Below are 57,671 nucleotides of genomic sequence, written 5' to 3'. Positions count from 1 at the left end.
TGCAGAACCGCGACCCCGTCAAAACCTATAACAAGGTGGAACTGGCGAAACTGGTCAGCGTGGCGCCAGGCTACGACTGGGCCCGCTACCTGAAGGACACGGGCATCGCCGGCAAGGTCAATTATGTGATCGTCAGCCAGCCCAGCTACCTGAAAGGTTTTGCCGAGATCGCCAACAAGACGCCGCTGGAAACGTGGAAAGCATACTTCCAGTGGCACTTGCTGCACGCGAACGCCGGCTACCTGCCGAAAGCGTATGTCGATGAAAACTTCGCCTTCTATGGCACCACCCTGACGGGCGTGACGGAAATGCGTCCGCGCTGGAAACGCGGCGTGGGCGCCGTCGAAGGCGCGCTGGGCGAAGCCGTGGGCCAGCTGTACGTGGAGCAGTATTTCCCGGCCGAGCGCAAGGTGCGCATGGAAGCGCTGGTGAAAAACCTGATGACGGCCTACAAGCAAAGCATCGACAAGCTCGACTGGATGAGCCCCGTCACCAAGAAACAGGCGCAAATCAAGCTGGCCAAGTTCACCACCAAGATCGGCTATCCGAACAAATGGCGTGATTACTCGGGCCTGACGGTGGCGCCCGACGACTTGATCGGCAACATCCAGCGTTCGCACCTGCTCAACTACAACCGCGAATTGAACAAGCTGGGCCAGCCTATCGACCGCGACGAGTGGGGCATGACGCCGCAGACCGTGAACGCTTATTACAATCCTGAGCTGAACGAAATCGTCTTCCCGGCCGCCATCCTGCAAGCGCCGTTCTTCGACGCCAACGCGGACGACGCCGTCAACTATGGCGCCATCGGCGGCGTGATCGGCCATGAAATCAGCCACGGCTTCGACGACCAGGGCGCCCAGTACGACGGCGACGGCAACCTGCGCGACTGGTGGACCAAGGCCGACCATAAAAACTTCGCCAAGAAAACCAAGCAACTGGTGGCGCAGTACAACAGCTTCAGCCCCGTCAAGGATCACTTCGTCAATGGCGAACTGACCCTGGGCGAAAACATCGCCGACAATTCCGGCGTGGCGATCGCTTATAAAGCGTACAAATTGTCGCTGAACGGCAAGAAAGCCCCCGTCATCGACGGCTTCACGGGCGAGCAGCGTTTTTATGCTGGCTTTGCCCAGGTATGGCGCATGAAGATGCGCGAAGCGCAGCAACTGGTCTTGCTGAAAACGGACCCGCACTCGCCAGGCCAGTTCCGCGCCAACGGCACCATGCGCAACCAGCCCGGCTTCTATCAAGCCTTCGACGTGAAACCGGGCGACAAGATGTATCTGCCACCGAAAGACCGCGTCATCATGTGGTAACAGCAGTGCTGACGCGCTAGCATCGAGCCGCCCCGCTATCAAGCCGGGCGGCTTTTTCACGTCCGTCGTGAACGTCGTGTAGGTCGGATTGGCGAAACGCGTAATCCGACAAATCGCGTGCTTATGCGTAGGCGAAAAAAAACCGCCCATCCGGGCGGTTCCTGGTTCAGCGCGCTGGCTGAATTATTTGGCAGGCTCGGCTGCAGGAGCAGCGCCATCAGCAGCAGCGGCCGGTGCCGGCACTTCGGGTTCCTTGAACTTGCCGCCCGACGCGTTGGCGATGTAGACGACGGCGCGCGCCACTTCCACATCGTCGAGGTCGGGATTGCCGCCCTTGGCCGGCATGGCGCGCAGGCCTTCGATGGCGTGTTTCAGGACCGTATCGTAGCCTTGGGCCAGGCGGGCCGACCAGCTGCCCGCGTCGCCAAATTTCGGTGCACCAGCCACGCCGGCGCCATGGCAAGCCACGCAGGTCGCCGTGTAGACGGCTTCGCCGCTTTGCAGCACTTTCGGACCGCTGGCATCCTTGAAGGTAAAGCCGGCGTTGGCAACTGGGCTCAAGCGCTCGGCAATGGCTTCCGGCGACTGGCTGTCCGTACCGGCGCCCGTCAGTTTTTGCGCCGTGACGAACTGCACCAGCAGGATGATGCCGATGACGGTGATGAGGAAGAAGCCAGCTACGGCGGCAAGCAATTGTTTAGGCGTTTTGATCGCTGATTGTTGTTCGTTATGTGCGTCGCTCATGATGTCCTTAGTCCAGATTTGAAACTGATGGCCGTGTAAGGTAGCATTTTTACATGCTTGGATGTAAACCTTTATGAAACCCACAATTATAGGCACAAAAATTGAGCAGTGACATGCAATTGCCAGCGATACGACAGTTTCCGTAGACGTAGGTAAAGAAAAACGGTATCCTTCGCATCACTTCAGAAATTCCCCCTACGCGGCTGTAGCTCAGTGGATAGAGTATTGGCCTCCGAAGCCAAGGGTCGTGGGTTCGATCCCCGCCAGCCGCACCAGACAAATCAAGACCTTACGTTTTCCTTCCGGGTTCTTGCTGTTCATTGATTAATACTTTAGATGGTTAGCCATTTCGTGGATGTACGCGGCCTGCGCCATGATGTATCTTTCATGTAGTCATGCCTTATTTTTCTATTCAAGCAAAGAGCCATTGCAAATGATCCTCGAGCTACCGCTGGTCGAATCACTGACGGTCGAATTCAAGAGCGACCGTAAGCGCTTGCCCGATCGTGAGCTTGTTGAAGCGGTAATCTGCCTTGCAAATGCCGAGGGTGGACAGTTATGGCTAGGGGTAGAGGATGATGGCACTCCGACTGGATTACATGCCGAACGTTTGGAATTGACTGGACTGGCAGGACTCATCTCGGCCCGAACATCACCCTCCTTGGTGGTCAATTTCAAGATTGCTATCGTGGGTGAAGTTCGTGTCGCCTGTATCTCTGTTCCCAAGGCCCCAGGTGAGGTAGCAACTACTTCGGGTACTTATCTCCGGCGCCGCATCAAGGCTGATGGACAGCCAGAATGCGTGGCCATGTTGCCGCATGATCGTGCCAGCCGGGTTAGCAGTTTTGGTCTGATGGATGCATCAGCACAAATAGTCGCAGGGGCATCGTTGAGCGATCTCGATCCATTGGAGAGGGAACGCTTGCGCCAGAGCGTGCAGCAATATGGCGGCGACCGCGTGTTGCTGGAACTCGATGACGAAGCGCTTGATGGTGCTTTGGGTTTCACCGCGCGCTTGAGCGATGGTCGCCGGGCACCGACTTTGGCTGGCCTCCTCCTTATTGGCCGGGAAGCAGCGTTGAACGAATTGGTTCCCACACACGAATTTGCTTTTCAGGTGTTGGCACGCGAGGCGGTGGCATTTAATGAATTCCGCCGCTTTCCTTTGCTAAAAGCATTAGATTGGCTGGAAACGAATTTTCGTCCTTATAACCCCGAACGTGAGATTCAAGTTGATCTTTTTCGTGTCCCGGTACCCAAGGTAGACTTCGGTGCTTTTCGGGAAGCGGTTGCAAATGCCTTGGTGCATCGGGACTATCATTGCTTGGGGGCAGTGCATGTCCGTATGGATGATGATGGATTGACGATCAGTAATCCAGGCGGTCTGGTGGATGGCGTCACCTTGGCAAATTTATTGACGACCGAGCCGCGACCGCGAAATCGAGCCTTGGCCGATGCTATGAAACGCATAGGCTTGGTTGAGCGTTCTGGTCGTGGTGTTGATAAAATTTATCGGGGGCTGCTACGCTTTGGACGATCCGAGCCCGATTATCGTCGCACTGATAGCACTAACGTTGTTTTGCGTTTGGATACGACGGATGGGGATGAGGCATTCCTGAAGCGTGTGATTGAAGAGGAAGGGCGTCGCGGTGGCGAGTTGCCGATAGATAGCCTTATCGCTTTGGCCGCATTACGTGGCATGAAGCGCATGACAACGGAGGAACTGGCGCTGCATATTCAGCGTGAACCTGCTCAAGCCAAGCGTACCCTCGAGGCACTCGTTGAGGCCGGATTGGCACAGGCGCATGGTACGGCGCGTGGCAGGACGTATACTTTGGCAGCTGGTTTGTACCGCGCTGAAGGTGATAAAGCCGCCTATACACGGCAAATGGGGTTCAGTGGCCTTCAGCAGGAACAAATGGTTTTGAGCTATGTACAGCAACATGGTTCGGTGCGGCGTGCGGAGGTGGCGGAGCTATGCCGCTTGACTTCGCTGCAGGCGAAAAATTTGTTGAAGCGTTTACGCGAGTCTGGCCAACTCTTGCAGCGGGGTGAGCGCCGTACCGCTTATTATGTGCCCAATGATGGCACGACATCGCTTTGATGGTTTTGGATATTTTTGGATTATTTTGGACATCTTTGGACATCTTTGGATATCCGTATGTGATTCCAGTAGATTGAACTACATAGAAGCCCAAACGGCCCACCCTGGCCGTTTGGGCTGAGGGTTACATTCAACAATGTCCGCGCCGCCGCTCCCGACGAGGCCGGATTCCGGCCTGTGACCAAGGCACTATCCGTCAGTACATGCAAGGCCCATTCGGCGCCTTTCGAGGAATTACCGTCGTTTTCCCTCAGTATGCCTTTCACCAGCAAGGGCACTACTTTCGTCAGGCCCCAGCGTCCTCCTCCATATTCGCTCTTCCCGTCACTTTTTTGTCCCTGACGCCCCTGCCGTTGTCTGTTTACAACCTCCAAAGTCCTTCAGCCGCTGATATCAATATTGATATCGAAACAGTGGAAAAATTGATTGGAGAGATTATCGCCCAGCCCCTAAGATAAACGCCGAGCATGCGAACGACATGCAAGCGATACAAAAAATATCAATACAATATCTGGAGATTCATGATGCGCAACGCCACCGGCCCGCTCGCGGCCACTTCCCCTCGTCCATTCACCTTGAAGGCAGCCGTTGCGGCACTGGCCGGTACTGGCTTGCTGAGCACGGCTTCGGTCTGGGCGCAGGATGCGGTGGCGGTTGATCCCAGTGCCGAGCCGGCGGCGGAAGTGTCGGTCGTGACCGTCAGCGGCGTGCGCCGCTCGGCCCAGAATTCCCAGCAGATCAAGATGCGCTCGGATCAGGTCATCGATTCCATCGTGGCCGACGACATCGGAAAATTTCCTGATAACAACGTGGCCGAAACCCTGGCGCGCATTTCCGGCATCCAGATCCGCCGCGATTCGGGCGAGGCGAGCGCCGTCATGATCCGCGGCTTGCGCGATGTCACGACCCTGCTCAACGGCCGCGAACTGTTCACCACCACGGGCCGCTACGTCAACCTGGCCGACATTCCCGCCACCATGCTGCAGCGTGTCGACGTGTACAAGTCGCAGGGCGCGGACCAGGTCGAAGGCGGCGTGGCCGGCATCATCGACGTGCGCACCAACCGTCCGTTCGATTTCAAGGATTTCACGGCCAGCGTGAATACGCGCGCCGTCTACAGCGACAAATCCAAGGCCACCGACCCGAACATCAGCGGCATGCTGTCGAACCGCTGGAAGACGAGTATTGGCGAAGTGGGCGCGCTGCTGGGCTTGTCGCAGCAGCAGCACCGCTACCATGAGGAACGCGCGTTCAATACGGCGCCCGTGGATAAAAGCTTCCTGTCGCCGGGTTTGACGGGGCCGGATCAGGTGGGCTTGCTGCCGATCAAGGGCGACCGCCGCCGCACCACCGCCAATGCCGTGCTGCAATGGCGGCCGAACGCCGACGTCGAGTTGTACGCGGAAGGCATGGCCACGCGCTTCCTGCTCGATGCCGAGTCCGATTACTTTGTCGGCTTGCCATGGTGGGGAACGCCTGTGTCCGCAACAAAAATTCCCGGCACCAACCAGCTGCAAACGCTCACGTCCACCAACGTCAACACCATCATGTCGACGCAGGCGAACAAGAATCAGACGAAGACGCATCAATTTGCCGTGGGCGGCTTGTGGGATATCAACCCCGAATGGCGTTTCACGTCGGAAGTGGCCAGCACCAAGAGCACGTATGCCTGGCGCAATCCGATTCTCGACGCGATTACCGTCGTGCCGAATGCCCGCGTCAATACCAACCAGAACGGCACCTTGCACGTCGACTACACGGGCAGCGATTTGCAAGATCCGTCGAATTACTATCTGAAGGGCTTTTTCGACCGTTACGGCAAGGACCAGGGCAGTTCGAACGACGTGCGTGCCGACCTGGCGTACACGCCCAGCGCCGGTGGCATTTTCAAGGAAATCAGCGTCGGCCTGCGCGGCGTGAAGCGCGAAGCCGAATCAATCAAGAGTTTCGAGGGCAATGCGGAAGCACCGGACGTGTCCGGCGCCGCGTTTCCGTTCGGCCGCCAGAGCGTGACGTCGATTCCGGGCCTCAATTGCTTGTCGGAACCGATGTCCAGTGGCGGCCCCGACTATGGCTTGAAGCAGTGGTACACGCCGTGCGCCAGCTTCCTGCTCAATAACACGGGCACCATCCGCGAAGCCGTCACGGGCAGCAGCGCGGCGCGCGCCATGGACCCGGGCTCGTTTTTCAAGGATACGGAAAAGACGTATTCCATCTATACCAAGGCGAAAATCGCCTTCAAGCTGGCCGAATATCCCGTCGACGGCACCCTGGGCGTGCGCGTCGTGCGCACCGAGCAAAGCCTGCAAGGCAACAGTTCGCAAGATGGCGTCTACACGCCTGTCATCAGCGACACGGCCAGCACCGATGTGCTGCCGAGCGTGGCCCTGAAAATCAAGCTGCGCTCGGATCTGGTCGGCCGCTTCGCTGCGGGCCGCACCATCAGCCGCCCCGGCTTTTCCCAGCTGAACCCGGGCGTGGCCCTCGTCAATTCGACGGAAACGGTGAAGGCGACGGGTGCGGGCGGCAATCCGAACTTGAAACCAGTCACGGGCGACAATGTTGACGCGGCACTGGAATGGTATTTCGCGCCGGCCGGTTCCGTCACGGCCACCGTGTTCCACCACAAGTTCGACGGCTATATCCAGCAACGCATTTCCAGCGAAACCATTGCCGGCAAGACCTACGACGTGGACCGCCCGTACAACACGGCCGCCGGCAAGCTGCAGGGCCTGGAAATTGGCTACCAGCAGTTTTATGACGGCTTGCCGGGCCTGTTGAGCGGCCTGGGCTTGCAAGCGAACGGCACCTACATGAGCGGCACCACGGACGACGAGACGGGCAGCCACGCCATCACGGGCGTGTCGCGCTATGCCTACAACCTGGTGCTGCTGTATGAAAAAGACGCCTGGTCGGGCCGCCTGGCCTACAACTGGCGCTCGAAATTCATCGACAGCTACAACCAGGGCGGCCCCGGCCTGGATTTGAAAGTGGCGCCGACGGCCCAGCTCGACGGTTCGCTGTCGTACAAGATCAACGACCAGTTCACCGTGACCCTCGACGGCAATAACTTGCTCGACACCAAGTTCAAGGATTACTGGAACACTGCGGGCGTGTATCCGCGCGATACGCGCCGCTATGACCGCACGGTAGGGTTATCACTGCGCTGGAAAATGTAAGTTGGTCGCACAGTAAAAAATCAAGGGCGTTGCCATGGTTTCGGCCGGCAACGCCCCTGTCAGTTGGGCAGTCACGCACGATTCATCATAAAAAGAATGGACGGAAAGCATGGAGACGCAAAAATTATCTACCGTTGAAAAGGTCGGCTTCGGCGCCGGCGACATGGCGCTCAATGTCGTCATCTCGTCGATGATGTTGATCATCACCTTTTTCTATACCGATATCTATGGCTTGAAAACCACCGACCTGGCCCTGCTGTTCGTGGCCGTGAAAGTCATCGGCGCCATCGCCGACCTGGTCATGGGCCAGATCACCGACCGCTACAGCTTTGCCTCGGGCCGCTACCGTCCATACCTGCTGTGGCTGGCCGTGCCGTATGGCGTCAGCGTCTTCTTTGTCTTCAGCACGCCCGAGTGGCAGTATGACGCCAAGCTGATCTGGGCATACTCGACGTATATCCTGATGACCATCATGACGGCCGGCGTGGGCATCCCGTATATCTCCCTGATCAGCGGCCTGACCAGCGACCCGCAGGACCGCCTGTCGGCCAACGGCTACCGCCTGTTCTTCGCCAAGATCGGCGCCTTCATGGTGACCATCGTCGTGCCGATCCTGTCGCAGCGCTGGGGCGGCGGCAACCCGGCCGTCGGCTACCAGGCGGCCATGGCCGTGATGGCCGTCATGGGCGTGGCCCTGTTCCTGTTCTGCTATTTCTCCACCACCGAGCGCGTCGTGCACGTGGTGGAAAAGCAATCGTTGCTGGCGCAATTAAAAGTGCTGCTGCAGAACGACCAGTGGCTGGTGCTGTGCGGCGTGTGCGTCACGGGCACCATCGGTTACGTGGTGCGCGGCTCGGTCGCCATTTATTACGCGAAATACTATCTGGGCGGTAGCACGGAAACCGTGGCCGCCTTCCTCACGACGGGCGTGGTGGCCGCCATCCTGGCCATGATCGCTTCGACCTGGATCACCAAGTTTTATTGCAAGGTAAAACTATTCCGCTACACGCAGATCGGCGTCGCCCTGATCAGCCTGGCGATCTATTTCTTTGTGAAGCCGAGCGATACCGTGCTGGCCTTCGCCCTGTATTTCCTGCTGTCCTTTGTCGTGGACTTGCACGCGCCCGTGTTCTGGTCGGCCATCGCGGAAACCATCGATTACGGTCAAGTCAAGACGGGCAAGCGCGTCTCCGGCTTTGCCTTTGGCGGCATTTCCGTCTGCCAGAAGGCGGGCATGGCGGTCGCGGGCGGCCTGGTCGGCGTGCTGCTCGCGTATTTCGACTACCAGCCCAACCATGAGCAAACGCAATTTGCCCTGAACGGCATCGCCCTGATGCTGTCGATCATCCCCGGCTTTTTCCACTTGCTGATGGGCTTGCTGATGTTCAAGTACCGCATCAGCGACGAGTACTACAGCGGTGTCAAATCGGAAATGCACAAGCGCGGCTATGTGGCGGCGTAAGAATAATTGAATGGAGTAAACAACATGGCAGACGTCTTGAAACCGCTGATCGAACAGCGCGCCGACCCGCATATCTACCGCCACAGCGACGGCTACTATTACTTTACGGCGTCCGTGCCCCAGTACGACCGCATCGAACTGCGCCGCGCCGACAGCATTGCCGGCCTGGCCGGCGCGCAAACGGTCGACGTGTGGCACAAACCGGAAACGGGGCCGTACAGCGAGCTGGTGTGGGCGCCCGAGCTGCACTTCAACCAGGGCGCCTGGTATGTGTATTTCGCCGCCGCGCCAAGCCGCGAGATCAAACATAAACTGTTCCAGCACCGCATGTATGCGATCCGCAATACGAATGCGAATCCACTGGAAGGCGAATGGGAATTCATGGGCCAGATCGACACGGGCATCGACACCTTCTGCCTGGACGCCACCACGTTCGAGCACGACGGCGTGCTGTACTATTTGTGGGCGCAGAAAGATGTGGCCATCGAGGGCAATTCGAACCTGTACATCGCGCCGATGGCCACGCCGTGGCAGCTGGCTGGTCCGCCCGTGATGCTGAGTAAACCTGAATTCGACTGGGAAATTCGCGGCTTCTGGGTCAACGAAGGGCCGTCCGTGCTGAAGCGTAACGGCAAGATCTTCATCAGCTATTCCGCCAGTGCCACCGATGAAAACTACGCGATGGGTTTGCTGTGGGCCGATGACACGTCCGACCTGCTCGATCCTGCGGCGTGGAGCAAGTCGCCCGAGCCCGTGTTTGCCACCTGCTACGAGCACGGCATCTACGGCCCCGGCCACAACAGCTTCACGACGGCCGGCGAAGGTGTGTTGCTGGTGTACCATGCCCGCACCTACACGGAAATCGTTGGCGACCCCCTGTGGAACCCGGATCGCCACACCTTTGTCAAACCGTTGCGCTGGGATGCGCAAGGCATGCCTGTGTTTGGCCGTTCATCGACCCTGTAAAACCTGGACCGACGCCATGACCCCAGTTGATTCTGTTTCAGTGACGCAATTGCCGTTCGGCATCCTGCCCGATGGCCAGCACGTCAGCGTATTTACCCTGACGAACCGCCACGGCATGCAAGTCAAGGTGCTCGACTTTGGCGCCATCATCAGCGAAATCCACGTGCCGGACCGCAACGGCAGCTTTGCCGACGTGGTGCTGGGATTTGATCGCATCGAACCGTATCTGCACAACAGCGCCTTCCTGGGCGCCGTCATCGGCCGCTTCGGCAACCGCATCGCCGAGGGACGTTTCAGTCTGGACGGCAAGGATTACCAGCTGGCCGTGAATAACCCGCCGAATCACTTGCATGGCGGAAATCAGGGCTTTCACCAGGTTATGTGGCAAGCCGCGCCGTTCACCAGGGACGATGCCGTGGGCATCACGTTCACGCGCAGCAGTCCGCACGGCGAAGACGGTTATCCGGGCAAGCTGGACGTCACCGTCGTGTACGAACTGGACAACGACAATGCGCTGCACCTGCGCTACCACGCCGTGACGGACCAGGCCACGCCGATCAACCTGACCAACCACAGCTATTTTAATCTGGCGGGGCAGGGCGATATCCTCGGCCACGAGTTGTCCATCGACGCGGACCGCTACCTGCCCGTGGACGCGGGGTCGATCCCCACGGGCGAACTGGCGGACGTGTCCGGCACGCCGTTCGACTTGCGCCAGAGCACCGTCATCGGCAGCAGCATAGCTCTGCCGCATGAGCAGCTGCGCATCGGCCGCGGCTACGACCATAACTTTGTGCTCAATAAACAGGCAGATCACGGGCTGAACCTGGCCGCCACCGTGCGCGAGCCGCAATCGGGCAGGGTGATGCAGGCGTACACGCAGGAGCCGGGCATCCAGTTTTATTCGGGCAATTTCCTCGACGGTAGCCAGCAGGGCAAGCAAGGCGCCATCTGCTATCGCGGCGCGCTATGCCTGGAAACCCAGCATTTCCCGGATTCGCCGAACCAGTCGCACTTCCCGAACACTATTTTGCGCCCGGGTCAGGTGTATCAAACGCAAACCGTGTACCGCTTTTCCGCCGAGTAAGCACCGCCGCTAAAACAGCCCACGCCCTGCCGCCACGCGCGCGCAGGGCGTTTTCATTGGTGCTGATGGATATCGTTTTCGATATCGGAACGCATTAAAAATTGATTGGAAAGGCATGGCAGGATTCTTTAGTATTCCAACATCGCTGCCCGGGCCGACGACATTAGATCCGGCATGGCACAACCAGGAGAATGGCATGTCTGAGACAAAAAAGAAGGTAGCCCTGCGCTCGGCCGAGTGGTTCGGCTCGCAGGACAAGAACGGCTTCATGTACCGCAGCTGGATGAAAAACCAGGGCATACCTGACCACGAGTTTCACGGCAAGCCCATCATCGGCATCTGCAATACCTGGTCCGAACTGACCCCCTGCAACGCACATTTCCGCCAGCTGGCCGAGCACGTCAAGCGCGGCATCCTGGAGGCGGGCGGTTTCCCGGTGGAATTCCCCGTGTTTTCGAATGGCGAATCGAATTTGCGCCCGACAGCCATGCTGACGCGCAACCTGGCGTCGATGGACGTGGAAGAATCGATCCGCGGCAACCCCATGGACGCCGTCGTGCTGCTGGTCGGCTGCGACAAGACGACGCCGGCGCTGCTGATGGGTGCGGCCAGCGTCGACATCCCCACCATCGTCGTCAGCGGCGGCCCCATGCTGAACGGCAAACTCAATGGCAAGGACATCGGTTCCGGCACGGCCGTGTGGCAGCTGCACGAACAGATGAAGGCAGGTTCCATCACTCTGCATCAGTTCATGTCGGCCGAATCGGGCATGTCGCGCTCGGCCGGTACCTGCAACACCATGGGCACGGCCTCGACGATGGCCAGTATGGCGGAAGCGCTGGGCACGTCCCTGCCGCACAACGCCGCCATCCCCGCCGTCGATTCGCGCCGCTACGTGCTGGCCCACATGTCGGGCATCCGCATCGTCGAAATGGTGCACGAAGACCTGCGCCTGTCGAAAGTGCTGACGCGCGAAGCGTTTGAAAACGCCATCAAGGTCAACGCCGCCATCGGCGGTTCGACCAATGCCGTGATCCACCTGAAGGCGATTGCCGGCCGCATCGGCGTGCCGCTGGAGCTGGAAGACTGGACCAAGGTAGGCCGCGGCACGCCGACCATCGTCGACTTGCTGCCGTCGGGCCGTTTCCTGATGGAAGAGTTTTACTACGCGGGCGGCTTGCCGGCCGTGATACGACGCCTGGGCGAGGGCGATCTGCTGCCGCACAAGAATGCGCTGACCGTCAACGGCAAGTCGCTGTGGGACAACTGCGTCGAAGCGCCGATCTACAACGACGAGGTGGTGCGCACCTTGGACAATCCCTTGCTGGCCGATGGCGGCATTTGCGTGTTGCGCGGCAATCTGGCGCCACGCGGCGCCGTCTTGAAACCGTCGGCCGCCTCGCCGCACCTGATGCAGCACCGCGGCAAGGCCGTCGTGTTCGAAGATTTTGAACATTACAAGGCGCGCATCGTTGATCCGGATCTGGATGTGGACGCGAACTCCGTGCTGGTCATGAAGAACTGCGGCCCGAAAGGCTATCCTGGCATGGCCGAAGTGGGCAATATGGGCTTGCCGCCGAAACTGCTGGCGCAAGGCATCACCGACATGGTGCGTATCTCGGATGCGCGCATGAGCGGCACGGCCTACGGCACCGTCGTGCTGCACGTGGCGCCGGAAGCGATGGCCGGCGGCCCGCTGGGCATCGTCAGGGATGGCGACATGATCGCTCTCGATTGCCACAACGGCAGCCTGAACATCGACATCAGCGACGCGGAAATCGCCGAGCGCCTGGCGGCCCGCGAACTGGGCAGCGCGCCCGGGCCGAAGAGCGGCTACCAGCAGCTGTACATCGAACACGTGTTGCAGGCCGATGAAGGCTGCGATTTCGACTTCCTGGTCGGCAATCGCGGTTCCGCCGTGCCGCGCCACTCACACTAAGCGGAGAATCCCATGCTGTTGCTGCAATTTACGAATGAACACGGCGGCCGCCTCGTCGGCCTGCTGCAAGACGACGCCATCCGCGTCATCGAAGGCTACAACACGACGTATGCGCTGGCGCAAGACGCCATCCGCAAAAAGGTGAGCTTGGCGGACCTGGTCAATGCCACGGTCGGCACCGCCACGCATTCCTATGCGGACGTGGCCGCTGCCGGCCGCGTGCTGCCGCCGCTCGACCACGCCGATGAAGCGCACTGCTACGTGACGGGCACGGGCCTGACCCATCTGGGCAGCGCCGGCGCGCGCGACGCCATGCACAAGAAGATCGGCGGCGACACGGAATCCCTGAGCGACTCGATGAAAATGTTCCGCCTGGGCGTGGAAGGCGGCAAGCCGGCTGACGGCACGGCCGGCGCCCAGCCCGAATGGTTCTATAAAGGCGACGGCTCCATCGTGCGCGCCGGCGGCCAGCCGCTGCGCATGCCGGACTTTGCCCTCGATGGCGGTGAAGAGCCGGAAATCGCCGGCCTGTACGTGATCGGCGACGACGGCCAGCCCTACCGGGTCGGCTACGCCATCGGCAATGAATTCTCGGACCACATCACGGAGCGCCAGAACTATCTGTACCTGGCCCACTCGAAACTGCGCGCCTGCAGCGTGGGCCCGGCCCTGCTGGTGGGCGAATTGCCCGCGCATATCGCCGGCGCCTCGCGCGTGCTGGACGCGGCTGGCAATGTGCGCTGGGAAAAAGCGTTCGTCAGCGGCGAAGAGAATATGTCGCACACGATCGCCAACCTGGAACACCATCACTTCAAGTATCCGCTGTTCAAGCGCCCTGGCGACGTGCACGTACACTTCTTCGGCACGGCAACGTTAAGCTTTGCCGATGGCGTGAGCGTGGCGCCGGGCGAAACCTTTGAAATCGAAGCGCCGGCCTTTGGCCCTGCCTTGCGCAACCGCCTCGACGTCTTCCCAACCGAATTTGCGAAAGTGAGCACATTATGAGTTTCAATATCACCGGTGATGCATTGATCGGCGGCGTCGCCGTCAAGGGCAATGGCGGCTCCTTCGAAGCGTGGGACCCGGCCGCGCGCGCCCACATCGCGCCCGCTTTCCACATGGTCGACGCCGCGCAAATCGACGCGGCGTGCCGCCTGGCGCAAGTCGCATTCGACCCGTTCCGCGCCACCAGCGACGCGGAACGCGCTGATTTTCTGGACACCATCGCCGCGCAAATCCTCGAGCTGGGCGACGACCTGATCGTGCGCGCCATGACGGAAAGCGGCTTGCCGCGCGCGCGCCTGGAAGGCGAACGTGGCCGTACGGTCGGTCAATTGAAACTGTTCGCCAGCTTGCTGCGCGAGGGTTCCTGGACGGATGCGCGCATCGACAGCCCGCTGCCTGACCGCACGCCGCCGCGTCCTGACTTGCGTTTGCGCATGGTCGGCCTGGGCCCCGTCGCCGTGTTTGCGGCCAGTAACTTCCCGCTGGCCTTCTCGGTGGCCGGCGGCGATACGGCCTCGGCCCTGGCGGCCGGTTGCCCTGTCGTGCTGAAAGCCCACTCGGCCCATCCGGGCACGTCGGAGCTGGTGGCGCGCGCGATTGTGAAAGCGATTGCCCTGTGCAAGCTGCCGGCAGGCGTGTTCGCTCTGCTGACGGGCACGGGCAATGGCATCGGCCAGACCCTGGTGGCCCATCCCGCCATCCAGGCCGTCGGCTTCACGGGTTCGCGTTCGGGCGGCATCGCCCTGATTAAGGTGGCGGCGGAACGTGCGCAACCGATACCCGTATATGCGGAAATGAGCAGCATCAATCCCGTCTTCGTGCTGCCGCAAGCGCTGGCCGCCCGTGGCGCGGCGATCGCCAGCGGTTTTGCCGCCTCGCTGACCATGGGCGTGGGCCAGTTCTGCACCAATCCCGGCCTCGTGCTGGGCTTGGAAGGCCCTGACTTTACGGCGTTTGCCGCCGCTGCCGCCGAAGCGCTGGCGCCGGCGCCGGCCGCCACCATGTTGACGGCCGGCATAGCCAGCAGCTATGCCAAGGGTGTTGCCGCTCTGGCGCAGCATGCCGACGTGACGCCGCTGGTGCAAAACACGGGTGATGAAGGCAAGGGCGCCGCCGCTCTGTTCGTCACGTCGGGCGAAGCGTTTTTGGCCAAGCACGATCTGCGTGACGAAGTCTTCGGCCCGGCTTCCCTGTTGGTCGCTTGCCGCGACATCGAGCAATTGCTGGCGATCACGGAAAGCCTGGAAGGCCAGCTGACGGCCACCCTGCAAATGGATGCCGGCGACGTGGACGATGCGCGCCGCTTGCTGCCCGTGCTGGAACGCCGCGTGGGCCGCATCCTGGCCAACGGTTTCCCGACGGGCGTGGAAGTGTCGACGGCCATGGTGCACGGCGGCCCGTTCCCGGCCACGTCGGATGGCCGCAGCACGTCCGTGGGCACGGCGGCCATCAACCGCTTCCTGCGTCCCGTGTCGTACCAGAACCTGCCGCAAGACTTGCTGCCGGAGTCGCTGCGCGACGATAATCCGCTGGGCATCTGGCGCCGTCACGATGGCGTGCTGGGTAAACTTTAATCACAAAAAATAAAAATACACAGGCGGAGACAAGATGAAGCAATTGGCGAAATATGGCAGTTTGCAGGGCAAGCGCGTGTTCATCACGGGTGGCGGCAGCGGCATCGGCGAATCCCTGGTGGCGGAGTTTGCCGCCCAGGGCGCGCTGGTGGCGTTTGTCGATATCGCCGTGGAAGCGAGCGAGGCCCTGTGCCGCCGTCTGGCCGAAGCGGGCCTGACGGCGCCGATTTTTCGCCATTGCGACATCACGGATATTCCATCGTTGCAAGCCGTCATGGCTGAACTGGCCGACAAGCTGGGCGACTTCGATATCCTCGTCAACAATGCCGCCAACGACCAGCGCCACCAGGCGCAGGACGTCACCCTGGAATACTGGAACGAGCGTATTGCGATCAATCAACGTCCCATGTTCTTCACATGCCAGGCCGTCTTCGAGGGCATGAAGCGCAAGGGCGGCGGTTCCATCATCAACGTCAGCTCGATTTCCTGGCACATGAAGTCGGGCGGCTACCCGGTGTACGCCACCACCAAGGCGGCCGTCGTGGGCCTCACGCGGGGCTTGGCGCGCGATTATGGCGCCCACAATATCCGCGTCAACACCGTCACACCGGGCTGGGTCATGACGCAGCGCCAGATCGACCTGTGGGTCGACGACGCGGCGGAAGTGGAAATCAAGAAAAGCCAATGCTTGCCAAGCAAGCTGATGCCACAGGACATCGCCGCCATGGTGCTGTTCCTTGCCTCCGATGACGGCGCGATGTGCTCCAGTCAGGAGTTCATCGTGGATGCCGGCTGGGTCTAAGCCTTAGCGCATCGTTCAATCCGCGCCGGTGCTGACCGGCCCTCCAATCTTGAAACACCCTCTTGCCGCCGCAACCCCGCGGCAGGAGAGGCATCGCCATTCCATCGCCGGGTTGATCCCGGCCCTTGCTTTTCACTAAAAAACAGGAGACAGCATGAAATTCATCCATACCAGCATCGTGGCCCTCAGCCTGGCCATGGCCGGCAGTGCCTTTGCCGCGCCCGTCAGTGTCACCATCGACGTGACCAAGCCCGGTGCCGTGATCAACAAGAACGTGTACGGCCAGTTCGCCGAACATCTGGGTACGGGTATCTATGAAGGCATGTGGGTGGGACCGGAATCTGCCATTCCGAATACCAAAGGCTGGCGCAATGACGTGCTGGGCGCGCTGAAACAGTTGCACGTGCCCCTGGTGCGCTGGCCGGGCGGCTGCTTTGCCGATGAATACCACTGGAAGGACGGCATCGGCGCACGTGACAAGCGCCCGACCAAGGTCAACACCAATTGGGGCGGCGTGGAAGAATCGAACGCCGTCGGCACGCATGAATTCTTCGACCTGGCGGAACTCCTGGGCGCGCAGACCTACATCAACGGCAATCTGGGTTCCGGCACGCCGCAGGAAATGTCCGAATGGCTGGAATACATGACGTCGGACAGCAAATCGACCCTGGCCGAGCTGCGCCGCAAGAATGGCCGCGCCCAGCCGTACAAGGTTGATTACTTTGGCATCGGCAATGAAGCCTGGGGTTGCGGCGGCAATATGCGTCCGCAGTATTATGCCGACCTGTACAAGCACTATCACACCTTCATGAAGACGCCGGAAAGCGCGCGCCCGAAATTCATCGCCAGCGGCGGCAATGACGACGACATCAGCTGGTCCAGCACCCTGAGCCGCGAAATCAAGCCGAACATGATGGACGCCATCAGTTTCCACTACTACACGGTGCCGACGGGCGTCTGGGAAAAGAAGGGCGCCGCCACGGGCTTTGGCGAAAATGAGTGGATTTCCACCCTGAGCCGCACCCTGCGCATTGATAGCTTGATCAAGAACAATATCGCCGCCATCGACAAGAACGATCCCTCGAAAAAGACGGGCTTGTACGTCGATGAATGGGGCACCTGGTACGACGTGGAGCCGGGCACCAACACCGGTTTCCTGTTCCAGCAAAACAGCTTGCGCGACGCGCTCGTTGCTGCCCTGAACTTCAATATTTTCCACGCCCACGCGGACCGCGTGCGCATGACGAATATCGCGCAAATGGTCAATGTGCTGCAGGCGATGATTATCACCGACAAGGACAAATATTTCCTCACGCCTACGTATCATGCGTTTGAAATGTACGTGCCGTTCCAGGATGCCACTTCGCTGCCGGTCGCCATCCAGGGCAATGGCAAGTACAGCCTGGGCAAGGTCAGCATTCCGGAAGTGAGCGCCTCGGCCGCGCGCGGCAAGGATGGCAAGGTGTATCTGTCGCTGGTCAACACGAACCCGCACAAGGCCGTCGACGTGAACGTGGCGCTGGCCGGCAAGCAAGTGGCCAGCGTGACGGGCCGCGTGCTGACCGCAGGCAAGATGGATGCCGTCAACAGCTTTGCGCAACCGCAAGCCGTGCAACCGGTGGCGTTTAATGCCAAGGCGCAAGGCGGCAAGCTGACCGTGTCGGTGCCCGCCAAGGCCGTCGTGGTGGTGGCCGTCGACTAAGCTGTCGCTCACCTGTCACTCATCAGGCCGGCCCGCATGACGGGCCGGCTGACCATTTTGGAGAAGACGATGCACACATTGACACGCGGCATGGCCGCCATCCTGAGCACCCTGGCGATCATGGCCGCCGCGCACGCGGCCCAGGTCAGCGTGCACGACCCCGTGATGGCGAAAGAAGGCGACACGTATTATTTGTACAGCACGGGTCCCGGCATTACCTTTTACAGTTCGAAAAATATGCTCGACTGGCAGCCGGAAGGGCGCGTCTTCGCGGGCCAGCCTACGTGGGCAAAAACAGCTGCTCCCAGCTTTGACGACCATATCTGGGCGCCCGACGTGCAATTCCACGACGGAAAATATTATCTGTACTACTCCGTGTCCGGCTTCGGCAAGAACACGTCCGGCATCGGCGTGACCATCAACACGACCTTGAATCCCCGTTCGCCCGACTACCGCTGGGTCGATCAGGGCATGCTGCTGCAATCGGTGCCCGAGCGCGACGAGTGGAACGCCATCGATTCGAACATCATCACCGATGCCAAGGGCACGCCGTGGATGTCGTTCGGCTCGTTCTGGAATGGCATCAAGCTGGTGAAACTCAACAAAGACTGGACCCGTATTGCGGAACCGCAAGAGTGGCACTCGCTTGCGCGCCGCGTGCCCCTGCCGCCACGCGCGGGTGAATTCAAGCCGGCGCCCGAGGAAATCGAGGCGCCGTTCATCTTCCGGCGCGGCAACGACTACTTCCTCTTCGTTTCCTGGGGCCTGTGCTGCCAGAAGGAAAAAAGCACCTATCACCTGGCCGTTGGACGCTCAAAAAGCGTGACGGGCCCCTACCTGGACAAGGATGGCCGCGACATGGCGCAGGGCGGCGGCACGGTGCTGCTGAAAGGCGACAAGGATTGGCAAGGCCTCGGCCACAACAGCGCCTATACGTTTGACGGCAAGGATTACCTGGTGCTGCACGCCTACGAAACGGCGGACAACTATTTGCAGAAGCTCAAGATCCTGCCCATGACGTGGGACAAGGATGGCTGGCCGCAAGTCGATGCGCGCGACTTGAACCGCTATCAAAGCCGGCAATTGCCGGCGGCCAAACGGTAAGTGGACCAGGGGATGGGCGGCAGGTGATACGTAAATCGATATCACAAGCGAAAAAGAATTGATTGGATGGCTATGTTGCTTTCTCCTACCATGGGTTCATAAAAAACCGCCCATCCGGCATCCGGCTGTGATGGTATTCCAAAAAAACTGGAGACAAGAATGAAATTGACACGCCGCACACTCCTCGCCAGCGCCATGTTGTTGGCACTGTCCGCTACTTCTTCCGCCTTTGCCGCCAAGCCCCTCGTCATGGGCTTTTCGCAGGTGGGCGCCGAAAGCGAATGGCGCACCGCCAATACCGTCTCCATCAAGGATGCGGCCAAGAAAGATGGCGTCACCCTGAAATTTGCCGATGCGCAGCAAAAACAGGAAAACCAGGTCAAGGCCCTGCGCTCGTTCATCGCGCAAAAAGTCGACGTGATCGCCTTCTCGCCCGTCGTTGAGTCCGGCTGGGATACGGTTCTGCGCGAAGCCAAGGCCGCCAAGATTCCCGTCATCCTGACGGACCGTGCCGTCAATGTCACCGACAAATCGCTGTACGTGACCTTCATCGGTTCCGATTTCGTGGAAGAAGGCCGCCGTGCCGGCCAATGGCTGCTCGAGCACGCCAAGAAAACCCCGGACGCGCAACTGAACATCGTCGAGCTGCAAGGCACGGTCGGTTCCGCGCCGGCCATCGATCGCAAGGAAGGCTTCCAGGAAGTCATCGGCAAGAATCCCAAGCTGAAGATCATCCGTTCGCAAACGGGCGATTTTACGCGCGCCAAGGGCAAGGAAGTGATGGAAGCGTTCCTGAAGGCCGAGGGCAAGAAGATCAACGTGCTGTACGCGCACAATGACGACATGGCCATCGGCGCCATCCAGGCCATCGAAGAAGCGGGCATGAAACCAGGCAAGGACATCATCATCATTTCGATCGATGGCGTCAAAGGCGCGTTCGAGGCCATGATCGCCGGCAAGCTGAACGTCACCGTGGAATGCAGCCCGCTGCTGGGTCCGCAATTGATGTCGATCGCCCGCGATGTGGTGGCCGGCAAGCCCGTGCCAGCGCGCATCACGACGGTGGAAGGCGTGTTCCCTGCCGAGGTGGCCGCCAAGGAATTCCCGAACCGTAAGTACTAAGCTTGCCGCATGATGAATACGCAAGCGCAACACAACGCCGCGCCAGCTCCCTTGCTGGAGTTGCGCGGCATTAGCAAGTCCTTTCCCGGCGTCAAAGCCCTCAGCGACGTTGCCCTGCGCCTGTATCCGGGCGAAGTGCACACCTTGATGGGGCAGAACGGCGCCGGGAAATCGACCCTGATCAAGGTGCTGACGGGCGTCTACACGCCCGACAGCGGCCAGATTTTGCTTGATGGCAAACCCATCGCCCCCGCGTCCACGTCGGATGCCCAGTTGCTCGGCATCAGCACCGTGTACCAGGAAGTCAATCTGTGCCCGAACCTGTCGGTGGCGGAAAACATTTTTATTGGCCGCTATCCGCGCCGCTTCGGCGCCATCGATTGGCGTTCCATGCAGCAGCAGGCGCGTGCCTTGCTGCAGCAATTGCAGATCGATATCGATGTCACGGCGCAATTGTCCAGCTTTCCGCTGGCCATCCAGCAAATGGTGGCCATTTCGCGCGCGCTGAACATTTCGGCCCGCGTGCTGATCCTCGACGAACCCACGTCCAGCCTCGATGAGGCGGAAGTCAATCTGCTGTTTTCCGTGCTGCGCCGCCTGCGCGAGCAGGGCATGGCGATTCTGTTTGTGACCCACTTCCTCGACCAGACCTACGCCATTTCCGACCGCATCACGGTCATGCGCAATGGCGAGCGCGAGGGAGAGTATGCGTGCAGCGAACTGTCGCGCCTGGCGCTGGTGAATAAAATGATCGGCGTGGCGGCCGACACGCAGGAGCAAACGCTGGACCTGGCGCAAGAGGCGGGCGCCGCCAGCTTCGGTCCGACTGTGCTCGAAGCGCAGGGACTGGGCCGCAAGGGCGCCCTGCTGCCCATGGATTTCCACATCCGCCAGGGCGAATTACTGGGCCTGGCCGGCTTGCTCGGTTCGGGCCGCACGGAACTGGCGCGTTTGCTGTTCGGCGCCGACAAGGCCGATTCCGGCAGCATCGTCATGCAGGGCAAGATACGCCAGTTCAACGTGCCGCGCGACGCGATTGCCCAGGATATCGGCTTTTGCTCGGAGGACCGCAAGCACGAGGGCGCGATTTTGTCGCTGTCCGTGCGTGAAAACATCATCCTGGCCTTGCAGGCCCGCACGGGCTTGCTGCGCGCCATCCCGTTCAAACGCCAGCAGGCGCTGGCCGATGAGTATGTGAAGGCGCTCGGCATCAAGACGGCCAGCATCGAAACGCCGATCGGCAGCCTGTCGGGCGGCAATCAGCAGAAAGCCTTGCTGGCGCGCTGGCTGGTGACGTCGCCGGCCATGCTGATTCTCGATGAACCGACGCGCGGCATCGACGTGCGCGCCAAGCAGGAAATCATGAGCTATGTGGCCAAACTCTGTCGCAAGGGCATGGCCATCCTGTTCATCTCGTCGGAGCTGCCGGAAGTGCTGCGCTGCAGCGACCGTATCCTCGTCATGCGCGACCGCAAGGCCTGCGGCGACTATGCGCGCGGCGAGCTCGACGATAGCTCCGTGCTGCAAGTGATCGCCGGAGACGCCACATGAGTTTATCCACGCCATCGAACGCGCCCCTGGCGCGTCCGGCTTCCACTACGGGTACGTCCGCCTTGCATACCGTTCTGCATCACCCCTTGAGCCGGCCACTGGCCGCGCTGTTGCTGCTGTTACTGGTGGCCTTCTTTGCCATCCCCGGCTTTTTCCACCTGGAAGTGCGCGACGGCCACCTGTATGGCAGCGTGATCGACATCGTCAACCGTGCCGCCCCGCTGATGCTGGCGGCCCTGGGCATGACCCTGGTCATCGCCACGCGCGGCATCGATATTTCCGTGGGCGCCGTCGTGGCCCTGTCCGGCACCGTGGCCGCCATGCTGATCGGCGGCACCATGGTGATGGACAACGGCGTGCCGACCTATGTCAGCAACATCCCCATGGGCTGGGCCCTGGCGACCGCCTTGGGCGCGGCCCTGCTGTGCGGCGCCTGGAATGGCGTGCTGGTGGCGGGACTCGGCTTGCAACCCATCGTCGCGACATTGATCCTGATGGTGGCGGGACGTGGCCTGGCGCAATTGCTGACGGATGGGCAGATCGTCACCGTCTATTATCAACCGTTCTTTTTCATCGGCAGCGGCTACCTGTTCGGCTTGCCGTTTTCCCTGTTCCTCGTCGCTGCCGTGTTCATCATCACAGCCGTGCTGATGCGCAAGACGGCCCTGGGCCTGTTCATCCAGGCCGTCGGCATCAACCCCGTCGCCGCGCGCCTGGCGGGCATCAAGACGGCGACCCTGATCTTTTTCGTCTACGTCTTTTGCGCCGCCTGCGCGGGCCTGTCGGGCCTGATGATCAGCTCGAACATCAAGAGCGCCGACGCGAACAATGCAGGCCTGATGCTGGAACTGGACGCCATCCTGGCAGTCACTTTGGGTGGCACCTCGCTGGCTGGCGGCAAGTTCAGCTTAGTCGGCAGCATGATCGGCGCGCTCATCATCCAGACCCTGACCTACACCATTTATTCACTGGGCGTGCCGCCCGAGGTGAACATGGTCGTCAAGTCGGTCGTCGTCTTCCTCGTCTGCCTGTCGCAATCGTCGGAATTCAAGCAATTGCTGCATCGGAGAAAAGCATGAAGGGCTTGCTGCATACCCCGTATTTCACCTCGCTCGTCACGGTCTTGCTGCTGGTGGTGATGCTGGGCCTCGGTGGCGCCGCCTATCCGGGCCTGCTGTCGACGCAAGTGATCTTCAACCTGTTGATCGATAACGCTTTTTTGCTGGTGATCGCCGTCGGCATGACCTTCGTCATCGTCTCCGGCGGCATCGATCTGTCCGTCGGGTCCGTGCTGGCCCTGTCGACCATGATCGCCGCCTGGCTGCTCAACGTGGCGCACTGGCCGCCGCTCTTGGTGATCGTCACCGTGCTGGCGCTGGGCACCGTCTTTGGCGCCGGCATGGGCGCGCTGATCCATTACTTCAAATTGCAGCCCTTCATCGTCACACTGGCCGGCATGTTTCTGGCGCGCGGGCTGTGCTATCTGATCAGCATCAACTCGATTACCATCGACGATCCGCTGTTCGTGGCCATGTCGCAAACGCAGCTGGGTTTCCTGGGCGGTTTTGTCTCGCCGGGTGTGGTGATCGCCGTGATCACGTTGCTCTTGGCCATCTGGCTGGCGCACGCCACGCCATTCGGCCGCGCCGTGTATGCGATCGGTGGCAATGAGCAGTCGGCCCTGATGATGGGGCTGCCCGTGGGCCGCACCAAGGTGTTCATTTACGCCTTCAGCGGCTTTTGCGCCGCGCTGGGTGGCGTGCTGTTTTCGTTCTACATGCTGTCCGGCTATGGCTTGCATGCGCAAGGCACGGAACTGGACGCGATTGCCGCCGTCGTCATCGGCGGCACCCTGCTCAGCGGCGGCTACGGCTATGTGGCGGGCGCGCTGTCCGGCGTGCTCGTGCTGGGCACCATCCAGACCCTGATCGCCTTCGATGGCACGCTCAGCTCGTGGTGGACCAAGATCGTCATCGGCGGCTTGCTGTTCGTCTTTTGCGTCGTGCAAAGACTGATGGCCATGGGCCAGAAGAATACCAATCGGAGTTAATAGCATGTTTCAAAAGAATAAACTTGCCGCAACCATCGGCATGGCGGCGGCGCTCGCCTGCGCCCCATTCGGCGCGCAGGCGGCCAACCCCATCGTCAAGGATATCTACACGGGCGACCCGGCCGCGCTGGTCGACAATGGCAGGGTGTATTTGTACGTGGGCCACGATGAAGCGAGCGCCACGGATACGGATTACCGCATGCACGAGTGGCGCGTGTATTCCTCGTGCGACATGGCGAACTGGACGGATCATGGCTCGCCCGTACGCTTTTCCACCTTCGCCTGGGCCGGCAAGGATGCGTGGGCCGGCGACATCGTCAAGCGCGGCAGCAAGTATTATTTTTACTCCACAGTCGACCATAAAACCATCCCCGGCAAGGCCATCGGCGTGGCCGTGTCCGACAGCCCGACCGGCCCGTTCGTCGACGCGCGCGGCAGCGCCCTGATCACGAACGACATGACGAAACAGACGGCCATTCCCTGGGACGATATCGACCCGGCCGTCTTCATCGACACGGATGGCCAGGCCTACATTTACTGGGGCAACACGGTCTTGAAATACGCCAAGCTCAAGTCCAACATGACGGAGCTGGACGGCCCGATCCTGACCTTCGGCATGGATGCGTTCACGGAAGCGGCCTACATGCACAAGCATGCGGGCACGTATTATTTGTCGTACTCGCGTAACTTCCCCGAGGAAACGGCGTATTCGACGGGCCCGACGCCGACGGGTCCCTGGCATTTTCGCGGCACCATCATGGACAAGAATGCCGTCGTGAAAACCATTCACCAGGCCATCATCGAATTCAATGGCAAGTCCTACATCTTCTATCACAATGACAAGTTGCCCGGCGGCGGAGAATACCGGCGTTCCGTTGCAGTTGAGGAGCTGAAATACAAGCCGGACGGCACCATCGAATTCATCGCGCAAACGGTTGGCCCGGCCGCCAACCCCAGCGCTGCCTGCAAGGCATTGTGAACGCTTGTTGACCACGTATAAAAAGGAGACATACCGATATCTATAACATCGATATTGAATTAAAACTGATATCGATCATGATATGATTTATTCATGGATACCCTCAACCCCAACTGGTTCTTGCGAGCCCGCCTGAAGACGCGGCAATTGCTGTTGTTGATCGCCCTTGACGAGCAGCGCAACATTCACCGCGCGGCGGAAGAATTGCACATGACGCAGCCGGCCGCGTCCAAGCAGATCAAGGACCTGGAAGAGATGCTGGACGTGCGCCTGTTCGACAGGTTGCCGCGCGGTATGGAGCCGACGATCTACGGCGAGACGATGATACGCCACGCGCGCATGGCCCTGACGAGCCTGTCCTTGGCGCATGACGATATCGTCGCCCTGAAGTCGGGCTTGACGGGCCAGGTGGAAGTGGGCGTCATCATGACCCCGGCCATGGCCTTGCTGCCGCGCGCGATTGCCCGCATCAAGCAGCAGGCACCGTTGATGCGCATCGGGGTGCATCTGGAGCACAGCAATACCCTGATGGACATGCTGCAGCACGGCACGCTGGACTTCATGATCGGGCGCATCCTGGAAAAGGAAAGCAGCGCGGGGCTGATCTACGAGGAATTGACGGAAGAGCCGGCCAGCGCCGTGGCGCGCAATGGCCATCCGCTGTTGTCGCGCAAGAATTTGCAATTGAAGGACCTGGCGGGCCAGCCGTGGATATTGCCGCCGCAAGGCAGCATCCTGCGCCACCGTTTCGACATGATGTTCCGCCGCGCCAGCCTGGAGCCGCCCGTGGATGTGGTCGACACGACCGCCTTGCTCCTGATCACGTCGCTGCTGCAGCAGACGGATTCCTTGCATGTGATGCCGACGGAAGTGGCGCACTACTACGAATCGCTGAACGTGCTGAGCATCTTGCCCATCGAGCTGCCGTGCAAGATGGATGCGTTCGGCATCATCAGGCAGCAGGATCATTTGCTGTCGCCGGGGGCGGATATGCTGCTCAAAGCTGTGCGGGCGACGGCGGCGGATATGTATTGACTCGACGCGGTGGTGGCTGTGTCGGATTACGCGCTTGCGCGCTAATCCGACCTACCGTTCACATGCATGCGTAGGTCGGATTAGCGGAACGCGTAATCCGACAATTACCCATGGCGTTTAATCGGGCACTTCAAAGAAAAATAGCTGCACCAATCGCCCATTCTCCGGCGTGTCGCCAAACACATTGCTGATCGAGTGAAAGTAGTGTCCCTTGTAGACGATCAGGCGGTTGTGGCACATCGGTACTTCCAGCAGGGCTTGCCAACTGTCGCGTTGTTCCTGCAAGTCGTTGAATTTCTGCACTTTACTGTTCGGCAGCCAGCGCTTCTGGAAATCCTTGAAGCTGGCGTAGCCGCCCGCTTTCACGTCCGCTTCGGGTAATCGCCGGTACCAGCCGCTGGGCTGGTGGCGCCAGAAGGTGGTGCCGCCCTGGCACTGCTCGGGCGGGTTCAGATACAGCACGCCCGCATAGAAATTAAAATTATTGCCCGTCTCATTGTCCACGTGAATATCCGTGCGCGCCATGGCGTCCGCATAGCTGAGGCGGTAGGAACCGTTGTCGGGCGAGATAAAACGAATGGGCCGGCCCAGCGCAGTGGCGATGCGTTCCATGATGGCCTGGCTGGGCTGGCCTGCTGTCTGGCTGCCCGGATAGTTTTGGCCCGCATAGCGCTGCTGCTCGAACGGCAACGCCAGTGCTTGCGCGCGCCAGGCAACAGGGTCGGGCAGGAAATCGTCGAGGATGTGCAAATCTGTTTCGCGCAGGAAATCGTGCAAGCTTGCCGGCACGTCGGGCGCCGTCAGCCGTTCCGTGTTTTCCGTGCCGGGGCTGGCAAAGCCGATGCGGCACGTTTGCGCCAGCGCCGGGTGCAGCGCCAGGCCTTGCGCGTAGCGTTCCAACGCCAGTTCCTGCTGTCCCGTGCGGTAGTACAGCTCGGCCAGTCCCTGCAGGGTTTGCCAACGCTGCGGGCGCAGGGCGTGGGCCCGTTCCAGTTCGGCGATGGTCTCCATCAGCCGCTGTTTCCCCATCAGCAATTCCGCATGGCTGATGGCGAAATCATGCTCGTGCGGCGCCAGCCGCGCCGCCGTGGCGTAGCTGGCCAGCGCCGCCTCGCTGTCCGTGCCGCGCAGCACGTTGCCTAGGTTGTAATGGAACAGGGCGTTGTCCGGCTGCTGCCTGAGCGACAGTTTCAGCAAACCCAGGCCGATGGCGCCCTGCCCCAGTTCCAGCATCGCCAGTCCCTGGAAATGCTGCGCTTCGGCCAGGGTAGGGTTCAGTTTATACGCGGCCTGGTAAGCGTTGATCGCTTCGATCAGCTTGCCCGCCTGCTGCAGCCGTTGCCCGTTTGCCAGATGTTGTTCCGCCAGTGTCTGTTCGCCCATATGTCCCGATCCCGATCCCGATGCAATGTGGCGAACAGTGTAACCGAGCGCGTTCTACCGTGCCTGGCTGACGGGAATTTCTTCCCCGTTCAGCTTGATCGCCACCTTGACGATCTGCGCCTTGACCTGGTTGCTGGCCATGTCCGCTTCCTGGGCGTAGGCATACACGACGATGGCGAAGTCCTTGTAGCTGCTGCGGGCCGCTTCGATCTTGCGGGCCGCCTCCTGGTCCATTTTCAACAGCGAATAACCGTCGCCATTCGTGAACGCCAGCTTGTAGTCGCCGTTGTCGTACATGTAGTAATACGTGCCCGCGTCGGCGAACTTGGCGGGGAAGGCGGCCTTGTCCATCGCGTACGGCGACAGCGCGCCCTGGCCATTGATCTGGTAGCGCAGGTAGCGCCTGGTTTTCGCTTCGCTGACCTTGGCGTCGATCTGCGGTTTCAGCGCGTCGAGCACTTCCTGCTTGCGGAAGGCGTCGTTGCTGCCCGCATATTCGCGCGAGATGCGCTGCGCCACGGCCGCGTAGTCGGGCGGCACGCCGGACAGGGCGAGGTAGCTGTACATCAACTGGTGGCCGCTCGTGATGTCGACATAGCTGGACGTTGGCGTGGCTGCGTCCGCTTGCGGCAGGTTGGCGGCAGCCGCCTTCACTTGCGCTTTCGCGGCCAGGTCGGCGACATTCGCGGCGACGGGGGCGGAGGCGGCCGGTGTGGTGGTCTCTGTTTTACCGCAGGCGGACAGCAGGACGGCGATGGCGAGCAGGGTAGACAGGGTACGTTGCATGATATTTCCTTCAATGAATGTGTAGAGGTGGCTTAGCCAATGGTTTTACATTTGTATTCGCCGACGCCGTAAGCGGCCAGGACGATGGAAGAAGCCAGCACCAGGTAAAAACCGATGCCGAACGAGAGTCCTTGCCACACTTGCCCCAGCATTTCGCTGGCCATCTGCTCGGCCATGTGGGCTGCGCGGGTGCCCATGATGCCGCCCATGGCGCTGCCCGCATCGCTGACGGCGCCCTTGATCTTGATGAACAGCAAGCTGCTGTGGATGACGATGAACAGCAAGGGCGCGCACTTGCCCAGCGCCGCTTTCGGGTGGCGGCTAACCATGGTGGCGCAGCATCCGGCAATGGCCAGCAGGAAGAAAAATTGTGCGGACGTAAAACCGCCGCCGCCATCGCGGGCAAAGCTTTCCAGGCTGTCTGCGGACAGACCCAGCAACTGCCAATAGGTACGCGAGACGGAAGCGAACAAACGGATGCCGATGGTGTTGAAGATAAAGGCCCCGGCGATCAGGACGCCGAGGCTGGCCAGCACCTTGATGCCCAGGGCGGACACGGCCTGGCCCCACAGCTGCTGGCCCTTGTCGCGCGCCAGTTTCGCCGCGCCGGCCATTTCTTCCTGCGCCAGTTGCTGTGTCGCCACGGCGCTGACGGTGGCGAGGCTGCCGGCCTCATCGAAGCGCACGTCGACGACGGCGTTGATGGCGGGCGCCACGTCCGAGCGCCAGTGCGTGGCCACGTCGAACGCATGTTGAATGCCGGCCACGCTGACGGAACCCTGTCCGCTCGGTTGGTAGGCGAGGATGCGGCCGCGCTGGCCGGTGGTAATGGTTGCTGCCGTGCTGGATGGTTGCATGAGATTTCCCTGGTCACTGTCATGCTCTATTGCATGTACCCACGGATAACGGGGGCAGTTCAGGGAAATCCAAAATTATTTTGAATTATTTTTTTGGCGGCTGCATCATGTCCTTGGCGGCGCCCTGGTAATCCTTCATCAAGCCCATGAAAGCATCCTGCAAATGCCGGGCCGCATCCTGCGGCGGCGCGCCCGTGCGCCGCGCCAGGTCGAATTTATACGCATGGGCGGGGCTGTAGCCGGCTTGCGATGCCGCGTCCAGCAGCACGCCCGCCCGTTTCAGCGAAGCGGGATCGCCCTTGACCATCAGCAATTCCGCCAGATAGGTCTGGGCAATCGGAAAGTCTTTTGCGGCCGCCTTTTCCAGCCACTGCATGCCCGCCTTCGGCTGTTTTATTCCAGCGTCGCCGCCGCCGATGCCATAGCCGAGGGCCGTCAGCGCCACCAGATCGCCGCCGCGTGCGCGCTTTTCCAGTTGCTGGCGGGGAAATGGACGGGCCGCGATCTGCATGCGGATTTCATAGTTGATGTCTTGCAGTACGTTGCCTGGCCACACTTTGGCGCCCGGTGCGGCCGGCTTTTCCACCGTTGGCGCAGGCGCCCGCATGCCGCCCTGCGCGCCAGCCAGCACGCCTGGCGTTGCCTGGCTGACGCCCTTGCCGCTGCCCATGTTCAGCACCAGGCGCGCCGACGTTTCGCCAAACGACACGCGGGGCTTTTGCACGTCGTGCGTCATGGCGGCAACCCGTGCCGCCACTTGCGAAAATACGTCGCTCATCGGCAAACCGGGCGCATCGAGTGCATCGAGCAGCGCGCTCGTGTAGGGGCTGTTGCGCGAATCGGGCGACCAGAAATCGCGCGCCAGGGCACCGGGACCGGCCGAATAGGCGATCACCACGCCGCGTGGCGCTTGCGTGTCGGCAAAGCCGTGGCTGGCTGCATTGCCGCCGCCGGGAACCACCACGGCGCCGCCGCGCGTATATTCCTGGCGGCAAGCGTCGAGGATCAGCACGGCGCCGCGCGCACCCGTGCGCTGCAAGTCGCCGGCCAGGCTGGAAACGGACACGCCCTGCGCGGCGATGGCGGCCGCGCTCAGCGCATTCATGTTGGCGCCCAGCGGCAATACATAGTTTGCCTCGCCCGCCTGCGCGCCGTGGCCTGCGTAAAACACGAGGGCGATATCGGCGCCGCGCGCCTGCGTGGAAAACTCGGCCGACGCCTTTTGCAGCTGTTGCGCATTGATGTCCGTGCGCAACAGCACTTCAAAGCCCAGGCGGCGCAGGCGCTCGGCCATGGCGCGCGCGTCGTTCACGGGATTCAATAGAGGCTGCGGATAGGCCGCATTGCCGATCACGAGGGCGATGCGCTTGCCGGGGCCGCTGGCGGCGTTGCCCACGGCCGCCTGCACGACGTTACCGCAGAGTAAAAAGATGAGGCTGAAAAACAGGGGAATCAGGCGATGCATCGGCGTCTCGGGAATTGTCGTGAAAGTAACAAAAGTTAGCGATTTTTACTGTGATATGAGAAAATTGCTTAAATGCATTTTACCTTACTGACAAGTTTCTCTTGTCTGGCCAGCGCACGGTGTACATCGTCGCCGGCCAGTGGCGCGTGCCGCCCAACACACGATCGGACCGGCTTTGCAATCGGAACAATTTGAACGGATTCATGCTTTCTGGACCCGCCGCCAGCAGCTGACACAAGGCGAACTGGGCGAGTTTTACCAGCGCGTCATCGCCGCGCTGACGCCGTGCCGTCCGCGCGAGGCGGCGTCGCTGGGCGACTCGCTGGCCGATCTGCGCCACCAGTTCTTCATTGAAAAAGTCCTGCACGGCGACAGCGACGCGGCGCCCCACCATGTCGGTGCCCTGTTTTTGTACTTCAAGCGCTTCATCATCGACCAGCTGCGCAAGCAGCGCGATGATGAAGATGCCGATGCGCAAGAAGGCTGCGAACTGCGCGCACCCGACGCCTATGCGGAACCGCTGCGCGACTATCAGCTCACGCCGCAGCAAGTGCGCGACGCGGCCGACGTGTTCATCACTACCTTGCCCGACGATTTGATCTTGCTGCTGCGCCATTGCGGCTGCGGCGGCATGCCCGTCAAGGAACTGGCCGAGCAGATCGCTTCCGCGCATTACCACGGCGGAAAATTAGGCCTGGTGCACAGGCAGAAGGGCGATCCTGCCAGCGCGGGACGCCAGATCGTCGAGCCCGCCCACCGCGCCACCTTGCTGGGCAGCTGGGTCTTGAACCTGCTCAAGCTGCGCGTGGGAGAAGCCCTGGCTGCGCGCGATCTGCAGGCGGCGCAAATAGTTTTGGATATTTTGTGCGTGGCCGCGTTATCCCTGCACATGGACCCCGCGTCCACCCACCCGAACACTGATGAAAGGCCATCGGCATGACTGCATTGACGCCCTCGCTGGCCATCGTTGCCGCGCGCCTGCCGTCGCCCCCATCTTCCGCCGAACTGCTGGACGGCGAGGTGGCCGGCGATACGCCCGACTGGCGCGGCATTGCCGTGCCGGAACACGTTATGCAACGTTTTGCGCGCCGCAGCGACGCCGCACCGCTGGCCGCGCGGCCCATCGCCGGTGGGCAGATTCACCTGCTGGCGCGGCGTCCCGGCTTCGGCGCCGTGCTGCTCGACGCGTGGGACAGCACGCGGCAGCGCTGGCGCGGCTGGCTCGTCACGCCGGACACGGCGTATGCGGACGCCTGCGGCCTCGTGGTTGAGGAGCGCGACGCGCCCGCCGACCCGCGCGCGGGCCTGGTGCTGTGCGACATGCCCGTGACCCTGGCCGTGACGGACCTGGGCGCCTGTTTGGGCGTGTTCAGCCAGGAGCGCTTGCAGGCGGCGCGCTGGCTGGAGCTGCATGGCCGCGCGAATGCCGCCACGGCGGCGCCGGGCGTGATCGCCCGCGTGGCCCTGCCCGGCGACGATTACGCCTTGACCGGCACGCCGCTGTCGAGCGAGCTGGGCAAGGATGGCCGCGTGGCCTACCGGCAACTGCTGCGCCAGGGCTTGCAGCAATTGCAGATCGCTTCGGCCGATGCCGCCGCGCCGGTATCGAAGCCTGTAAAGGCGGCCAATGCCAACCGCTGGCTGAAGATCGTCACGGCCGTGGCTGCCAGCGTGATGGTGGTGCAATCGGCATGGCTGTTCCTGCCGAAAGAGGGCGCCGTCGTCGGCAATGGGGAATTCCGCAGCGGCGGCAGCGGCGTCGAGACGGGCGTGCGCACGCGCGTGCTGTTCCGCGCCGAGGCAACGGAGGCGGAAATCCGCACGTGGCTGCAGCGTGAGCAGCTGGAAATCGTCGCCGGGCCGGACACCCTGGGCGCCTTTACTTTGCTGTCGCGTGACCGCCAGAAAGTCTTGCCGCCGCCAAGCCCGGGCAATCCGCTGGCCGTCATCAATCCCTGACCCCGAAATAAAAGAAAGTTATCAAGCATGACAATGTATAAGAATTTTGCATCCGCGCACTGGCGCAAATTGATCGCCGGCGTGGCCGCCGGCGTCCTGTTGACGGGCTGCGCCATGACGCCGAACGGCCGTGGCGGCGTGTTGATGGGCCTCGATACGGCCGAGCTGTTCGGCACGCCGATTTCCACCTTCCGCCTGCGCGACGGCACGGAAGGAACCTTGCGCAAGGATCCGCAAGGCAAGTATTCGATCAAGCTGTCGCAGGCGTTTCGCGTCGTGCCGCTGGCCAACGCCATCACGGCCCGCGTGGCGCGCGTGGAAAACGTGGGCGAGCGCACGGTGGTGATCGTGGAAACGCAGGAGCGCGGCTGTGCCTACCGCTATGAAGTGCTGGCTTTCCAGGGCACGGACGTGCTGCAGTGGACGGTCGGCAATTGCAAGGACCGCCCCCGCGTGGACTTGGCGGCGGACGGGAATTCGCTGAATATCGACTTCCCCAACTACAACCGCCTGTCGCGCATGATCTACACGGACAACCGCCTGCTCAACGCCAGCGTGGCCGTGCCGCCCGGCGTCGATACGCGCGCCCAGCCGTTTGCCGACGACGCCTTGCGCGGCACGGGTCCTGCCATCGCCACTATGCCGGCTGGCAATGACAGCGGCCGCGTGATCCCGGCGCCGCCGGCGGCCGCGCTGGCGCCTGCCGCCACGCCGAAAACGGGCAGCCGCGCCAGCGCCAAGCCGCGCCGCCAGGAGCCAGCAGCCAGGGCGGCAACGTCCGCCGTCCTCAGCCAGCCTGCACAGCGTGCCGCGGCGGCTGCCCCGGCGGCGCCGATGATCTTCCAGGCCGAAGAGATCAAGCCCGTCGTCATCGATTTGAGGAAATAAGATGGCCGCGAGTTTGCGCAGTCTGCAGATCCGGCAGACCTTGATCCTGATCGTCCTGACGATCATGTATTTGTGCTTCGAGCTGGGCTTCAATGCCCGTTTGCTCGACGTGGTGGGCGGCGACGTCAAGCCGCAGGACGTGGAAGGCGTGGAATTCTATGGCCGCAGCCTGTCGGGCATCGCCGCCGCGCTGGTGGTGCTGCAACTGATGTGGCGCCGCCGCCTGAAGAACAATGGCAGCGGTCCCAGCTGGAAAAAAATCATCTTTTGCTGTGTTGCCACGGCGGCGGTCGTGTTCGGCATTTTGAAGACCACGGTCACGGTGCTGGTCGAAACGCGCGATGCGCAATTTCGCCGCCTGGCCTTCAACACGACACTGATGCAGCGCTCGCTGGTGGGCGGCAGCCTGCAATTGCAGGGCCTGGTCGATGACGCCACCCTGTTTGCCAAGCCCGAAGGCAAGGCTTTTCTCGCGCTGTTCCCCTTCCTGGCCGTCTCGGTGGGCCATCTAGATGAACGCATGGAGCCGGCCAAGGAACAATTGATCAATTTCAACGTGCGCAAGATCGCCGGCGGCGCGGCCGGTTACTATGAGAAATACCAGCAGGCGATCGGCGAAGTGCGCGACAAGTGGAAACTGTATTCGGGCATGATTCCCGACGACGATGCGGGCTTGCGCCAGCAGCAGGAATCCGCGTGGAACGATTACCGGCAAAGCCTGTCGCGCCATGGCTGGCAGCCGCATTCCGTGCCGGCGCGGCGCAAGGCGGCCGTCGTCAACAATGTGCGCAAGAAAGTGCCCGTATCGGCCAACTGGCACCCTGCCGATCAACTGAGCTTCCGCGCCGCCGTCAAGCGCCGCTATGCGTCGGAAGCGGCCAGCAAGGGTTTGAACATCAAGGGCGACCGCATTCCGCCCGGCTTGTCCTTCGCCGCCTTCGTGGCGCGCCCCGGCATCCAGGCCGTGCTGCGCGACGGGCCGGACGGCGGCGATGGCAGCGAAGCGAGCAAGGGCTTGCGCTTGCCGAAAGGCGCCGTGGTGCAGGATGCGTATGCGAGCCCGGCCGAGTTCAGCCGTCTGTTCGACCAGTTCGCCGCGCGCCAGACGGCCGAAAAGCTGGTGGAATACCGCGCCAGCCGCAACGACTTCGAAGTGGGCGGCAAGTATTTTGAAGAGGGCAAGGAAGCGGCGCGCGCCGCCATCGTGCCGCCCGTGGCCCTGTTTTTCTCCTTGCTGGGCGCCATCGGCCACTTCTCGAAACTGCTGTACCTGATCGCCACGGTGGGCTTGCTGGTGCTGGCGGCGCGCCGCGGCGAGCAGGCGGGCGCCGATGGTCAGTTGAGCCGCCGTTCCGCCTGGATCGCCACGGGCGTGCTGGCCGGCGCCTTCCTGGGAACCTGGGGCATTTTTACCCTCTCGGACAATAATGTCACGAAGAGCGAGCTGTTCCGCCAGATGCTGGACTGGAACCGCCAGGCCGCCGACGACAGCACGCGCTGGCAGATTGCCGGCAAGGGCTTGCTGGCCAATATCACGCACGTCGTGGCGGTGGGGCAGGGCTACAGCTACCCCGTCAACGAAGCGATCCGCATCCACGTTTTGCAGGGAATTCACTATGGCTATCATCCGGGACAAAAATAAGGCGGCCGCGCTGGTCTTGCTGCTTTCCATGGCCAGCACGGCTGCACAGGCCGACTGCCTGGGCATGAAGGTGCACGCCCACCGTGGCGCCGGCAATGCGCCGGAAAATTCGCTGAGCGCGCTGCGCAACACGTATTTCGGCACTTGGGACGGTGTCGAGACGGATTTGCAGCTGCTCGGTGACGGCAGCTGGGTGGTGCACCACGATTTGTTGACTGGCAGGGTCGTCGACACGGGTTCGCCCCGCACCGTGAAACAGCTGACGGCCGATGACTGGCGCGCCGCCAGCATGAAAAACCGTGGCGTGGCCACGCCGGAAACGCCGCCTTTTGTGACCGATGTCGCCGACCTGGCGACAGCGTTCCCGAGTAAAACCCTGAACGCGGAAATCAAGGATGTCGTGTCCTCGTGCGCGCCGATCGCTACCCTGGTGGGGCAGTTGCGCGCGAACATCAAGCACGGCAACTGGTTCTTGACGTCAGGCGTGCCGAACAACCTCGCTTGCGCGCGCCGCGCCGATCCGCAGGGCTATCTGGGCTTGCTCGTGTTCGACGCGCGCAATGCGCAGGCGGCCGGTACGAACCGGGTCAGCCGCTACATCGCGAAAAATGCCCGTCCGCCCAAGCTGGACAAACCGTGGCTGCAGCGCGTGCAGCAGCAGATCGGCATGCCCACGGGCGTGCACGTGGACGCGCGCAGCCTGGACGCCAATCCGAATTTGCTGATGGATGCCGCCAGCCTGAACATGCCCGTCTTCGTGTATGCCGTCGATGGCGACTCGGCCCTGGCCGCCTCGCTGTTGCGCGCCCAGCAGCGCAGCCACCGCCTGCCCAGCGGCGTCATTCTTGACGGTAATCCCGAGACGTTTTGTGCGATGATGAAGTAAGTTTTTTCACTCCCCCAGTGCTGCCATGACCATGCCACCATCGACCCCCGCCAACCTTGCCGGCAGCGCCATCGGCGCCATGTTCTTTTCCCTGTTCGGCGGCCTGTGGGTGGCCGGCTGGTGCGTGCAGACGTATGGCGCGCATCCCTTAAGGTTGCTGCCGGTTGCCGCAATCACCGTCTTGCTGCTCATGCTGGCGTGGCGCCAGTTCCGGCGCCACCGGGCCGCGCACGCGGAGGCGGAACAATCGCCGCAGGCCAAGCGCGTGGGCCGGCTGTTCAATGTCGTCAACGCGGGGCAGTGGATCGCCATCTTCATCGTCGGCAACGTCCTGAAAAACATGGGCTTGCAGGCGTGGTTCATCCCTGCCGTCATTTTGATCGTGGGCCTGCATTTCTTTCCGCTGGCCTGGCTGTTCAAGGCGCGCCGCCACCTGGCCATCGGCATGGCCCTGTGCGTGTGGGCCGTCGGTTATCCGCTGACCCTGCGCCATGGCCCCCTCGATCCCGCCGGCTGCCTCGGTGCCGGGCTGATCTTGTGGGTGGCGGCCCTCTCCGCCGTGCGTGCCGGTTTTGCCGTGCAGCAGAACGCCTTGCAGCCCCAGAAATAGCTTTTCCAACGGCCCGCACAGGGCTGTTTTTTGCTCATTTTTTGCGCACCGCAGCATCGATAATGTTTGCATCGCGCGCGCGACTGGCTTATAAATGTAATCGATTACATTTTGTTGAAAAGCGCCATGCCAGCAGCCCTTCCTTCTCCTTTGCCGACAGAAACCGTCTCCATCAGCGCCGTCGCCGCGCATGCGGGCGTGTCGGTGGCCACCGTCTCGCGCGTGATGAACGAGCAGGCGGGGGTGCGGGCGCCCACGCGTGACAAGGTGCTCGCTTCCGTGTAGTGAGCGTTGCCGTCGGTTTCGAAGGGGTCTGCAAGGATTTCGGCCCCGTGCGCGTCTTGCATGGCGTCAGTTTTACCTTGTCGCCGGGGCGCGTGTATGGTTTGCTGGGCGAAAATGGCGCCGGCAAGTCGACCCTGATGAAAATCCTCGCTGGCTATGAAGCCGTCAGCGAAGGGCAGTTGCTGATCGATGGCCAGCCTCAGCGTTTTGCCAGTTCGCGCGCGGCGGAGTCCGCCGGCATCGTGTTGATCCACCAGGAATTCAACCTGGCCGAACACCTGACGGTGGCGCAAAACATGTTTTTGGGCCACGAAAAAACGCGCGGCTGGCTGCTCGACGAGACCGCCATGAAGGAAGAAGCGTCGCGCTACCTGAAACAGGTGGGCCTGGACGTGTCGCCCGACACGAAAATCCGCGACCTGATCGTCGCCGAGAAACAGCTGGTGGAAATCGCCAAGGCCCTGTCGCGCCGCGCCCGCTTTCTGATCATGGATGAACCGACCGCCACCCTGACGTCGTCGGAAACGCAGCGCCTGTTTGCCGTCATGGCCCAGCTGAAAGCGGATGGCGTGACCATCCTCTACATTTCCCACAAGCTCGATGAAGTCGAGCGCAACACGGACGAGGTCATCGTCATGCGCGACGGGCGTTTCGTCACGCGCGAACCGACGGCTAGCCTCACGCGCCAGCAGATGGCGAACCTGATGGTGGGACGCGAATTGTCGGACATGTTCCCGGCGAAAGCACCGCTGGCGTCGGACGCGCCCGTGCTCCTGAAAGTCGACGGCTTGTGTGTGCCCGGCTGGGCGAAAGAGCTGTCGTTCGAGGTGCGCGCCGGTGAAGTGTTGGGTTTTGCGGGCCTGGTGGGCGCGGGGCGCACGGAATCGTTCGAGGCCTTGCTGGGCTTGCGTCCGCGCAGCGCGGGCACAATCGAACTCAATGGCCAGCCCGTGGACATCCGTACCCCCAAGCAAGCCATGCAGCATGGCATGACCTACCTGAGCGAAGACCGCAAGGGAAAAGGTCTGCACGTGAACCTGGGCTTGCGCGAAAACCTCACGATGATGACGATGGAGCGCTATGCGCGGCCATGGCTTGATGTGGCCGGGGAAAAAGCGGCGCTGGCCAAGGCCGTCGAGGATTTCAATATCCGCACGGGCGACCTGGACAGCCGCGCGCGCATGCTGTCCGGCGGCAACCAGCAAAAGCTGGCGCTGGCGAAATACCTGCATTCGGACCCGCGGGTCGTCGTGCTCGACGAGCCGAGCCGCGGCGTGGACGTGGGCGCCAAGCGCGACATTTATTTCCTGATACACCGCCTGGCCGCCGAAGGGCGCGCCGTGATCGTGATTTCATCCGAATTGATCGAATTGATTGGCCTGTGCCACCGGGTCGCCGTGATGCGCGCCGGCACCTTGCAAGCCACCCTGTCTGCTGACCACCTGACTGAAGAGGAGTTGATTGCCCATGCAACCGGCACGCACTGATACGAGCGTATCCCCCCTGGCCCAATTCGGCGCGCGCATCAAGGGTTTTGGCCCCGTGCTGGGCCTGCTGGCCCTATGCATCGCGGGCACCTTGCTCAATGGCGACTTCGCCACCCTGGACAACCTGATGAACGTGCTCACGCGCACGGCCTTCATCGGCATCATCGCCGTCGGCATGACCTTCGTGATTATCTCGGGCGGCATCGATTTATCGGTCGGCTCCATGGCGGCCCTGATCGCCGGCTGCATGATCTATTTCATGAATGCGCTGGCGCAAGGGGCAGGCGGCGACCTGGCGCCGATCACCATGCTGGTGCTGGGCATCGCCATGGCCCTGGTCCTGGGCGCCGGCTTTGGCCTGATGCATGGTTTGTTGATCAGCAAGGGCAATATCGAACCGTTCATCGTCACCCTGGGCACGCTTGGCATCTTCCGCGCCGTGCTCACGTACCTGGCCGATGGCGGCGCGCTGACCCTGGATGCCACCCTGTCCGAGCTGTATAGCCCCGTCTACTACACAAGCGTGCTGGGCGCGCCGATACCGATCTGGATCTTTTTATTCGTCGCGGCGGCCGGCGCCATCATCCTCAACCGCACGACCTTTGGCCGCCACGTGCAGGCGATTGGTTCCAACGAGCAAGTGGCGCGCTATGCGGCCATCAATGTCGATAGAGTCAAGATCGCCACCTACATGCTGCTGGGCGTCTGCGTAGGCATCGCCACGGTGCTGTACGTGCCGCGCCTGGGCTCGGCCACGCCGACGACGGGCTTGCTGTGGGAACTCGAAGCCATCGCCGCCGTTGTTGTCGGCGGCACGGCGCTGAAGGGGGGAGAAGGGCGCATCGTCGGCACCGTGATCGGCGCCATCCTCTTGTCCGTGATCAGCAATATTCTGAATTTGACCAGCATCATCAGTGTCTACCTGAATGCCGCAGTGCAAGGCGTGGTGATCATCGCCGTCGCCTTCCTGCAGCGAGGCCGCAAATAAAAACATGGCGGCGTTCTGAATGGGCAGCCAATGGGCGCCCACAACCTTGGAGGAGAGCAGCATGAAGAGCTTTATACGGGTAGCAGGGATGGCAGTGCTGGTGATGCAGGCGTGGGCGCTGCCGAGTGCGCAGGCTGCCGAGAAATTGGTGGTCGGCGTGGCCATCCCCACGGCCACGCATAGTTTTACCTCGGGCATCGTGTGGTGGGCGAACCAGGCCAAGGCGGAACTTGAGAAAGCCCATCCGGGGCTGAAAATCATCGTCAAGACGGCCGCCACGGCACCCGAGCAGGCGAACCAGTTGCAGGACATGTTGACGGTCAACAAGATCAACACCCTGGTGATCTTCCCCATCGAGTCGGCGTCCTTGACGCAGCCCGTGGCGCAAGTGAAAAACAAGGGCGTCTACGTCACCGTGGTTGACCGTGGCTTGACGAACACGCAGTCGCAGGATGCCTACATCGCCGGCGACAACACGGCCTTCGGCAAGCTGCCGGCCGAGTATCTGGCGAAAAGCTTGAATGGCAAGGGTAATATCGTCGTGCTGCGCGGCATGCCGACCACCCTGGACAACGAGCGCTACGATGCCTTCAGCGCCGTCATGAAGGGCCATCCCGAGATCAAGGTGCTGGACGCCAAGTATGGCAACTGGAACCGCGACGATGCCTTCAAGGTCATGCAGGATTATCTGACGCGCTTCAAGCAGATCGACGCCGTCTGGGCCGCCGATGACGACATGGCCATCGGCGTGCAAAAAGCCATCGCGCAAGCCAAACGCAAGGACATCAAGCAAGTGTTCGGCGGCGCGGGCGCGAAGGGTGCCGTGAAAAAGATCATGGACGGCTCCGACCCGCTGATCGTGGCCGACGTGTCCTACTCGCCCAAGTTCATGTACGACGCCATCAAGCTGACGACGGAAGCGCGCCTGAAAGGTGATAAATTGCCGGCCAACACCATCATCCCATCGGTGCTGATCACGCGCGAGAACGCCAAGCAGTTCTACTTTCCGAACTCGCCTTTTTAAATTCTGGGGTCAGACCCCCTCGCCCGTTAGCAATGATCTTTGCGCTAGCGGCATTGAGGGTCTGCCCCGGCTTTATCTAACAGGACATTGATATGAAAACCATCCAGGGCCCGGCCATTTTCCTGGCCCAGTTTCTCGGCGACGAGCCGCCGTTCGACTCGCTCGAGCACCTGGCGCAATGGGCGGCCGGCCTGGGTTACAAGGGCTTGCAGCTGCCGACGGCGCCGCGCCTGTTCGACCTGGAGCAAGCAGCCGGCAGCCAGCAGTACTGCGACGACGTGAAAGCCCTGCTGGCGCGCCACGGCTTGCAGGTGACGGAATTGTCGACGCACTTGCAGGGCCAGCTGATCGCCGTGCATCCCGCCTACGATGCGCTGTTCGACGGCTTTGCGCCCGAGCACGTGCGTGGCGACAGCGCGGCCCGCACGGCCTGGGCCACGCAGCAACTGCTGTGGGCGGCCAGCGCCTCGCAGCGCCTGGGCCTCAAGGCGCATGTGACGTTTTCCGGCGCGCTGGCCTGGCCGTATCTGTATCCGTGGCCGCAGCGCCCGGCCGGCCTGGTGGAGACGGCATTTGCCGAACTGGCCAAGCGCTGGCTGCCCATCCTCGACGCCTTCGATGCGGCCGGCGTCGACCTCTGCTATGAGTTGCATCCGGGCGAGGACTTGCACGATGGCGTGACCTTCGAGCGCTTCCTTGCCGCCGTCAACGACCACCCGCGCGCGTCGATTCTGTATGACCCCAGCCACTTCGTGCTGCAGCAGCTCGATTACCTGGCATTCATCGACATCTATCACGCGCGCATCAAGGCCTTCCATGTAAAAGATGCGGAATTCAGGCCGAACGGGCGCCAGGGCGTGTATGGCGGCTATGCCGACTGGCAAGACCGGGCCGGGCGCTTCCGCTCGCTGGGCGACGGGCAGATCGATTTCAAGGCGATCTTTTCCAAGATGGCGCAGTACGATTTCCCGGGCTGGGCCGTGCTGGAGTGGGAATGCTGCCTGAAGCATCCCGAGGACGGGGCGGCCGAAGGGGCGCGTTTCATCCGCGAGCACATCATCCACGTGGCTGAACGCGCGTTCGACGATTTCGCCGGCAGCGCTTTTGACCAGGATCAAATCCATCACTTGCTTGGCTTGAAATAAGGAAACGACATGCAGCGACGCTTACGGCTGGGCATGGTAGGGGGCGGGCAGGGTGCATTCATCGGCGCCGTGCACCGTATCGCGGCGCGCATCGACGACCAGTACGAACTGGTGGCGGGCGCCCTGTCGTCCGATCCGGACCGCGCGCGCGACAGCGGCGCCGCGCTGCACTTGGCGCCGGAGCGCTGCTACAGCGACTACCGCGCCATGGCGCAGGCGGAGGCCGCACGCGCGGACGGCATTGAGGCCGTGGCCATCGTCACGCCCAACCATTTGCACGCACCCGTCGCCACGGCGTTCATGGAAGCGGGCATCCACGTGATCTGCGACAAGCCGTTGGGGATTTCCTTGGCGGAAGGGCAGGCGCTGGCGGCGCTGGCGCAACGCAAAAATCTGTTGTTTGCGCTCACGCATACCTACAGCGGCTACCCGCTGCTGCGCCACGCGAAAGCGATGGTCGAGGCGGGCGAGATCGGCGAGCTGCGCCTCGTGCAAGTCGAGTATTCGCAGGACTGGCTGGCCGATGCGATTGCGGCTGGCGGCATGAACGAGGGCAACTGGCATAACGACCCACTGAAAGCTGGCCCTGGCGGCACCCTGCTCGACGTGGGCTTGCACGCCTATCACCTGGCGCAGTTCGTCAGCGGATTGACCCCGCAGGCCGTGCTGGCGGAACTGTCGACGTTTGTTCCGAACCGCACCTTGGACGACCACGTGCAGGTGATGCTGCGCTATGCGAATGGGGCCAAGGGTACGTTGTGGGCCAGCCAGGTGGCGACCGGTTGCGAAAACACGGTGCGCTTGCGCCTGTTCGGCAGCAAGGCGCAATTGGATTTCGACCAGGAAGAACCGAATGAACTGTGGTGTACGCCGCAGGGCGGCAACCGCCAGCTGTTGCGTCCGGGACGCGTCGACAGCGCCGCCGCGCGCCACGCCACGCGCGTGCCGGCCGGCCATCCGGAAGGGTATCTGGAAGCGTTCGCCCAGCTGTACCTGGATGCGGCTTTGCGCATTCGCGCGTTGCAATCGGGCTTGCCTGCGCCCAGGGAAGCGGGCTGGCTGCCGACGGTGGCCGATGGCGTGGCGGGCCTGGCCTTTGCGGAAGCCGTGCTGCGCAGCCATGCGGATGGCGCCAGCTGGACGACCTTGGCAAGCTGACTGTTACACTGGAGCCATGCGCTCCTTCACCATCACTATCGTTCCGCAAGGCTGGCAATTCCCGGCCGAGGCGGGCACGACCATCCTGGCCGCCGCCGAGCTGGCTGGCATCCGCCTGCTCAGTTCCTGCCGCAATGGCACGTGCCGCACGTGTCTGTGCCACATGCCGGCGGGCCAGGTGCGCTACACGGTGGACTGGCCCGGCATCAGCCCCGATGAACGGCTCGACGGCTATATCCTGCCCTGCGTGGCCGTGGCCGAAAGCGACCTCACGGTGCAGGCGCGGGCCGTGCGTTCCACTTGAGGTTGCCTTGCGCTGGTGAGAATGTGTGATATTTTTTGTAATTTTTCATGTTAAAAGAGTCGATGGGCTTTAAGTCTTGCCATGGTGGCGGATTGGAAAGCTCGAACATGGAAGATACATGACTATAACGATGCAAGGACCATATCGCGCTGCCGCGCTGCCCGCCCTGATGCTGGCGCTGCTGTCCATCGCCGGCTGCGGTGGCGGTGGCGGTGGAATTTTTGGATTCAAAGACCGTCACGTGCTGCAACTGTCTGAAGTGAGCAGCAACTGCAACATGGCGCCCGGTGAAACCTGTTCCGACGTGAGCGTGGTGGTGCGCAGCGATTTGGCCGAGCGTCCGCTGTGGAGCGCTACCGACGCGAACGGTGTGACCGTTTTCCAGATATCGGATCATCAGAAGCTGTCGGACAACAGCTGGCGCATTACCTTCAAGCCCGTACCTGGCCTGGCGCCCGGCACCTACACGGGAAGGATTACGCTGTCCCCCCTGAATGTGTTCGAATTCGAATACAACAATTTGCCTGAAAGCATGCCATACAAGGTGGTGGTGGCGCCACTCAAAGGCAATATGCCGGCCCTGGCCGCGTTGCCCGGTGCGGCAGATTGGGAAGGCACGAATGGCAACGCGGTACACACGGGTCTGGTGCCCGTCGATCTCGATGCCGGCAAATTTTCGCGCCGCTGGACGTGGGAATACGCGGGTGGAGAAAAAGCTTATCGTGTGAGCCCGCCCGTGGCCGCGAATGGTCTCGTCTATTTTTCGCTGGAGCAATCCGCGGCCGATAGCCAGGATGCGAAGAAAATCATCTATACCAATACCTTGATGGCCCTGTCGGAGCACGACAGCGGCGAGCAGTGGCGCACGCCGCAGACGCTCGATGGCGCACTGAGCGCACCTGGCGTGTCGGGCACGCGGCTGGCGATGGCGGGGGTGGCCAGCGTGCATACGTTTGACGCCGTGAGCGGCGTGAAACTGGCCACCGCCACGCAGCCGCAGACGAACGGCATCCTGACGGCGACCTCGCCGTTGACCGCGCCGACCCTGGCTGGCGCCAACGTCTATGTCGGCGGCAATAACGACGTGATCGGCGCGGAGTCGACGACGGCCCGGAATCTATGGTCCACCAGCCTGGGATTGTCGAGGCTGGGCAATGTCGACGAGTGGACGCCTGCCGTGAATGCCAGCACGGTGTACAGCAATACGGCGGGCACCTTGCGCGCGTTCAATCGTGCCGATGGCACGCAGCAATGGAGCGTGGCCGTGCCGGGACAGGTGGTGGCAGGCTTGAGCAGGAGCAGCTTGTATCAGGCACCCGTGCTGGCCGATGCCCACAGCGTGCTGCTGCTGAACCAGCGTCTTTCCATCGGGTATGGGCTCGACAACAGCCTGACCCTGGTCGACACGGACAGCCGCCAGGTACGCTGGAGCGTCAATGGCCAGTTCACCACGCAGCCGGTAGCGGCGCAGGGCGTGTTGTATGTGGGCAATCAGGCCACGGCGTCGCTCGAAGCGCGCAGCCTGGCGACGGGCGCCGTGCTGTGGAGCTGGCCCCTGTCCGCAGTCAAGGAAGAACGCTTTGGCGGCGACCTGATCGTTACCAACAAGCTGCTGTTTGTTGCCGGCCAGAAGGGGACGTATGCGCTGGACCTGGCCAGTCAGAAATCCGTCTGGTCTTTCCGGCTTACCGGCAAGCTGGCGTTGTCGCGCAATGGCGTGCTCTACATTCGTTCTGTGAGCGACAACGGCAACGCCATGTCGCGGGTGACGGCCATCAACCTGCAGTAGCGGTTTGCCGCACGGCGGCTAGGGCTTGCCCGGGCTCTTGAGCCGCTGCAGCAGCGCATCCACGCTGTCGCTGACGGGCAAGCCGTGGCGGCGCAGCAGCTGCACGTGCAAGACGAGGTTTTCCAGCACCAGCTTGGCCGCCACGGCCAGCAAGGCCAGATTGCGGTCTTCCGGGCTGAAACTTTCCATGGCGTCGGCCATCTCGCACAGGTGGTTGGCGATCAGTCCGCGCAATTCCTGCTCGTTGAAGGGAAGGTCGGCAAAGTCGATGGGATCGGCCACCTCCACTTCCTGCATCAGCACCGCTAGTTCTTCCGGGGTAATTGTCATGCCTGGCCTCCTTGTGTGCTTGCCGCTATTTTAATTGTATTGGCCGCAAAGCGGACTAGAATGAGTCGAGGCCGACGACGTCGAAGGGCAGCATGGCGCATCTGCATTTTACGCAACAACTGGCACGCTACCTCGACGTTCCCACGGTGGACGTCGATGCACCACGCCTGCGCGCCGCCCTCGATGCCGCGTTTGCGCAGCAGCCGCGCCTGCGCGGTTATGTGCTCGACGAGCAGGGCGCGCTGCGCCCGAACGTGGTGATCTTCATCGACGGGGTACGCTGCCGCGAGCGCCGCTTGCTCGATGACGCCTTGCGGCCCGACAGCCAGGTCTATATCTTGCAGGCACTTTCCGGAGGTTGACGCCATGACAGCAATCCCGCAACGCGCTTATCTCGGCACCCGCAAGGGGCTGTTCCAGTTCGATGTCGATGCGGCCGGTGCCTCGCAGCTGGCGCTGGTGCAGTTCGCCGGCGATCCCGTCTCCATGCTGCTGCACGATGGCCGCGACGGCGCCGTGTACGCGGCCCTGAACCTGGGGCACTTCGGCGCGAAGCTGCACCGCCTCGATGCGGGCGCCAGCGCGTGGCAGGAAGTCGCCGTGCCCGCCTATCCCGCCAAGCCGGAAGACAGCACGGATAGCGTGGACTGGACTCTGCGGCAGATCTGGTCGCTGGCGGCCGGCGGCGCGGACCAGCCCGGCGTGCTGTGGGCGGGCACCCTTCCTGGCGGGCTGTTCCGTTCAAGCGACCGCGGCGACAGCTGGCAGCTGGTGGAATCGTTGTGGAACGTGCCGCAGCGGGCGCAGTGGTTTGGCGGTGGCTATGACGTGCCCGGCATCCACAGCATCTGCGTCGACCCGCGCGACAGCAACAAAGTGCTGGTCGGCGTGTCCTGCGGCGGCGTGTGGCAAACGCTCGATGGCGGCGCCAGCTGGGCCTTGAGCGCGACGGGCATGCGGGCCGACTACATGCCGCCCGAGCTCGATGAAAACGAAGCCGTGCAAGACCCGCACCGCATCGTGCGCAGCGCCGGCGCGCCGGACGCGCTGTGGTGCCAGCACCATAACGGCATCTGGCGCTCGGACGATGCCGGCTGGCACTGGCAGGAAGTGACGACGGCGCCGCTGTCGCATTTCGGCTTTGCCGTGGCCGTGCATCCGCGCGATGGCGGCACGGCCTGGTTCGTGCCGGCGCAGGCGGATGCGCTACGCATTCCCATCGACGGCGCGCTGGCCGTCACGCGCACGCGCGATGGCGGGAAAACCTTCGAAGTGTTGCGCGCGGGATTGCCGCAGCAGCATTGCTACGACCTCATCTACCGCCACGGGATGGCGCTGGCCGACGATGGGCGCAGTTTATTGATGGCGTCGACGACGGGCGGCGCCTGGTATTCGGGCGACGAGGGCGAGTATTGGCAGACCATCTCTGCTCACTTGCCGCCCGTTTATGCCGTCTGTTTTGCCACGCCGTAGTAGCACAGGAAGATATCGACGGCCAGTTCCGTCACTTCGCGCCGGCGTGCCGGGCCCAGCAGGGGCTCACCCATGGTGATCTGCGGCCAGAAGGCAAAGGTTTTTAAAGGCGACATCAGCAGGTGCGCCACTTGCACTGTCTCGCCCGCCTTGATGCGCCCGTCTTGCTGCGCCGCGCGGATCCAGATATTCAGGCCCGTTTCCTTCTCATTCAGGCGCGCCACCATGGCTTGCGCCCGCTCGGGCGAATGGATGGTTTCGCCAAAGATCACGCGCGCCAGGTCGATGAAGGCCGCGTCGGACAGTAATTCCATTTTCTGCTCGACCAGGGCCAGCACTTGCGGGCGCAGGGGCTGGTCGGCAACATAGGGCACGGCTGGCTGAGCCATGCTGCTTTCCCACATGCGCTGCAGGATTTCCGCGAACAACTCGTCCTTGCTGGGGAAATGGTTGTACACGGTGCGCTTGGAAACGGCGGCCGTGGCAGCGATCCTGTCCATGCTGGTCGCATCAAAACCGTGATCGCGGAACTCGGCGATGGCGGCATCGACGATGGCGACGCGCTTGCGGTCGGTGAGGCGTTGCGGTGCGGCCATGGCTGAAAATCTCCTTTGAAAACAATATTTTACACCTCCTGGTTTACTTTGCCAGAAATAGGAACTACACTGTGTAGTGTAATTTAATCCTTGTTAATTCCTTGCCGGGCCATATATGCACTTGCACCGAGCCGCACGTCGTCTCTTCTTTCTGGGAGTCCTGATCATCATGAGTTCTTGCACCTTGCGCGCCGCGCCTGTCGCGCCCGCTGAATCACCCCAACGCCACGAAGGCAAGTTCCGTAATCCCGTGGAAATGTACAAGCTGGGCACGACCGCGACGCTCAAGCTGCTGTGGACATTCGTCTTTGACAAGCCGGACAGCACCGTGCCGGCCGCTACCGTGCCCGTGCAAGCCTTGACCCGGGCGCAACTGCTGGCCGCACCCGACAACAGCCTGTTTCGCCTCGGCCATTCGACCCTGCTGCTGAAACTGAATAATGAATTTTTCCTCACCGACCCCGTGTTTTCCGAGCGCGCCTCGCCGGTGCAGTGGGCGGGGCCCAAACGTTTCCACCAGCCGCCCATCAGCATCGCTGACTTGCCGCCGATCAAGGCCATCATCCTGTCGCACAACCATTACGACCACCTCGACTATGCCGCCGTACTGCAACTGGCCGCCAAGACGGAACACTTCGTCGCGCCGCTGGGCGTGGGCGACACCTTGGTCGAATGGGGCGTGCCGAAGGAAAAGGTGCAGCAGTTCGACTGGTGGCAAGGCACGACGATTGCAGGCGTGAAATTGGTGGCCACGCCATCGCAGCATTTCTCGGGGCGCGGCCTGTTCGATGGCAATCAAACCCTGTGGGCGTCGTGGGTTATCGACGCACCGGACGTGCGCGTGTTTTTCAGCGGCGACTCCGGCTATTTCGACGGCTTCAAGCAGATCGGCGACAAATTCGGCCCCTTCGACGTGACCATGATCGAAACGGGCGCCTACGACAAGCTGTGGCCGGACGTGCACATGCAACCGGAGGAAACCCTGCAAGCCCACCTGGACTTGCGCGGCAAGTGGCTCATGCCCGTGCACAACGGCACCTTTGACCTGGGGTTGCACGCGTGGCATGAACCGTTCGACCGCATCACGGGGCTGGCGGCCAAGCAGGGCGTGAACCTGGCCACGCCGCAGATGGGCGAGGCGGTCGACCTGGCGCAGCCGAAGAAGGGTGAAAAATGGTGGCTGGCGATGCTGGAAGAAGAGATGGTGCGGTAATTTACGCCATTACGTCGATCAGGCGTCCCAGGGTCTGGCCATAGCCGTTCAGCTGGGGCGTGCTTTTCGGTGCGACGGGGATGGCTTGCTGCGGCACGGCCACCTTGATCGCCTGGTCCAGCTGCGGCGCCTTGACAGCGGCCGGGGCGTCGGCCTGCGCTTGCTGGCTGCTGCGTTGCGTCTGGCTCAGCGATTCCTGTTCCCGCGCCAGCAGCTGGCGGCTTTGCGCCAGCTGTTCGCTGTCGCGCTGTACCTGGTTCCGGCCTTGTTCAACCCTGCGCTGCGCCGTGGCCAGCGAGGCTTGCAAGTTGTTGACGGACGTTAGCGTGACCACATTGTTCACCTTTGAAAGTATGTTCAGGCGTACAGGAAAGAAAAGGGCCCGGGCCCAAGTGCTGCACCAGACGCAGCATGCCCGACGGTAACCTTTACCTGAATCAAGAGTAGGACAAATTCTCGCACAGTTCCAGTCAATTATGTTTTCTTGATAATGCTATCGCGCGCGCCGTGTTGCTGAGACGGCATGCCGAAGGGGAGGGCATGATTGTCGAAGTGAGCACATGCTGTCGCCTCCGCGCATTGTTTATCAGCCATCGGTGACGCCGTGCCGTAGAGAGGCACAAGTGCTCACATTTAAAACGTTGCTTTTTAGATAGTCAATGTATTGTTGTTTTTATACCATGTCTGCGCCCGCTAATGCGCGGCCTGTTTGGCGCTCTGGGCTATAATGGACGGTCAGAGTTGGTTTCTTTTGCCATACAGACAGGTAGTTAACATGAATCTCAAGAGCCTCGCGATTGCCCTCGGCATGTCGAAAACGACAGTCAGCAGGGCGTTGAACGGCTATCCGGAAGTCAATTCCCGCACCCGTGAAATCGTCCTGGCCGCCGCCAAGAAAGTCGGCTACCGGCCCAACCCGCTCGCGCGCAGCCTGGCCGTCGGCCGCACCAATGTGCTGGGCATGATCTATCCCCTGCTGCCCAGTGACCTGGGCGACAGCGTCTTTCTTTCCGTGGTCAATGGCATGTCCGACGCCGTCGAAGCGTCGAAGATGAGTTTGATCATCGCCCCCGTGTCGCCGCAGAACGAACAGCCTTCGTATGAAAACATGGTGCGCGGACGCCAGGTCGATGGCCTGGTGGTGGGCCGCACCAAGGTGGTCGATGAGCGCATCGCCTACCTGACGAAAGTGGGCTTTCCCTTTGTCGCGAATGGCCGCACGCGCATCGACGCGCCGTACGCCTATTTTGACTACGACAACGACACGGGTATCGACCTGGCCGTGTCTTTCCTGGCGGCACACGGCCACCAGCGCATCGCACTGCTGAGCGCACCGCTGGATCTGCATTTTGCGTATGAGCGCAAGGAAAGCTTTATCCGCTGCATGGCGCAAGCGGGCTTGCCGGTCGATCCCGCCTGTCTGCTCGACAATACTTTTGATCGCCGCAGCGGCTACCAGGCCATGCAGCAGTTGCTGGCCTGTTCGCCCCGCCCGACTGCCGTCATCGTCGACAACCATCTGTCCGGCGTGGGCGTGGTGCGCGCGCTGATGGATGCGGGCATCGAGATCGGCAAGGAAATTTCCGTCATCGTCTGGGGCAATGTGGAAGACACCTTGATCGGCATCAACGTCACCACCATCGACCAGCCCGACCTGCGCCGCGCCGGCGCCAAGATGGTTGAAATGCTGCAATCCTTGCTGGCCGGCACGCCGCCGGAGCGGCTGCAGGAAATCTGGCAGCCGGTGCTGTTGCCAGGTGCCACCGTGGGACGTTGCCCGGATTGACAAAAAAAACGCAGAGCCAAGGCTCTGCGTTGTCTTTTATGCCGCGTGCTTGCTGCCATCCGCCAGCTTCGCCAGCAATCTCGCCTTGTCCTTGCGGTAAGTATCGACTGCCGCTTCCTTGACGTGGCCGAAGCCGCGGATTTTTTCCGGCAGCGATGCCAGTTCCACGCAGGTGGCCAAGTTGTCCGCCGTCAGGTTGACCAGCAGGCCGGCCAGCAGTTCGCGGTATTCGACGATCAGCGCGCGTTCCATCTTGCGCTCGGCCGTATAACCGAAGAGGTCGAAGGTGCCGCCACGCAAGCCCTTGGCTTTGGCCAGCAGCTTGAAGGCGCGCCACATCCAGGAACCGAATTCCGCTTTCACCAGATGGCCCTTGGCATCTTTCTTGGCGAACAGCGGCGGCGCCAGGTTGAATTTCACGGTGAAATTGCCCTCGAACTGTTGCTGCAATTGCTCGACGAAACGGCCATCCGTGTACAGGCGCGCCACTTCGTATTCATCCTTGTAGGCCAGCAATTTGAAATAGCTTTTCGCCACGGCGGTCGACAGTTTCTGGCCCAGCCCCAGGGTGTTTTCGCGGTCGCGCACCTGTCTCACCAAGGTCGCATAACCATCCGCATACGCGGCGTTCTGGTAGGCCGTGAGGAACTCCACGCGCTTCTTGATGACGCTGTCGAGGCTTTGCGGCATTTGCACGATGATCGCTTGCGACGGCGTGGCGATTTGCGTCACCTTGCGCACGTCGACGGCGGCGCGGCGGCCCCACAGGAAACTCTTCTTGTTCGATTCGATGCCCACGCCATTCAATTCAATGGCGCGCAGCAAAGCCGCTTCCGTCAGCGGGATGCGGCCCTTTTGCCAGGCGTAGCCGAGCATGAACAGGTTGGCGGCGATCGAGTCGCCCATCAGCGCGGTGGCCAGTTTGGTCGCGTCGATGAAGTCGGCCGCATCAGCGCCACCGACGGATTCCTCGATCAGCTGGCGCACTTCGGCCGTCGGATATTGCCAGTCCGCATTCTGTGCAAACGTGCCCGGCGGCTGCTCGTGCAGGTTGACGACGGCCAGGCTGCGGCCCGGACGCATTTTCGACACGGCATCCTGCGCGCCGGCCGTCAGCATGTCGCAGCCCAGAATCAGGTCCGCTTCACCCGTGGCGATGCGCTGGGCGCGGATGTGCGCGGGCGACCTGGCGATTTTCACGTGGGAGGTGACGGAACCGTTCTTTTGCGACATGCCCGTCATGTCCAGCACGGACGCGCCCTTGCCTTCCAGGTGCGCCGCCATGCCCATCAAGGCGCCGACGGTGATGACACCGGTGCCGCCGATGCCGTTGATGAGGATGTTGTAGGGCGCGTCGCAAGCGGGCAATACAGGTTCCGGCAAGGGGCCGAAGTTGTCCGTCTCGCCCGCTTTGCTGGCGCCCGTCTTGGTCTTTTTCAGGCTGCCGCCTTCGACGGTGACGAAGCTGGGGCAGAAACCCTTGGCGCACGAGTAATCCTTGTTGCACGAGGACTGGTCGATGGTGCGCTTGCGACCAAATTCCGTTTCTTTCGGCAAGATCGACACGCAGTTCGATTGCACGCCGCAGTCGCCGCAGCCTTCGCAGACGGCGTCGTTGATGACCATGCGTTTGGCTATGTCCGGATACTCGCCTTTCTTGCGGCGCCGGCGTTTCTCTGCCGCGCAGGTCTGGTCATAGATCAGCACGGATACGCCGGCTACTTCGCGCAATTCGCGCTGCACGGCATCCATGTCCTTGCGGTCGTGCAAGGTCAGGTGGGCGGGCAGGTTGCTGCGGTCGCTGTAGCGGCTCAGGTCTTCCGTCACCAGCGCGATGCGGGCGATGCCTTCGGCCGCCACTTGCTGCGCCATCATCGGGACGGTGATGAGGCCGTCCACGGGCTGGCCTCCCGTCATGGCGACGGCATCGTTGTAGAGGATTTTGTAGGTAATGTTCACCTTGGCCGCCTGCGCGGCGCGGATGGCCAGATAACCGGAATGGAAATACGTGCCGTCGCCCAGGTTCTGGAACACGTGCGGCAATTTCGAGAAAGCGGCTTGCCCGATCCACGGCGCGCCTTCGCCGCCCATGTGCGTGGTCAGCTTGTTCATTTCCGGATAGATCGACGTTGCCATCACGTGGCAGCCGATGCCGGCGAGCGCCAGGCTGCCGTCGGGGACCTTGGTCGAGGTGTTGTGCGGGCAGCCTGAGCAGTAAAACGCGGGGCGGAACGGCGTGTTCACGGCCTTTTTCAGCACCGCATCCTTTGCGTCGAGAAAACTCAGGCGCGCCTTGATCAGGTCGCAGGTGACGGGGTCGGAAATCAGGCGCGCGATGCGGCTGGCGATGACACGCGCCACTTGCGAGACGGAAAAATCCGCCTTCGAGGTCAGCAGCCATTCGCCGCGTGGCGCCACCCATTCGCCTTTTTCGTCGAATTTGCCGATCACGCGCGGGCGCACGTCGTCGCGCCAGTTGTACAGCTGCTCTTTTAACTGGTATTCGACGATCTGGCGCTTCTCTTCGACGACGAGGATTTCATCGAGGCCTTGCGCGAATTCGCGCACGCTGTCCGGTTCCAGCGGCCACGGCATGGCCACCTTGAACAGCCGCATGCCCACGTCGGCCGCCATCTGCTCGTCGATGCCCAGCTCTTCCAGCGCTTCCAGGACGTCCAGATAGGACTTGCCGGAAGCGATGATGCCCAGCTTGGCGTTCGGGCTGTCGATGGTGGTGTGGTTGAGCTTGTTTTCGCGCGCGTAAGCGAGGGCTGCATAGATCTTGTAATCCTGCATCAGCGCTTCCTGATTGCGCGCCTGCTGGCCCAGCGGGATGCTCGACAGGCGCGCGTTCAGGCCGCCTTCGGGCATCTGGAAATCCTGCGGAATTTTTACTTCCACGCGGAACGGATCGGCATCGATGGAGGCCGACGATTCGACCGTGTCGGCCAGCGCCTTGAAAGCCACCGTGCAGCCGGAAAAGCGCGACATGGCCCAGCCGTGGATGCCCAGGTCCAGGTATTCCTGCACATTGCATGGATACAGGACGGGGATCATCGAGGCGGAAAACAGGTGGTCGGACTGGTGCGGCAGGGTCGACGAATAGGCGCCATGGTCGTCGCCGGCCACCAGCAGCACGCCGCCCAGTTTCGCTGTGCCCGCATGGTTCATGTGCTTGAAGACATCGCCGCAGCGGTCCACGCCAGGGCCCTTGCCGTACCACATGGCGAACACGCCGTCGTACTTGGCCGGGCCGATCAGGTCGACTTGCTGCGAACCCCAGACGGCCGTGGCGGCCAAGTCTTCGTTGACGCCGGGCACGAACTGCACGTGGTGCGCTTCCAGCTGTTTCTTGGCTTTCCACAGGTTCTCGTCGAGGCCGCCCAGGGGCGAACCGCGGTAGCCGGAGATGAAACCGGCCGTGTTCAGGCCGGCAGCCTGGTCGCGCAGGCGCTGCATCATCGGCAGGCGCACAAGGGCCTGGATGCCGGACAGGAAGATGGCGCCGGAAGTGGCTGTGTATTTGTCGTCGAGGCTGACAGTGGTCAAACGGGAAGGCTCAAGAGGGGTAGATGGCGCGGCACCGGCGTTTCTAGCGAACGCTGCGGAGCCGTTTTCCGTGGTCACGGACATGGCTGTCTCCAAAAGGGTGTTTCAGATGACGGCTGTACAAGGGACGCGCCCGGTAAGGCGCGCGCTGTGCAGACGGGATGGCCGCGTGTGGGCGGCACATAACTATTTTAAATTTAAAATAGTTAATGTGGTCAGTGTAGAACGAGCGGGGAAGAGGGGCAAATATGGTTTGCCGATGGGGGTATAAGAAATACTTATGTCATGGGCGAGAGCACGTTCGCGCCCACCCAGCGCCCGCTGCCGCACAGCTCGGCGGCCACTTGCAGCACGAGGTTTTTCACGGCGTTGCCTGCGTTCGTCAGGGGAATGTTTTTCGAGGCGCACAGGGCCACCGTGCGCGACAGGACGGGGCTGTGGATGGCGTAGCTGCGCATGGCGCCGCTGTCCAGTTCGGCCAGCAGGGGCGCGGCCGGCAGGATGGTGGCGCCCATGCCGGCCAGGATGGCCGATTTCAGGATGGCGATTGAATTGATCTCGATCACGTTCGCCGTCTCCAGGCCCAGTTCGCGGGCGCGGCTGTCGATGCGGGGGCGCACGCCATGCTGCAGGCCCGGCAGGATCAGGGTGGCGCTCAATGCTTGCGGGAACGACAGCGCCGAGCCCGGGGGCGCGAACGGCGAATCGCTGCGGCAGATAAACCGCATCTCTTCTTCCACCAGAGGGCTGCAGGCAAACGGGGTCAGCTGGCCATCGTCAAACAGCACGGCCAGGTTGATGCGGCCCGATTTGAGCTGTTCATTGAGGTTGCCCGTGATTTCTTCCGTCAGTTGCAAGGTGATTTCGGGATAGCGTTCGCGCGCGGCCAGCAGCAGGGGCAGGGCCAGGGCGCCGGAGATACTATGCGGCAAGCCCAGGGTGACGTTGCCGGACGGCCGCGTGGCGCTTTGCGTGACGGCCGAGCGGGCGTCGGCCACCTGTTTCAGGATTGCCTGCGCATGTTCGTAAAACACCTTGCCCGCGTCCGTGCTAAGCACGCCTTGCGCCGAGCGGTGCAGCAGCTGCACGCCCAGCTCCTCTTCCAGCTGGCGCAGCTGCTGCGTCAGGGCCGGCTGCGCCACGTGCAGGATCAGGGCCGCGCGCGACAGCGAGCCGTGGTCGACGATGGCAACAAAGTAGCGTAATTGGCGCAGTTCCATGGGTCCCAAGAGCGGTGCGTTGAGCGGAAAAAACAGGGTGTTGCGCCGCAGCGCCGAACGCGGCCAGCAGAATAACAATTTTGTTATACTCATTCTAGCGCCTTCGGTGCTCCAGCCGCGTATTTGTGGGATGACAGCATGCTCAAGAAAGTTGATTCGTCTCAATTAAAAGTAGGCATGTACATTCATGACCTCAGCTGCGACTGGATGACGCATCCATTCGTGCGCAACCGTTTCCTGTTGCGCAGCGACGATGAAATCCGCAAGATCATGCAGGCGGGCATCCACGACGTGGTGATCGACAGCGGCAAGGGCCTCGACGTGCAGGACGCGCCCACCGTGGTGCAGGCCCAGGCTGACACGGAACGCGAGCTGGTGCAGATCGCCGCGGCGCCGCAAGTGGTCACGCGCGTGTCGCTGGGCATGGAACTGGCGCGCGCCACGCAGGTGCGGCGTCAGGCGACGAGCCTGGTGCGCACGGTGATGGCCGACGTACGCCTGGGCAAGGCTGTCGAGCTCGACCGCGTGCAGCACACGGTGCAAGACATTACGGAGTCGATCCTGCGCAATCCCGGCGCCCTCGTCGGCTTGTTGCGCATCAAGAACAAGGATGACTACACCTTCCTGCATTCCGTCAGCGTATGCGCGCTGCTGGTGGCGTTTTGCCGCTCGCGCGGCATCGATGCGGCCACCACGCACCAGGCCGGCCTCGGCGGCTTGCTGCACGACACGGGCAAGGCGCTGGTGCCCGACAGCGTACTGAACAAGCCAGGCCCCCTGAGCTCGGAAGAATTTGCCCAGATCAAGCGCCATCCACGCGACGGCTACGAGATCCTGCGCCAGTCGCCCGAAGTGGGCGCGATTCCCCTCGATATCACCTTGCACCACCATGAACGGCGCGACGGCAGCGGCTATCCGGACCAGCTGGCTGGCGACGCCATCAGCGAGCTGGCGCAGATGGCCGCCATCGTCGACGTGTATGACGCGCTGACGTCGGACCGCAGCTATCACAAGGGTATTCCCGCCGCCGAAGCCCTGCGCAAGATTTATGAGTGGAGCAAATTCCACTTCAATCCCGTGTTTGCGCAGGATTTCATGCGCTGCGTGGGTATCTATCCGGTAGGCACCATGGTGATGCTGGAATCGGGCCGCCTGGCCGTCGTCATCGAGGCGCACGAAAGCAATCTGCTGGCGCCGAAAGTGAATGTGTTTTTCAGTACGAAGAGCAAGACCTACATCAAGCCGGAAACGGTCGATTTGTCGCGTGGCTTCGGCTTTGGCGGCGCCGACAAGATCGTCGGCCATGAGTCGGCCGCCAAGTGGCAAGTCGATCCCATGCGTTTTCTTTCCCTTGCAGACGCTTAGAAAAACTCTGCCGTATCGTTCGAGGTAATGGTTGTCAGCAAGCCTTTTGCCACCAGTTCGTCATAGTGGCACGCCAGGTTGCGGCCATGGCTCTTGGCGTAATACAGGGCCTGGTCGGCGCGGCCGAGGATGATGACGGGCGCCTCGTAGGCGTTGATGCTGACGAAGCCCACGCTGACGGTCACTCTGCCCACTTGCGGGAAGTCGTGCGCCTCGACATTGGTGCGGAAGCGGTCGATGATTTTCTGCGCATTGTCCAGGGTAATCGAGCGCAGCAGCACGACGAATTCCTCGCCGCCGAAGCGGAAGATGCGGTCTTGCGAGCGGAACGACGATTGCAGCTGGTTGGCGATCAGGATCAGCACTTCATCGCCATACAGGTGGCCAAATTTATCGTTGACCAGTTTGAAATGATCGACATCGATCACGGCCAGCCATTGCCGTTCCGTGTCCGTATGGTGGCGCCGCTCTTCATCGACGGGACGGGGCTTTTCCGCTTCCGGTTCGCCGCGGCTGTGCAGGATTTTCGCCAGTTGGTCGTCGAAGGTCTTGCGGTTCAACAAGCCGGTGAGCGAATCGCGTTCGCTGTAGTCGAGCAGGTTCTGGAAATTGCGGTACACGCTGACGATGCCGCCGATCACCTGGATGGTGGCGCCCGTGTACGGCGTGGGATTGGTGATTTCCAGGCAGGTGGTGACCTGGTCACCGATCCAGATGGGCAGCCACAGCAGGTGGCGGCCGTCGGCGCACAGGGTGTCGGCGCTCGCTTCATGGCGCTTGATGCAGGCGGCCAGGGCCGGATAGTCGGACAGCGGTTCGCCGGGCAAGGTAGGGTCGTTATGCTCTTCCATGCGGGCCACGCTGCCCGCCACGATGATGGCCCGCGACCGCACGAACACCTGGCCACGCACGGTGGTCAGGGCCAGCACACGGGTCTGCGACGCGGCAGCGAGTTCCTGGACGGCCGAGATCACGGAGATGTCGAGCATCGTGTGGTCGCGGTGCCCGGTCATGTCCACCATGTGTTTCAGTAGGGAATCCATTGTCGATCTCTGGAAAGTAGTCACACAAGTGTCGTCATACCAGCATTGCATCAAGCAAGAGCATGTTCGCGTCCGTCTACAAGAAGCCAAGATTTATTTGGTGGCATGACGCTCTGTACCGCCGGGCGAGAGGCCTTTCCAAAGAAGAGCTAAGCAGGATAATGTCTTTTTGCCTAATAGGCAATTAACGTATGCAATATTTCATGTAAATACATGAGATTCATGCACCGCATTGCAAAAAACTTGCCCTGACGCAGGCTTTCAATCCGGATCGCAACATTTGTTTGCGCCAGCCGCCATTTCACCAGAGTTTGATAATTTCCATGTGGAAACTTGTGGCGCGTCAATTTGCCAAAACGTGGACGCTTTATAGTCAATGTAATGGCGCAGAAATTTACGGCAGGAAACATATTAGCAGGAAAGGGCAATGTTTCACACCCGATTGCGCCAGGGACTTGTGATTCACTTTTGGGAGCTTGTCATGCATACCTTCCTGTCGGCAGTACAGCAGTTTGTCAAGGATGAGGATGGCATTACGGCAATCGAATACGGCCTGATTGCGGCGTTGATGGCTACCGCCATCACGGCCGGTTTCTTGCTGATCAAGACCAACTTGCTGGCCGTCCTCACCGACATTTCATCGAACCTGGTGTTGACGCCCTAAGCGGGTGCCCGCCGCTGGCCGGCCAGTGGCGGGGTTTTTTTGGGGGGGTGGC

49 protein-coding genes and 1 tRNA gene (1 of these 50 running past the window's edge) are annotated in these 57,671 nt (G+C 61.8%); 39 read left to right on the top strand and 11 right to left on the bottom strand.

The annotated features are described in order from the left end of the window. Nucleotides 1-1,319, top strand: the 3' portion of a protein-coding gene (locus tag ASN89_RS11050) for a M13 family metallopeptidase (RefSeq protein WP_058049313.1). The gene continues 757 nt to the left of window position 1, outside the view; only the last 1,319 of its 2,076 coding nucleotides appear in the window; the start codon falls outside the window, past its left edge; the stop codon is at nucleotides 1,317-1,319. 183 nt (nucleotides 1,320-1,502) lie between these two features. On the opposite strand, the gene ASN89_RS11045 is transcribed toward ASN89_RS11050, so the two are convergent. Beyond that, a complete protein-coding gene (locus ASN89_RS11045) occupies nucleotides 1,503-2,063 on the bottom strand; it encodes a c-type cytochrome (protein WP_046681924.1) in 561 nt (186 codons plus the stop codon). Between the two features lie 199 nt (nucleotides 2,064-2,262). Here ASN89_RS11045 and ASN89_RS11040 point away from each other — a divergent pair. From ASN89_RS11040 to ASN89_RS10950, 18 genes are all read left to right on the top strand, one after another. Then, a tRNA-Arg gene (locus ASN89_RS11040) sits at nucleotides 2,263-2,338 on the top strand. Nucleotides 2,339-2,436: 98 nt separating this feature from the next. Further along, nucleotides 2,437-4,167 carry a DNA glycosylase AlkZ-like family protein gene (locus ASN89_RS11035; RefSeq protein WP_200969023.1) on the top strand — a complete coding sequence of 577 codons (1,731 nt, stop codon included), beginning with the start codon at nucleotides 2,437-2,439 and terminating at the stop codon, nucleotides 4,165-4,167. A 521-nt stretch (nucleotides 4,168-4,688) separates the two neighbouring features. Then, nucleotides 4,689-7,346: a TonB-dependent receptor gene (locus tag ASN89_RS11025; protein ID WP_058049310.1), complete on the top strand. Its 2,658-nt coding sequence runs from the start codon at nucleotides 4,689-4,691 to the stop codon at nucleotides 7,344-7,346. 109 nt (nucleotides 7,347-7,455) lie between these two features. Next, nucleotides 7,456-8,808, top strand: a complete 1,353-nt coding sequence (locus ASN89_RS11020) for an MFS transporter (RefSeq protein ID WP_058049309.1) — start codon at nucleotides 7,456-7,458, stop codon at nucleotides 8,806-8,808. A 24-nt stretch (nucleotides 8,809-8,832) separates the two neighbouring features. Beyond that, nucleotides 8,833-9,774 carry a family 43 glycosylhydrolase gene (locus tag ASN89_RS11015; protein WP_046681928.1) on the top strand — a complete coding sequence of 314 codons (942 nt, stop codon included), beginning with the start codon at nucleotides 8,833-8,835 and terminating at the stop codon, nucleotides 9,772-9,774. Between the two features lie 16 nt (nucleotides 9,775-9,790). Further along, complete coding sequence (locus tag ASN89_RS11010) at nucleotides 9,791-10,861, top strand: aldose epimerase family protein (RefSeq protein WP_058049308.1); 1,071 nt, start codon at nucleotides 9,791-9,793, stop codon at nucleotides 10,859-10,861. A gap of 196 nt (nucleotides 10,862-11,057) precedes the next feature. After that, nucleotides 11,058-12,800, top strand: a complete 1,743-nt coding sequence (locus ASN89_RS11005) for an IlvD/Edd family dehydratase (protein ID WP_034752921.1) — start codon at nucleotides 11,058-11,060, stop codon at nucleotides 12,798-12,800. A 12-nt stretch (nucleotides 12,801-12,812) separates the two neighbouring features. Beyond that, on the top strand, nucleotides 12,813-13,805 hold the full coding sequence (araD1, locus tag ASN89_RS11000) for an AraD1 family protein (RefSeq protein WP_058049307.1): 993 nt from the start codon (nucleotides 12,813-12,815) through the stop codon (nucleotides 13,803-13,805). Further along, entirely contained in the window at nucleotides 13,802-15,379 is a 1,578-nt protein-coding gene (locus ASN89_RS10995; RefSeq protein ID WP_058049306.1) for an aldehyde dehydrogenase (NADP(+)), read from the top strand. The genes araD1 and ASN89_RS10995 overlap by 4 nt, the downstream gene beginning before the upstream one ends. Before the next feature lie 34 nt (nucleotides 15,380-15,413). Beyond that, a complete protein-coding gene (locus ASN89_RS10990) occupies nucleotides 15,414-16,181 on the top strand; it encodes an SDR family NAD(P)-dependent oxidoreductase (RefSeq protein ID WP_058049305.1) in 768 nt (255 codons plus the stop codon). Between the two features lie 154 nt (nucleotides 16,182-16,335). Next, the gene (locus tag ASN89_RS10985; protein ID WP_058049304.1) at nucleotides 16,336-17,883 is read left to right on the top strand and encodes an alpha-N-arabinofuranosidase; all 1,548 of its coding nucleotides are present in this window, start codon (nucleotides 16,336-16,338) and stop codon (nucleotides 17,881-17,883) included. A gap of 69 nt (nucleotides 17,884-17,952) precedes the next feature. After that, nucleotides 17,953-18,987, top strand: coding sequence for an arabinan endo-1,5-alpha-L-arabinosidase (locus tag ASN89_RS10980; RefSeq protein ID WP_058049357.1), 1,035 nt, complete (start codon nucleotides 17,953-17,955; stop codon nucleotides 18,985-18,987). A gap of 159 nt (nucleotides 18,988-19,146) precedes the next feature. After that, nucleotides 19,147-20,109: an ABC transporter substrate-binding protein gene (locus ASN89_RS10975; protein ID WP_034752929.1), complete on the top strand. Its 963-nt coding sequence runs from the start codon at nucleotides 19,147-19,149 to the stop codon at nucleotides 20,107-20,109. Between the two features lie 9 nt (nucleotides 20,110-20,118). Then, nucleotides 20,119-21,660, top strand: coding sequence for a sugar ABC transporter ATP-binding protein (locus tag ASN89_RS10970; protein ID WP_058049303.1), 1,542 nt, complete (start codon nucleotides 20,119-20,121; stop codon nucleotides 21,658-21,660). Next, nucleotides 21,657-22,739 (top strand): ABC transporter permease, encoded by a 1,083-nt coding sequence (locus ASN89_RS10965; protein WP_058049302.1) that lies wholly within the window; start codon nucleotides 21,657-21,659, stop codon nucleotides 22,737-22,739. The genes ASN89_RS10970 and ASN89_RS10965 overlap by 4 nt, the downstream gene beginning before the upstream one ends. After that, entirely contained in the window at nucleotides 22,736-23,710 is a 975-nt protein-coding gene (gene yjfF / locus ASN89_RS10960; protein WP_046681936.1) for a galactofuranose ABC transporter, permease protein YjfF, read from the top strand. The genes ASN89_RS10965 and yjfF overlap by 4 nt, the downstream gene beginning before the upstream one ends. Before the next feature lie 4 nt (nucleotides 23,711-23,714). Continuing rightward, the gene (locus ASN89_RS10955; protein WP_082654526.1) at nucleotides 23,715-24,689 is read left to right on the top strand and encodes a glycoside hydrolase family 43 protein; all 975 of its coding nucleotides are present in this window, start codon (nucleotides 23,715-23,717) and stop codon (nucleotides 24,687-24,689) included. Between the two features lie 93 nt (nucleotides 24,690-24,782). Next, nucleotides 24,783-25,724, top strand: coding sequence for a LysR family transcriptional regulator (locus ASN89_RS10950; protein ID WP_035823672.1), 942 nt, complete (start codon nucleotides 24,783-24,785; stop codon nucleotides 25,722-25,724). A gap of 117 nt (nucleotides 25,725-25,841) precedes the next feature. Here ASN89_RS10950 and ASN89_RS10945 read toward each other — a convergent pair whose 3' ends face one another. From ASN89_RS10945 to ASN89_RS10930, 4 genes are all read right to left on the bottom strand, one after another. After that, nucleotides 25,842-27,107, bottom strand: coding sequence for a DUF6445 family protein (locus ASN89_RS10945; protein ID WP_058049301.1), 1,266 nt, complete (start codon nucleotides 27,105-27,107; stop codon nucleotides 25,842-25,844). 54 nt (nucleotides 27,108-27,161) lie between these two features. Further along, nucleotides 27,162-27,893, bottom strand: a complete 732-nt coding sequence (locus tag ASN89_RS29300; RefSeq protein ID WP_058049300.1) for a hypothetical protein — start codon at nucleotides 27,891-27,893, stop codon at nucleotides 27,162-27,164. A gap of 32 nt (nucleotides 27,894-27,925) precedes the next feature. After that, nucleotides 27,926-28,750, bottom strand: coding sequence for a hypothetical protein (locus ASN89_RS10935; RefSeq protein WP_058049299.1), 825 nt, complete (start codon nucleotides 28,748-28,750; stop codon nucleotides 27,926-27,928). A gap of 85 nt (nucleotides 28,751-28,835) precedes the next feature. Continuing rightward, nucleotides 28,836-30,215, bottom strand: a complete 1,380-nt coding sequence (locus ASN89_RS10930; RefSeq protein ID WP_058049298.1) for a caspase family protein — start codon at nucleotides 30,213-30,215, stop codon at nucleotides 28,836-28,838. Nucleotides 30,216-30,390: 175 nt separating this feature from the next. Here ASN89_RS10930 and ASN89_RS10925 point away from each other — a divergent pair, with 175 nt between their 5' ends. From ASN89_RS10925 to ASN89_RS10865, 14 genes are all read left to right on the top strand, one after another. Then, on the top strand, nucleotides 30,391-31,155 hold the full coding sequence (locus tag ASN89_RS10925) for a hypothetical protein (protein WP_058049297.1): 765 nt from the start codon (nucleotides 30,391-30,393) through the stop codon (nucleotides 31,153-31,155). Next, complete coding sequence (locus ASN89_RS10920) at nucleotides 31,152-32,174, top strand: hypothetical protein (RefSeq protein ID WP_058049296.1); 1,023 nt, start codon at nucleotides 31,152-31,154, stop codon at nucleotides 32,172-32,174. The genes ASN89_RS10925 and ASN89_RS10920 overlap by 4 nt, the downstream gene beginning before the upstream one ends. A gap of 33 nt (nucleotides 32,175-32,207) precedes the next feature. Continuing rightward, a complete protein-coding gene (locus ASN89_RS10915) occupies nucleotides 32,208-33,062 on the top strand; it encodes a hypothetical protein (RefSeq protein ID WP_058049295.1) in 855 nt (284 codons plus the stop codon). A 1-nt stretch (nucleotide 33,063) separates the two neighbouring features. Then, nucleotides 33,064-34,704 (top strand): hypothetical protein, encoded by a 1,641-nt coding sequence (locus tag ASN89_RS10910; RefSeq protein WP_058049294.1) that lies wholly within the window; start codon nucleotides 33,064-33,066, stop codon nucleotides 34,702-34,704. Beyond that, the gene (locus tag ASN89_RS10905) at nucleotides 34,679-35,590 is read left to right on the top strand and encodes a glycerophosphodiester phosphodiesterase (RefSeq protein ID WP_058049293.1); all 912 of its coding nucleotides are present in this window, start codon (nucleotides 34,679-34,681) and stop codon (nucleotides 35,588-35,590) included. The genes ASN89_RS10910 and ASN89_RS10905 overlap by 26 nt, the downstream gene beginning before the upstream one ends. Nucleotides 35,591-35,621: 31 nt before the next feature. Beyond that, complete coding sequence (locus ASN89_RS10900; RefSeq protein ID WP_152988537.1) at nucleotides 35,622-36,200, top strand: hypothetical protein; 579 nt, start codon at nucleotides 35,622-35,624, stop codon at nucleotides 36,198-36,200. 126 nt (nucleotides 36,201-36,326) lie between these two features. After that, nucleotides 36,327-36,485 carry a LacI family DNA-binding transcriptional regulator gene (locus ASN89_RS28155; RefSeq protein ID WP_082654525.1) on the top strand — a complete coding sequence of 53 codons (159 nt, stop codon included), beginning with the start codon at nucleotides 36,327-36,329 and terminating at the stop codon, nucleotides 36,483-36,485. Beyond that, entirely contained in the window at nucleotides 36,485-37,972 is a 1,488-nt protein-coding gene (locus ASN89_RS10895; RefSeq protein ID WP_058049291.1) for a sugar ABC transporter ATP-binding protein, read from the top strand. Before ASN89_RS28155 ends, ASN89_RS10895 begins: the two co-directional genes overlap by 1 nt. Further along, a complete protein-coding gene (locus ASN89_RS10890) occupies nucleotides 37,953-38,960 on the top strand; it encodes an ABC transporter permease (RefSeq protein WP_058049290.1) in 1,008 nt (335 codons plus the stop codon). The genes ASN89_RS10895 and ASN89_RS10890 overlap by 20 nt, the downstream gene beginning before the upstream one ends. 88 nt (nucleotides 38,961-39,048) lie before the next feature. Continuing rightward, nucleotides 39,049-39,984, top strand: coding sequence for a substrate-binding domain-containing protein (locus ASN89_RS10885; RefSeq protein ID WP_235501951.1), 936 nt, complete (start codon nucleotides 39,049-39,051; stop codon nucleotides 39,982-39,984). Between the two features lie 92 nt (nucleotides 39,985-40,076). Further along, complete coding sequence (locus tag ASN89_RS10880) at nucleotides 40,077-41,129, top strand: sugar phosphate isomerase/epimerase family protein (RefSeq protein ID WP_058049288.1); 1,053 nt, start codon at nucleotides 40,077-40,079, stop codon at nucleotides 41,127-41,129. 9 nt (nucleotides 41,130-41,138) lie between these two features. Further along, entirely contained in the window at nucleotides 41,139-42,287 is a 1,149-nt protein-coding gene (locus ASN89_RS10875; RefSeq protein ID WP_058049287.1) for a Gfo/Idh/MocA family protein, read from the top strand. A gap of 16 nt (nucleotides 42,288-42,303) precedes the next feature. Then, entirely contained in the window at nucleotides 42,304-42,591 is a 288-nt protein-coding gene (locus ASN89_RS10870; protein ID WP_046681948.1) for a 2Fe-2S iron-sulfur cluster-binding protein, read from the top strand. Between the two features lie 118 nt (nucleotides 42,592-42,709). Next, entirely contained in the window at nucleotides 42,710-44,380 is a 1,671-nt protein-coding gene (locus ASN89_RS10865) for a PQQ-binding-like beta-propeller repeat protein (RefSeq protein ID WP_082654524.1), read from the top strand. Between the two features lie 18 nt (nucleotides 44,381-44,398). Here ASN89_RS10865 and ASN89_RS10860 read toward each other — a convergent pair whose 3' ends face one another. Further along, a complete protein-coding gene (locus ASN89_RS10860) occupies nucleotides 44,399-44,710 on the bottom strand; it encodes a hypothetical protein (protein ID WP_046681950.1) in 312 nt (103 codons plus the stop codon). A gap of 92 nt (nucleotides 44,711-44,802) precedes the next feature. On the opposite strand from ASN89_RS10860, the gene ASN89_RS10855 reads away from it, so the two are divergent. Then, entirely contained in the window at nucleotides 44,803-45,072 is a 270-nt protein-coding gene (locus ASN89_RS10855; protein WP_058049285.1) for a MoaD/ThiS family protein, read from the top strand. A 13-nt stretch (nucleotides 45,073-45,085) separates the two neighbouring features. After that, nucleotides 45,086-46,183: a WD40/YVTN/BNR-like repeat-containing protein gene (locus tag ASN89_RS10850; RefSeq protein WP_152988542.1), complete on the top strand. Its 1,098-nt coding sequence runs from the start codon at nucleotides 45,086-45,088 to the stop codon at nucleotides 46,181-46,183. Here ASN89_RS10850 and ASN89_RS10845 read toward each other — a convergent pair. Then, on the bottom strand, nucleotides 46,156-46,779 hold the full coding sequence (locus ASN89_RS10845) for a TetR/AcrR family transcriptional regulator (RefSeq protein WP_046681953.1): 624 nt from the start codon (nucleotides 46,777-46,779) through the stop codon (nucleotides 46,156-46,158). The genes ASN89_RS10850 and ASN89_RS10845 overlap by 28 nt on opposite strands. A 169-nt stretch (nucleotides 46,780-46,948) precedes the next feature. Here ASN89_RS10845 and ASN89_RS10840 point away from each other — a divergent pair, with 169 nt between their 5' ends. Continuing rightward, nucleotides 46,949-47,992, top strand: coding sequence for an MBL fold metallo-hydrolase (locus ASN89_RS10840; RefSeq protein WP_058049283.1), 1,044 nt, complete (start codon nucleotides 46,949-46,951; stop codon nucleotides 47,990-47,992). Nucleotide 47,993: 1 nt separating this feature from the next. On the opposite strand, the gene ASN89_RS10835 is transcribed toward ASN89_RS10840, so the two are convergent. Then, nucleotides 47,994-48,326 carry a hypothetical protein gene (locus ASN89_RS10835; protein WP_046682072.1) on the bottom strand — a complete coding sequence of 111 codons (333 nt, stop codon included), beginning with the start codon at nucleotides 48,324-48,326 and terminating at the stop codon, nucleotides 47,994-47,996. A 441-nt stretch (nucleotides 48,327-48,767) separates the two neighbouring features. On the opposite strand from ASN89_RS10835, the gene ASN89_RS10830 reads away from it, so the two are divergent. After that, nucleotides 48,768-49,778 (top strand): substrate-binding domain-containing protein, encoded by a 1,011-nt coding sequence (locus ASN89_RS10830; protein ID WP_058049282.1) that lies wholly within the window; start codon nucleotides 48,768-48,770, stop codon nucleotides 49,776-49,778. 36 nt (nucleotides 49,779-49,814) lie between these two features. Here ASN89_RS10830 and ASN89_RS10825 read toward each other — a convergent pair whose 3' ends face one another. After that, complete coding sequence (locus ASN89_RS10825) at nucleotides 49,815-53,411, bottom strand: indolepyruvate ferredoxin oxidoreductase family protein (protein WP_082654523.1); 3,597 nt, start codon at nucleotides 53,409-53,411, stop codon at nucleotides 49,815-49,817. Between the two features lie 194 nt (nucleotides 53,412-53,605). Further along, nucleotides 53,606-54,547: a LysR substrate-binding domain-containing protein gene (locus ASN89_RS10820; protein ID WP_058049355.1), complete on the bottom strand. Its 942-nt coding sequence runs from the start codon at nucleotides 54,545-54,547 to the stop codon at nucleotides 53,606-53,608. Nucleotides 54,548-54,685: 138 nt separating this feature from the next. Here ASN89_RS10820 and ASN89_RS10815 point away from each other — a divergent pair, with 138 nt between their 5' ends. Next, a complete protein-coding gene (locus ASN89_RS10815) occupies nucleotides 54,686-55,912 on the top strand; it encodes an HD-GYP domain-containing protein (RefSeq protein ID WP_046682074.1) in 1,227 nt (408 codons plus the stop codon). On the opposite strand, the gene ASN89_RS10810 is transcribed toward ASN89_RS10815, so the two are convergent. Continuing rightward, nucleotides 55,909-56,955, bottom strand: coding sequence for a GGDEF domain-containing protein (locus ASN89_RS10810; RefSeq protein ID WP_058049280.1), 1,047 nt, complete (start codon nucleotides 56,953-56,955; stop codon nucleotides 55,909-55,911). The genes ASN89_RS10815 and ASN89_RS10810 overlap by 4 nt on opposite strands. Before the next feature lie 481 nt (nucleotides 56,956-57,436). Between ASN89_RS10810 and ASN89_RS10805 the strand changes: the two genes are divergently transcribed. Further along, nucleotides 57,437-57,619 carry a Flp family type IVb pilin gene (locus ASN89_RS10805; protein WP_034752975.1) on the top strand — a complete coding sequence of 61 codons (183 nt, stop codon included), beginning with the start codon at nucleotides 57,437-57,439 and terminating at the stop codon, nucleotides 57,617-57,619. Nucleotides 57,620-57,671 lie beyond the last annotated feature (52 nt).

The sequence above is a fragment of the Janthinobacterium sp. Ant5-2-1 genome (assembly GCF_001445815.1).
In the GTDB taxonomy this organism is placed as follows: domain Bacteria; phylum Pseudomonadota; class Gammaproteobacteria; order Burkholderiales; family Burkholderiaceae_D; genus Janthinobacterium; species Janthinobacterium lividum_E.
This window is presented reverse-complemented; position numbering and strand designations above follow the sequence as displayed.

Coding starts and splice junctions, on each gene's coding strand:
- ASN89_RS10830 (WP_058049282.1), top strand. CDS start 48,768: ATGAATCTCAAGAGCCTCGCGATTGCCCTCGGCATGTCGAAAACGACA.
- ASN89_RS10825 (WP_082654523.1), bottom strand. CDS start 53,411: ATGTCCGTGACCACGGAAAACGGCTCCGCAGCGTTCGCTAGAAACGCC.
- ASN89_RS10885 (WP_235501951.1), top strand. CDS start 39,049: ATGGCAGTGCTGGTGATGCAGGCGTGGGCGCTGCCGAGTGCGCAGGCT.
- ASN89_RS10815 (WP_046682074.1), top strand. CDS start 54,686: ATGCTCAAGAAAGTTGATTCGTCTCAATTAAAAGTAGGCATGTACATT.
- ASN89_RS10865 (WP_082654524.1), top strand. CDS start 42,710: ATGACTATAACGATGCAAGGACCATATCGCGCTGCCGCGCTGCCCGCC.
- ASN89_RS10990 (WP_058049305.1), top strand. CDS start 15,414: ATGAAGCAATTGGCGAAATATGGCAGTTTGCAGGGCAAGCGCGTGTTC.
- yjfF (WP_046681936.1), top strand. CDS start 22,736: ATGAAGGGCTTGCTGCATACCCCGTATTTCACCTCGCTCGTCACGGTC.
- ASN89_RS10860 (WP_046681950.1), bottom strand. CDS start 44,710: ATGACAATTACCCCGGAAGAACTAGCGGTGCTGATGCAGGAAGTGGAG.
- ASN89_RS11035 (WP_200969023.1), top strand. CDS start 2,437: ATGATGTATCTTTCATGTAGTCATGCCTTATTTTTCTATTCAAGCAAA.
- ASN89_RS11020 (WP_058049309.1), top strand. CDS start 7,456: ATGGAGACGCAAAAATTATCTACCGTTGAAAAGGTCGGCTTCGGCGCC.
- ASN89_RS10905 (WP_058049293.1), top strand. CDS start 34,679: ATGGCTATCATCCGGGACAAAAATAAGGCGGCCGCGCTGGTCTTGCTG.
- ASN89_RS10915 (WP_058049295.1), top strand. CDS start 32,208: ATGTATAAGAATTTTGCATCCGCGCACTGGCGCAAATTGATCGCCGGC.
- ASN89_RS10930 (WP_058049298.1), bottom strand. CDS start 30,215: ATGCATCGCCTGATTCCCCTGTTTTTCAGCCTCATCTTTTTACTCTGC.
- ASN89_RS11045 (WP_046681924.1), bottom strand. CDS start 2,063: ATGAGCGACGCACATAACGAACAACAATCAGCGATCAAAACGCCTAAA.
- ASN89_RS10965 (WP_058049302.1), top strand. CDS start 21,657: ATGAGTTTATCCACGCCATCGAACGCGCCCCTGGCGCGTCCGGCTTCC.
- ASN89_RS10810 (WP_058049280.1), bottom strand. CDS start 56,955: ATGGATTCCCTACTGAAACACATGGTGGACATGACCGGGCACCGCGAC.
- ASN89_RS10900 (WP_152988537.1), top strand. CDS start 35,622: ATGCCACCATCGACCCCCGCCAACCTTGCCGGCAGCGCCATCGGCGCC.
- ASN89_RS10845 (WP_046681953.1), bottom strand. CDS start 46,779: ATGGCCGCACCGCAACGCCTCACCGACCGCAAGCGCGTCGCCATCGTC.
- ASN89_RS11025 (WP_058049310.1), top strand. CDS start 4,689: ATGATGCGCAACGCCACCGGCCCGCTCGCGGCCACTTCCCCTCGTCCA.
- ASN89_RS10910 (WP_058049294.1), top strand. CDS start 33,064: ATGGCCGCGAGTTTGCGCAGTCTGCAGATCCGGCAGACCTTGATCCTG.
- ASN89_RS10945 (WP_058049301.1), bottom strand. CDS start 27,107: ATGGGCGAACAGACACTGGCGGAACAACATCTGGCAAACGGGCAACGG.
- ASN89_RS10920 (WP_058049296.1), top strand. CDS start 31,152: ATGACTGCATTGACGCCCTCGCTGGCCATCGTTGCCGCGCGCCTGCCG.
- ASN89_RS11005 (WP_034752921.1), top strand. CDS start 11,058: ATGTCTGAGACAAAAAAGAAGGTAGCCCTGCGCTCGGCCGAGTGGTTC.
- ASN89_RS10955 (WP_082654526.1), top strand. CDS start 23,715: ATGTTTCAAAAGAATAAACTTGCCGCAACCATCGGCATGGCGGCGGCG.
- ASN89_RS10875 (WP_058049287.1), top strand. CDS start 41,139: ATGCAGCGACGCTTACGGCTGGGCATGGTAGGGGGCGGGCAGGGTGCA.
- ASN89_RS10985 (WP_058049304.1), top strand. CDS start 16,336: ATGAAATTCATCCATACCAGCATCGTGGCCCTCAGCCTGGCCATGGCC.
- ASN89_RS10995 (WP_058049306.1), top strand. CDS start 13,802: ATGAGTTTCAATATCACCGGTGATGCATTGATCGGCGGCGTCGCCGTC.
- ASN89_RS10980 (WP_058049357.1), top strand. CDS start 17,953: ATGCACACATTGACACGCGGCATGGCCGCCATCCTGAGCACCCTGGCG.
- ASN89_RS10970 (WP_058049303.1), top strand. CDS start 20,119: ATGATGAATACGCAAGCGCAACACAACGCCGCGCCAGCTCCCTTGCTG.
- ASN89_RS10880 (WP_058049288.1), top strand. CDS start 40,077: ATGAAAACCATCCAGGGCCCGGCCATTTTCCTGGCCCAGTTTCTCGGC.
- ASN89_RS10975 (WP_034752929.1), top strand. CDS start 19,147: ATGAAATTGACACGCCGCACACTCCTCGCCAGCGCCATGTTGTTGGCA.
- ASN89_RS10950 (WP_035823672.1), top strand. CDS start 24,783: ATGGATACCCTCAACCCCAACTGGTTCTTGCGAGCCCGCCTGAAGACG.
- ASN89_RS10840 (WP_058049283.1), top strand. CDS start 46,949: ATGAGTTCTTGCACCTTGCGCGCCGCGCCTGTCGCGCCCGCTGAATCA.
- ASN89_RS10870 (WP_046681948.1), top strand. CDS start 42,304: ATGCGCTCCTTCACCATCACTATCGTTCCGCAAGGCTGGCAATTCCCG.
- ASN89_RS10890 (WP_058049290.1), top strand. CDS start 37,953: ATGCAACCGGCACGCACTGATACGAGCGTATCCCCCCTGGCCCAATTC.
- ASN89_RS10935 (WP_058049299.1), bottom strand. CDS start 28,750: ATGCAACCATCCAGCACGGCAGCAACCATTACCACCGGCCAGCGCGGC.
- ASN89_RS11010 (WP_058049308.1), top strand. CDS start 9,791: ATGACCCCAGTTGATTCTGTTTCAGTGACGCAATTGCCGTTCGGCATC.
- araD1 (WP_058049307.1), top strand. CDS start 12,813: ATGCTGTTGCTGCAATTTACGAATGAACACGGCGGCCGCCTCGTCGGC.
- ASN89_RS29300 (WP_058049300.1), bottom strand. CDS start 27,893: ATGCAACGTACCCTGTCTACCCTGCTCGCCATCGCCGTCCTGCTGTCC.
- ASN89_RS10805 (WP_034752975.1), top strand. CDS start 57,437: ATGCATACCTTCCTGTCGGCAGTACAGCAGTTTGTCAAGGATGAGGAT.
- ASN89_RS28155 (WP_082654525.1), top strand. CDS start 36,327: ATGCCAGCAGCCCTTCCTTCTCCTTTGCCGACAGAAACCGTCTCCATC.
- ASN89_RS11015 (WP_046681928.1), top strand. CDS start 8,833: ATGGCAGACGTCTTGAAACCGCTGATCGAACAGCGCGCCGACCCGCAT.
- ASN89_RS10820 (WP_058049355.1), bottom strand. CDS start 54,547: ATGGAACTGCGCCAATTACGCTACTTTGTTGCCATCGTCGACCACGGC.
- ASN89_RS10855 (WP_058049285.1), top strand. CDS start 44,803: ATGGCGCATCTGCATTTTACGCAACAACTGGCACGCTACCTCGACGTT.